Origin of the sequence: uncultured Arcobacter sp. (genome assembly GCF_937982575.1) — a bacterium.
In the GTDB taxonomy this organism is placed as follows: domain Bacteria; phylum Campylobacterota; class Campylobacteria; order Campylobacterales; family Arcobacteraceae; genus Arcobacter.
The window spans coordinates 57672-115342 of the sequence record NZ_CALJLR010000002.1; the positions used below are offsets into that span (position 1 = coordinate 57672).

50 protein-coding genes and 3 tRNA genes (2 of these 53 cut by a window edge) are annotated in these 57671 nt (G+C 29.5%); 11 read left to right on the forward strand and 42 right to left on the reverse strand.

Annotated features, from left to right (window positions below; translation table 11 throughout):
- From Q0617_RS00315 to Q0617_RS00410, 20 genes are all read right to left on the reverse strand, one after another.
- Positions 1–956: the 5' portion of an acyltransferase gene (locus tag Q0617_RS00315; RefSeq protein ID WP_298749271.1), read on the reverse strand. 130 nt of this gene lie to the left of the window's left edge; the window shows 956 of its 1086 coding nt (coding positions 1–956); the start codon lies at positions 954–956; its stop codon lies off the left edge, out of view.
- 6 nt (positions 957–962) lie between these two features.
- Positions 963–1730, reverse strand: coding sequence for a phytanoyl-CoA dioxygenase family protein (locus Q0617_RS00320; RefSeq protein WP_298749273.1), 768 nt, complete (start codon positions 1728–1730; stop codon positions 963–965).
- Positions 1731–1755: 25 nt separating this feature from the next.
- The gene (locus Q0617_RS00325) at positions 1756–2850 is read right to left on the reverse strand and encodes a histidinol-phosphate transaminase (protein ID WP_298749275.1); all 1095 of its coding nucleotides are present in this window, start codon (positions 2848–2850) and stop codon (positions 1756–1758) included.
- Complete coding sequence (locus tag Q0617_RS00330) at positions 2816–3682, reverse strand: SPASM domain-containing protein (RefSeq protein ID WP_298749278.1); 867 nt, start codon at positions 3680–3682, stop codon at positions 2816–2818. The genes Q0617_RS00325 and Q0617_RS00330 overlap by 35 nt, the downstream gene beginning before the upstream one ends.
- Entirely contained in the window at positions 3672–4673 is a 1002-nt protein-coding gene (locus tag Q0617_RS00335) for a methyltransferase domain-containing protein (protein ID WP_298749280.1), read from the reverse strand. The genes Q0617_RS00330 and Q0617_RS00335 overlap by 11 nt, the downstream gene beginning before the upstream one ends.
- Positions 4674–4715: 42 nt before the next feature.
- Positions 4716–5450, reverse strand: a complete 735-nt coding sequence (locus Q0617_RS00340; protein WP_298749282.1) for a glycosyltransferase family protein — start codon at positions 5448–5450, stop codon at positions 4716–4718.
- Positions 5450–6775 carry a glutamate-1-semialdehyde 2,1-aminomutase gene (locus tag Q0617_RS00345; protein ID WP_298749284.1) on the reverse strand — a complete coding sequence of 442 codons (1326 nt, stop codon included), beginning with the start codon at positions 6773–6775 and terminating at the stop codon, positions 5450–5452. Before Q0617_RS00345 ends, Q0617_RS00340 begins: the two co-directional genes overlap by 1 nt.
- Positions 6772–7338 carry an acyltransferase gene (locus tag Q0617_RS00350; protein WP_298749286.1) on the reverse strand — a complete coding sequence of 189 codons (567 nt, stop codon included), beginning with the start codon at positions 7336–7338 and terminating at the stop codon, positions 6772–6774. Before Q0617_RS00350 ends, Q0617_RS00345 begins: the two co-directional genes overlap by 4 nt.
- The gene (locus tag Q0617_RS00355) at positions 7338–8177 is read right to left on the reverse strand and encodes an N-acetylneuraminate synthase family protein (protein WP_298749288.1); all 840 of its coding nucleotides are present in this window, start codon (positions 8175–8177) and stop codon (positions 7338–7340) included. The genes Q0617_RS00350 and Q0617_RS00355 overlap by 1 nt, the downstream gene beginning before the upstream one ends.
- Entirely contained in the window at positions 8171–8941 is a 771-nt protein-coding gene (locus tag Q0617_RS00360) for an SDR family oxidoreductase (RefSeq protein ID WP_298749290.1), read from the reverse strand. Before Q0617_RS00360 ends, Q0617_RS00355 begins: the two co-directional genes overlap by 7 nt.
- Entirely contained in the window at positions 8938–9726 is a 789-nt protein-coding gene (locus tag Q0617_RS00365) for a DUF692 family multinuclear iron-containing protein (RefSeq protein WP_298749293.1), read from the reverse strand. The genes Q0617_RS00360 and Q0617_RS00365 overlap by 4 nt, the downstream gene beginning before the upstream one ends.
- Positions 9719–10846: a dTDP-4-amino-4,6-dideoxygalactose transaminase gene (gene rffA / locus Q0617_RS00370; protein WP_298749295.1), complete on the reverse strand. Its 1128-nt coding sequence runs from the start codon at positions 10844–10846 to the stop codon at positions 9719–9721. The genes Q0617_RS00365 and rffA overlap by 8 nt, the downstream gene beginning before the upstream one ends.
- Positions 10847–10947: 101 nt before the next feature.
- The gene (locus tag Q0617_RS00375) at positions 10948–12639 is read right to left on the reverse strand and encodes an ABC transporter ATP-binding protein (RefSeq protein WP_298749297.1); all 1692 of its coding nucleotides are present in this window, start codon (positions 12637–12639) and stop codon (positions 10948–10950) included.
- A gap of 63 nt (positions 12640–12702) precedes the next feature.
- Positions 12703–13950, reverse strand: coding sequence for a Vi polysaccharide biosynthesis UDP-N-acetylglucosamine C-6 dehydrogenase TviB (gene tviB, locus Q0617_RS00380; RefSeq protein WP_298749300.1), 1248 nt, complete (start codon positions 13948–13950; stop codon positions 12703–12705).
- Entirely contained in the window at positions 13943–15019 is a 1077-nt protein-coding gene (locus Q0617_RS00385) for an NAD-dependent epimerase (protein ID WP_298749302.1), read from the reverse strand. Before Q0617_RS00385 ends, tviB begins: the two co-directional genes overlap by 8 nt.
- A 10-nt stretch (positions 15020–15029) precedes the next feature.
- A complete protein-coding gene (locus Q0617_RS00390; RefSeq protein WP_298749303.1) occupies positions 15030–16229 on the reverse strand; it encodes a nucleotide sugar dehydrogenase in 1200 nt (399 codons plus the stop codon).
- Positions 16230–17261, reverse strand: a complete 1032-nt coding sequence (galE, locus tag Q0617_RS00395) for a UDP-glucose 4-epimerase GalE (protein ID WP_298749305.1) — start codon at positions 17259–17261, stop codon at positions 16230–16232.
- A gap of 123 nt (positions 17262–17384) precedes the next feature.
- Positions 17385–17460, reverse strand: a tRNA-Cys gene (locus Q0617_RS00400).
- A 46-nt stretch (positions 17461–17506) separates the two neighbouring features.
- A tRNA-Ser gene (locus Q0617_RS00405) sits at positions 17507–17595 on the reverse strand.
- Positions 17596–17611: 16 nt separating this feature from the next.
- Positions 17612–17698 (reverse strand) — tRNA-Leu (locus Q0617_RS00410).
- Positions 17699–17841: 143 nt separating this feature from the next.
- On the opposite strand from Q0617_RS00410, the gene ilvD reads away from it, so the two are divergent.
- The 4 genes from ilvD to Q0617_RS00430 all read left to right on the forward strand — a co-directional run bounded on the left by ilvD (position 17842) and on the right by Q0617_RS00430 (position 22987).
- Entirely contained in the window at positions 17842–19530 is a 1689-nt protein-coding gene (ilvD, locus tag Q0617_RS00415) for a dihydroxy-acid dehydratase (RefSeq protein ID WP_298749307.1), read from the forward strand.
- A gap of 112 nt (positions 19531–19642) precedes the next feature.
- Positions 19643–21085, forward strand: a complete 1443-nt coding sequence (locus Q0617_RS00420; RefSeq protein WP_298749312.1) for a Do family serine endopeptidase — start codon at positions 19643–19645, stop codon at positions 21083–21085.
- A gap of 10 nt (positions 21086–21095) precedes the next feature.
- The gene (locus Q0617_RS00425; protein WP_298749433.1) at positions 21096–21770 is read left to right on the forward strand and encodes a response regulator transcription factor; all 675 of its coding nucleotides are present in this window, start codon (positions 21096–21098) and stop codon (positions 21768–21770) included.
- Positions 21767–22987, forward strand: coding sequence for an ArsS family sensor histidine kinase (locus Q0617_RS00430; protein ID WP_298749314.1), 1221 nt, complete (start codon positions 21767–21769; stop codon positions 22985–22987). Before Q0617_RS00425 ends, Q0617_RS00430 begins: the two co-directional genes overlap by 4 nt.
- Before the next feature lie 6 nt (positions 22988–22993).
- Here Q0617_RS00430 and Q0617_RS00435 read toward each other — a convergent pair whose 3' ends face one another.
- Entirely contained in the window at positions 22994–24271 is a 1278-nt protein-coding gene (locus Q0617_RS00435; protein WP_298749316.1) for a peptidase U32 family protein, read from the reverse strand.
- A gap of 286 nt (positions 24272–24557) precedes the next feature.
- Between Q0617_RS00435 and Q0617_RS00440 the strand changes: the two genes are divergently transcribed.
- Positions 24558–26498 carry an ankyrin repeat domain-containing protein gene (locus Q0617_RS00440; protein WP_298749318.1) on the forward strand — a complete coding sequence of 647 codons (1941 nt, stop codon included), beginning with the start codon at positions 24558–24560 and terminating at the stop codon, positions 26496–26498.
- On the opposite strand, the gene Q0617_RS00445 is transcribed toward Q0617_RS00440, so the two are convergent.
- From Q0617_RS00445 to rpsL, 8 genes are all read right to left on the reverse strand, one after another.
- Positions 26491–28026, reverse strand: coding sequence for an AAA family ATPase (locus Q0617_RS00445; RefSeq protein WP_298749325.1), 1536 nt, complete (start codon positions 28024–28026; stop codon positions 26491–26493). The genes Q0617_RS00440 and Q0617_RS00445 overlap by 8 nt on opposite strands.
- A 5-nt stretch (positions 28027–28031) precedes the next feature.
- Complete coding sequence (locus Q0617_RS00450; protein WP_298749326.1) at positions 28032–28901, reverse strand: NAD(+)/NADH kinase; 870 nt, start codon at positions 28899–28901, stop codon at positions 28032–28034.
- A gap of 18 nt (positions 28902–28919) precedes the next feature.
- Positions 28920–30260 (reverse strand): HlyD family type I secretion periplasmic adaptor subunit, encoded by a 1341-nt coding sequence (locus tag Q0617_RS00455; RefSeq protein ID WP_298749327.1) that lies wholly within the window; start codon positions 30258–30260, stop codon positions 28920–28922.
- 11 nt (positions 30261–30271) lie between these two features.
- Positions 30272–32428 carry a type I secretion system permease/ATPase gene (locus Q0617_RS00460; protein WP_298749328.1) on the reverse strand — a complete coding sequence of 719 codons (2157 nt, stop codon included), beginning with the start codon at positions 32426–32428 and terminating at the stop codon, positions 30272–30274.
- Positions 32425–34506 (reverse strand): TolC family protein, encoded by a 2082-nt coding sequence (locus Q0617_RS00465; protein ID WP_298749329.1) that lies wholly within the window; start codon positions 34504–34506, stop codon positions 32425–32427. The genes Q0617_RS00460 and Q0617_RS00465 overlap by 4 nt, the downstream gene beginning before the upstream one ends.
- A 129-nt stretch (positions 34507–34635) precedes the next feature.
- Positions 34636–36744, reverse strand: coding sequence for an elongation factor G (gene fusA, locus Q0617_RS00470; protein WP_298749330.1), 2109 nt, complete (start codon positions 36742–36744; stop codon positions 34636–34638).
- 9 nt (positions 36745–36753) lie between these two features.
- Positions 36754–37221, reverse strand: a complete 468-nt coding sequence (gene rpsG / locus Q0617_RS00475) for a 30S ribosomal protein S7 (RefSeq protein WP_298749332.1) — start codon at positions 37219–37221, stop codon at positions 36754–36756.
- Positions 37222–37237: 16 nt separating this feature from the next.
- Positions 37238–37612 carry a 30S ribosomal protein S12 gene (rpsL, locus tag Q0617_RS00480; RefSeq protein WP_298749334.1) on the reverse strand — a complete coding sequence of 125 codons (375 nt, stop codon included), beginning with the start codon at positions 37610–37612 and terminating at the stop codon, positions 37238–37240.
- Between the two features lie 828 nt (positions 37613–38440).
- Here rpsL and Q0617_RS00485 point away from each other — a divergent pair.
- The gene (locus tag Q0617_RS00485) at positions 38441–39193 is read left to right on the forward strand and encodes an alpha/beta hydrolase (protein ID WP_298749337.1); all 753 of its coding nucleotides are present in this window, start codon (positions 38441–38443) and stop codon (positions 39191–39193) included.
- Positions 39194–39541: 348 nt separating this feature from the next.
- Here the strand turns inward: Q0617_RS00485 and Q0617_RS00490 are convergent, their stop codons facing one another.
- The 3 genes from Q0617_RS00490 to Q0617_RS00500 all read right to left on the reverse strand — a co-directional run bounded on the left by Q0617_RS00490 (position 39542) and on the right by Q0617_RS00500 (position 42226).
- Entirely contained in the window at positions 39542–40240 is a 699-nt protein-coding gene (locus Q0617_RS00490; RefSeq protein ID WP_298749339.1) for a hypothetical protein, read from the reverse strand.
- Positions 40241–40555: 315 nt separating this feature from the next.
- On the reverse strand, positions 40556–41221 hold the full coding sequence (locus Q0617_RS00495) for a methyltransferase domain-containing protein (RefSeq protein WP_298749341.1): 666 nt from the start codon (positions 41219–41221) through the stop codon (positions 40556–40558).
- Between the two features lie 57 nt (positions 41222–41278).
- Positions 41279–42226: a DUF234 domain-containing protein gene (locus Q0617_RS00500; protein ID WP_298749342.1), complete on the reverse strand. Its 948-nt coding sequence runs from the start codon at positions 42224–42226 to the stop codon at positions 41279–41281.
- Here Q0617_RS00500 and Q0617_RS00505 point away from each other — a divergent pair.
- The gene (locus tag Q0617_RS00505; protein ID WP_298749344.1) at positions 42216–43193 is read left to right on the forward strand and encodes an endonuclease; all 978 of its coding nucleotides are present in this window, start codon (positions 42216–42218) and stop codon (positions 43191–43193) included. The genes Q0617_RS00500 and Q0617_RS00505 overlap by 11 nt on opposite strands.
- Before the next feature lies 1 nt (position 43194).
- On the opposite strand, the gene Q0617_RS00510 is transcribed toward Q0617_RS00505, so the two are convergent.
- From Q0617_RS00510 to Q0617_RS00540, 7 genes are all read right to left on the reverse strand, one after another.
- Positions 43195–45069 carry a methyl-accepting chemotaxis protein gene (locus Q0617_RS00510; protein WP_298749346.1) on the reverse strand — a complete coding sequence of 625 codons (1875 nt, stop codon included), beginning with the start codon at positions 45067–45069 and terminating at the stop codon, positions 43195–43197.
- A 116-nt stretch (positions 45070–45185) separates the two neighbouring features.
- Positions 45186–45629: a cache domain-containing protein gene (locus Q0617_RS00515; protein ID WP_298749348.1), complete on the reverse strand. Its 444-nt coding sequence runs from the start codon at positions 45627–45629 to the stop codon at positions 45186–45188.
- A 180-nt stretch (positions 45630–45809) separates the two neighbouring features.
- Positions 45810–46262, reverse strand: coding sequence for a YaiI/YqxD family protein (locus Q0617_RS00520; protein WP_298749350.1), 453 nt, complete (start codon positions 46260–46262; stop codon positions 45810–45812).
- Positions 46262–46456, reverse strand: coding sequence for a YwbE family protein (locus Q0617_RS00525; protein ID WP_129101293.1), 195 nt, complete (start codon positions 46454–46456; stop codon positions 46262–46264). Before Q0617_RS00525 ends, Q0617_RS00520 begins: the two co-directional genes overlap by 1 nt.
- A gap of 11 nt (positions 46457–46467) precedes the next feature.
- Entirely contained in the window at positions 46468–47328 is an 861-nt protein-coding gene (locus Q0617_RS00530; RefSeq protein WP_298749360.1) for an FkbM family methyltransferase, read from the reverse strand.
- A gap of 257 nt (positions 47329–47585) precedes the next feature.
- Complete coding sequence (gene lipA / locus Q0617_RS00535; RefSeq protein ID WP_298749362.1) at positions 47586–48503, reverse strand: lipoyl synthase; 918 nt, start codon at positions 48501–48503, stop codon at positions 47586–47588.
- Positions 48487–49251, reverse strand: a complete 765-nt coding sequence (locus Q0617_RS00540) for a lipoate--protein ligase family protein (RefSeq protein ID WP_298749364.1) — start codon at positions 49249–49251, stop codon at positions 48487–48489. Before Q0617_RS00540 ends, lipA begins: the two co-directional genes overlap by 17 nt.
- A gap of 326 nt (positions 49252–49577) precedes the next feature.
- Here Q0617_RS00540 and aceE point away from each other — a divergent pair, with 326 nt between their 5' ends.
- The 4 genes from aceE to Q0617_RS00560 are packed head-to-tail and all read left to right on the forward strand — an operon-like array spanning position 49578 to position 56379.
- Positions 49578–52262 (forward strand): pyruvate dehydrogenase (acetyl-transferring), homodimeric type, encoded by a 2685-nt coding sequence (gene aceE / locus Q0617_RS00545; protein ID WP_298749366.1) that lies wholly within the window; start codon positions 49578–49580, stop codon positions 52260–52262.
- Between the two features lie 10 nt (positions 52263–52272).
- Complete coding sequence (aceF, locus tag Q0617_RS00550) at positions 52273–54015, forward strand: dihydrolipoyllysine-residue acetyltransferase (RefSeq protein ID WP_298749367.1); 1743 nt, start codon at positions 52273–52275, stop codon at positions 54013–54015.
- A gap of 9 nt (positions 54016–54024) precedes the next feature.
- A complete protein-coding gene (lpdA, locus tag Q0617_RS00555) occupies positions 54025–55791 on the forward strand; it encodes a dihydrolipoyl dehydrogenase (RefSeq protein WP_298749368.1) in 1767 nt (588 codons plus the stop codon).
- A 30-nt stretch (positions 55792–55821) separates the two neighbouring features.
- A complete protein-coding gene (locus Q0617_RS00560; RefSeq protein WP_298749369.1) occupies positions 55822–56379 on the forward strand; it encodes a hypothetical protein in 558 nt (185 codons plus the stop codon).
- On the opposite strand, the gene Q0617_RS00565 is transcribed toward Q0617_RS00560, so the two are convergent.
- The 3 genes from Q0617_RS00565 to Q0617_RS00575 all read right to left on the reverse strand — a co-directional run.
- Positions 56363–56869, reverse strand: a complete 507-nt coding sequence (locus tag Q0617_RS00565; protein ID WP_298749371.1) for a GDSL-type esterase/lipase family protein — start codon at positions 56867–56869, stop codon at positions 56363–56365. The genes Q0617_RS00560 and Q0617_RS00565 overlap by 17 nt on opposite strands.
- Before the next feature lie 131 nt (positions 56870–57000).
- Entirely contained in the window at positions 57001–57288 is a 288-nt protein-coding gene (locus Q0617_RS00570; protein WP_298749373.1) for a YciI family protein, read from the reverse strand.
- A gap of 56 nt (positions 57289–57344) precedes the next feature.
- A protein-coding gene (locus Q0617_RS00575) for a hypothetical protein (RefSeq protein ID WP_298749375.1) crosses the window boundary here: on the reverse strand, positions 57345–57671 show its 3' portion. It continues 66 nt past the right edge of the window; 327 of the gene's 393 nt are visible here — the last part of the coding sequence; the start codon falls outside the window, past its right edge — the gene reads right to left on this strand; its stop codon occupies positions 57345–57347.

A 57671-nucleotide genomic window follows, 5' to 3' on the forward strand; every position in this document is an offset into this window, starting at 1 on the left:
TGTATAAATGTACCATAACTATTTTCAGAAATATATTTTATCAAATAGTTACTAATCACAACTAAAATTGGATAATGCCACAAATATACACCATAAGAAATTTTTCCCAAAAACATTAATCCTTGCAAAAATTTATTTTCCATATTTTTTTTAAAATTAATTCTTTCTAAAAAGTATATTAAACACATAATAAAAAGAATAAGAATAATTCTTGCAGTAAAATCATTATTACTATTATAGAAAAAATAAAAAAATAAATTCGAAACAGTAAAAGTAATCAATAATACTAATAGTGGGTTTAATTTTTTATTATCTATTTTTTCCTTATTTAATAAGAAATAATTTATAGAAAATCCTGCTAAAAAACAATACATGTAATTTAAACCAGTAAAATGTAAACTTATAAAAAATAAAAAAATTAATAATCCATACTTAAACAATTTCATATTAGCAGAACTTTTTAAATTATTAAAAAATAAAAAAATAAAAGGTGCTAATAAGTAATATTGCATTTCATGTGATATTGACCATGTCACTAAATTAATATTTCTGCCAGTTATATTGTTAAAAAAGAAGAAGTCACCTATAATTTGTAGAAAAGAAGGATTTGATTGTTCAAAAAAAATAAGACAAATTATTAAATTAAAATATAGTAAAGGTGCGATTCTAAAAAACCTATTTTTATAAAATCTTAATAAATTTTCTTTATCAAATGTGTATTTCTCATTGAAAAATAATTTACCCATTAAGTAACCACTTAGTACAAAGAAAATTAAAACAAAATTAGCTCCACCCATAGGATAAATACTTAATAAGCTTTTACCTATAAGAGATGTGCTATTTTCTAATACTTTGTAAAAAGCATAATTTTCATAAGTTAGTGCATGCCCAAAAATAACACCTATAGAAGCTAATCCTCTTAATATAAGAAGATAATCAATATTTTTTGATTGCATACTTTATTATACTTCGAAATAATTTACTAAAATCAGACGCTCACCTTCATGTAAAGCTCCTCTTCTATGTAATCCTTTAGTATCAACAAGTATAACATCACCTTTTTTCCCTGTAAATATTTTTTCTTTAAAGCCAAATTTTGTTTTTAACCGTTCAACTTGATGAGGATGAAAACAATTTAGTGAACCATCTAAATCATGCTGCCAATATATATGTTCTTGAGGATATCTCCATGCTTCATCTTTATGACTACCCACTAAATAAATAAAGGGAGCATTTCTTTCATCTACATCGCTTAAATACAAGAATGCTTTAAACCTATGGATAATATCATCAAAATGCCAACTATCAGAACGTCCAAATGCACCAATTTTATTTGAATAATCTGCTATTCTAAACTCCGATTTAACATCTTTTGATACATAAGCTTTTGCTATATCATATATATCTTGATCATCAAAAAAGTCTTTTGCATACTTATTCTTTAAGTCAGCATTATCTAGTCTAAATTGTCCATCTAAAACACGAACAGCATCTTTCTCTACTTTTGAGAGTTGTTCCATACTTGGATACAAGTCATTAACAATATTATCAACTGTTTCAGTATCATAATAACTAGGAATAACCGCAATTCCATCTTTTAAAAGAGTTTCTAGTATATCTTTACTTTTAGTAAGGGAACTATCTAACTTATAAGCTTTTTTCTTATATATACTTTTTCTAACAAGTTCATATGTAATTGGCAAAGATTTAACAAATTTTTTTATTAACATACTTCTCTTTTCCTTCTATAATATATTAACTTCTAGTATAAATTATATGATTAAATTCCTTTAAAAATACTTGAACTAATTCCTTAGAACCCATAGTTACAGAAATATAATTTTCTACAGGAGTAGGCAAATAACCTCTTACCCATATATTTTTTTCTTTTAATTTATCAGTTACATAATTAGCCATTTCTTTTGATTTTAAATCAACTAAAATTGTATTCGACTTTTCTCCATGAGTTCTATATTCCAAATTTTCCAACTCATTTTTTAACCAATTTCTTGTCTCACTTACATCTTTTGCATAGTTTTTCATAATATCAATATTATCTATTGCCCATATTGCTATATCTATTGTAATACTATTTGTTTCGTGTGCAAATCTTTTTGTTGCTAAATATTTAATAAAATCTTTATTCGAAATTAAATATCCAAGTCTTATGGCTGGTAAACCCATACCTTTTGAAAATGTTCTTGCCACAACTAAGTTTTCATATTCAGTAATTAAGTTTATTGCAGTAGGTGATCCAAACATGTAGTATGCTTCATCTAAGAAAACAAGTACATCATGCTGCTTAGCTTTTTTAAATATTTTTGTCAAATCATCTAGGTTAAATATGTGTTCAATTGGCTCATGAGGATTAACAATAAAGATAATATCAACTGTATCATTTATACTTTCTAAGACTTCATTCAGATCAATTGTAAGTGTATCTCTCTTTGATTTTACTTCTATCATATTAGTTTCAAAAGCTTCTGAATATACATGATACATCCCATATGTAGGTGTCAAGCATACAATATTAGATCCTTTTTCACTACACATTTCAAATACAACTTTTAACCCACCATCTATTCCTGATGTCAACAAAAAGTTATCAGCACTTAAGTTGTGAAACTCTGCTAATTTTGCATATAACAAATCAACATCAGGATATCGATTCAAATTCTTAAAATTTAAATCTTCCTTTAATTTTTTTTCAAATTCTTTAGAATAAAAATCAATTCTAGTATTTCTGTGCATTTCTTGAGTACCTTTGGGTGGAACCAAAATTCTTACTCTGTCTATATATTTTGATTTATAATACTTATGATTCATAATACTTTTTCCAAATTTTAGCATACTGTTCACCATGTAAAGTACCATCAGCATCACATGTATTACAAGGTGGTAAATCTCTTTTACAATTAGATAAGTGTGTTCTATACTTTTTCAATATTTTTGAAGTCCATACTTCATAGACACTATTTAACATTAAGTTACCAGTTTTTATTCTTCTATTCCAGTCCTGAGTACACAAAAAAACGTCTCCATTCCAATCAACCATCATTGAATAGAAAGGATAGAAACATTGTTTATTATTATCTATTATTTGATTATTATTCAATACACCTGCACGGTTTGTCAACTTCACACCATAATTATCTTCTTTTGTATACCATCTATCTCTTAAAATATATTGAGAAGGAGAAATCCCTGCTTTAGAAAAAAGGTTATTAAATTCATCTATTTGATGTGCACCATCATACATACTTATTATTATTTTACTAACTCCAGAATTATATAGATCTTTTATAAACTTTTCATTTAAGGGGTCACCATTAGTGGTTATTTCAACATTAGAAATTTCAGAAAACACTTGACACATTTCAATTACATCTTTATTTAATAAAGGTTCACCATAACCTGCAATCATTATAGTACCTGTAAAACCTATTTCTTTAAGTTCTTTTGACATTTTTTTATACAAAACTGATGGCATTTTATGTTGTTGATTTGGAGCAATACTATCATCACTTTTGGGACAAAAAGTACAAACTCTATTACAAACATCTATTGGACTAATTTCAATCCAACTCGGTAATGGAATGCCACTACTATCAATTTTTATACTTTCACTTACAAGCTTTTCAACTCTATTAATACTATTTGCTAATGTTTCTTTATAATTCATTTTTACTCTTTCTTGCTACTACAATACAAAAACCAGTATTTTCTTTACATAATGGCAAAAATGTATCTTGATCTTGATAATAAAAATGTATTTCAAAGTTTTTAAGTTTTGAATTAATAGCATTTACAAATTCGTCTCTAGGCATTTCATTAATATGATAAGGATTTGTAATATATGGCTTATTGTCTTTATATCTTAACATAGGTGAAGATCCAACAAACACACCTCCATCTTTTAGCCAATACTCAACATTTTCTAAAAATCTTAAAAATACATCATTTGGAACATGTTCTAAAGTTTCAATAGAAACAATATTATCCAACGAAGAATTGTCAAATTCTAGATGATCAATATTAGCTTGTCTATATTCGATATTTTTTAAGTTATTATTATCATTAGCAAATGATATAGCATCTTCAGATAAATCAACACCTAAAACATTTTTAGAGTTTGTAGCTAAAATCTTACTTCCATAGCCAGAACCACATGCGCAGTCTAAACTTAAACCACCTTTTTTGATAAAATTTAATGCAAATTTATACCTTGCCAAATGTCTTTCTTTATTGTCATCATTATTATCTTCTTGCCCAGTCATATATAATCTTTCCGGTGAAAAATTATTTAATAATAAATGAATAGTAATATACCCTACTACTTGTCCTTTATCATTGATTGCAGGCAAAATATTAATTTCATTTTCTCTTAAAATTCTTAATGCTACAGATGCATTTTCGTTCAAATGTATACTTTTTGGTGCTAATGTGATAAAAGCTTCAATATCATGCACCGCATTTCCTGAAAAACTTTTTCTTACATCTCCATCTGTTAAAATTCCCAATAATTTATCATTATCATCAACTACAAACAAAGCACCTTCTACAAACATATTTAAAACTTTATCTTTTAATTCATGAATTAACTTCATAGACACTTTATTTTCTACATTTTTTTCCATTATTTCAGATACTAGTGGTATCCCATCTATCTTCATTTTATTCTCCAATATATTCAAATATGCCCAAAATAAAGCTTCTCAAGCCCATCCTTGACCAAAATAGTATTTTTTATTTTTTCTTATAATCTCTTGATTTTCGTTGATTATATCAACTATTTCATTAAGATGTCCAAAAGAATCTCTTCTTTTCAATTCATCAAGTACATAACTAACGACTTCAAAATCTTCTGCATAATCTACAGTAATCCTATATTTAGAGTAATCTTGATCACTTATTAGCTGACTAGTTTTATATCTAGCTGTTTGCCAAAATTGGAATGTTACATGTTCTCTAAATTGTGCATCTTTTTCTTCTTCCTTTGCCCTTTTCAGAGCTTTCATACTAAATACTTCAACATCCATACCATCCGGGAATGTACCGGTTTCAACTGGTACTGTGTTTGCACAATAATCAACTTTATCATTTAAAAATTTTTGAATGACAGCATCAATAATATCGGGATCAGATAGCGGACAATCTGCTGTCAATCTTACTACTGTATCTACATTATACTTTACTGCACACTCGTAATATCTACTTAAAACATCATCTTCACTTCCTCTAAAACAATCTATTCCAAAATCTTTACAAAAACTTTCAATTGAATCATCTTTATCTAAAGTGCTTGTTGCAACTACCAATTCATTTAGTAATTTAGATTTTTGAACTCTCTCAAGCTGATATGCCAAAAGTGGCTTCCCATTAACTTCTTTTAAAACTTTTCCAGGAAGTCTTGTACTACCCATCCTAGCTTGTATAATTGCCACAATCATTAGTTATACTTTCTAAATACTGGCTTTACGGGATTACCTACTAATAATTCTCTAACTTTATTGTTTTCTATAGCATATTGTAGTACTTTGAGTGTTTTATCAAAAGCTTCTAGTGTTTGGCTTATTTCACTCTCTTTGTGACTAAAAGAAGGTACAACTAATTGCATCATAACTCCATGTTTTATCATTTCTTGCAAAAATAATGTTCGAAGTAACATATCAAGATTCCCATCTTTATCTAAAAATACAAAATGAGGTCTACAATCAACTCCCTCTATCCTCATAAACTGTGCTATACCAAGAGTTGAAGCTAGCTTATTAAAACTATCTTTTATCTTTTTACCAGTAGCCCAAATATGTTTTGTGACTTCATAGTTATTATGATTTAAAAGTTCTATAGTTTTTTGTGCAGCTCTTAAATGATGTGTTTCCCCACCATATGTTGTTGAGAGTAAAAAAACTCTTTCTTTATCATGTTGTATTCCACCTAGCTCCATAAGTTCTTTTTTACCAACAACAGCTGAAACTGAAAAACCATTGGCCATTGATTTTCCAAAAGTCGACAAATGTGGAGTTACTCCATACAAATATTGTGCACCTTTTGGATGAAATCTAAATCCAGCAACTACTTCATCAAAAATAAGAATTATATTATTTGCTTCACATAAATCTTTTACAGATTGAAGATAGCCTTCATTAGGTTCTTCTGTTGCTGCAGGCTCCATAATAACACAGGCGATACCTTGTTGTTTATTTTCATCTATTATTATTTTTAAATCTTCTATATCATTATATTTGAAATTTTTAGTAAGTGATTTTGTTGATTCTGGTATACCTGAATCAACTACAGTATTACCCATAAACCAATCATGTACACTAAAAAAAGGTTGATCAACACATCTAAGAACAATATCTTTTCCAGTATATGCTCGTGCAAGTTTTACCGCTGCCGTAGTACCATCTGAACCATTTTTAGCAAACTTAACCATTTCAGCACTTGGAATTTGTTCAATCATAAGCTCTGCAACTTCTGCCTCTATAAATGATGGTTTAATAAAATTACAACCATTATCAAGTTCTTTTTTTATCACATCAAGTACTGGTTCATATGCATGACCCAGTAATACCGAGGTAAGTCCCATTCCCCAGTCAATAAATTCATTTCCATCTACATCCCAGATTCTTGCACCTTTCCCCTTAACAACAAAACCTGGACTAAGTTCTGGAAACTGGTCATCACCTTTTGTATAGGTATGTCCCCCTGCTGGAATAAGTGCATGGGCTTTTTTTCTCAACTCGTTTGATTTTGTAAAATTTGTAATCATTTCTTACTCTCACTTTTTAAATATTGTTTCTCAAGTTCTTGCAAGTCAGTTTTTCTATCTTTTAATCTTTTTGCAGGATTTCCGATATATATTCCCCAAGGTTCAGTTGATTTTAAAACTAAACTCATTGCACCTACAGAAGTTCCTTCTTCAAGAATTACTCCTGGCATAATTATTGATCCCGCTCCAACAATGGTATATTTTTTAAGAATCACTTCTTTTTTATATTCATTTTTGTACTCTTTAGGAACAGTTGAATTTGTCAAAGTTTTTCCACTATAATCATCAGACTGAGTAAAAACTTGAACGCCATAAGCTATAGTGGTAAAATCTTCAAAAACTATTCCTTTTTCACTACCAGCAACCAAACACATAGGTGTTATATGGACATTTCTTCCTATTCTTATTTTTCCAGAAATTATACAAAAGTCATCAATCCTTGAATTATCCCCTATTTCTATTTGATTGTGGTTATAAATACTAGCTTTATCACTTATTTTTACATTTTCACCTATATACTTAAAACCTAATTGTTTGAGTTGATCTTGTGTATAGTATGCCATTAACTTTTTCTTCTAAATTGTACTATCCCTGTTTCTGTTTCTCTTACACCAAATTCTTCATTACCGAATGTTTTTTCTATTCTTCTTGTCTCTTCTATAAGTTTTTTCATTTGATTTTCAGTAATTGAAACGGGTGCATCAATACACTCAAAACTTTCATCAATTTTATAATGCTTTTCAATAATTTGTGCACCAGCTGATACAGCACATAGTGATACAAAAATATCATTTGTATGGTCTGATTGTCCAACAATACAATCAAACTCTTTTTGCAATCTATAAATATTTGATAATTTTGCATCTTTTTCATCAGTGGGATATGATGATATACAATGTAGAATAGCTATATTTTTAGTTCCTTCACTTAATATATTGTAAGCTTCTTTAATCTCATCAAGATTTGACATACCAACAGATAAAATAACAGGTTTACCTGTTTTTGCAACATCTTTTAAAAGTTTATGATTTACTATATCAAATGATGCTATTTTATAAAGATCAGTCCCTATACTTTCCAGATATTCTACACTTTCTGTATCAAAAGGTGTAGAAAAGAAATCAACATTATATTGATTTGCATATTCTTTTAATTCTTTGAATGTCTCAAATGATAACTCTAAGTCTTTTAATATCTTAAATATCTCATCATTACCTTTTGGAGCTCTTTTTTCTGTTAAATATGTTTGAAACTTAACAGCATCAACACCAGCTCTAACTGCTGAATCTATTAATGCCTTAGCAACTTCAATACTACCTCTATGATTAATACCAATTTCCGCTATTACATAAGTCCTATTTTCTGTATTAAATCCATATTCTTTTAAATTTTTAATTACCATGCTGTTAAACCTCCATCTATTACTACATTTTGCCCTGTTGTATAACTTGCAGCATCACTTGCGAGATACAAAATTGCACCAATCATTTCTTCATCATTTGCCATTCGTTTCATTGGTGTTCTAAATGCATAATTTTCCCTAAAACCTTCACCTTGAGGGTTTTTTGGATTAAATATACCACCAGGGCTCACACAATTAACTCTAATATTTCTCTCTGCTAAATGTACCGCAAAATACTTAGTCATTTGAATCACACCTGCTTTTGTTGCACCGTAAACTTCAGAATTTTTTCTAGGTAAATCAGTATAGTTTCTAAAATCAGGACTGACCACACCAAAAATTGAACCAACATTAATAATTGAACCTTGCTTTGATTTATACTGGTCAAAAAGATTTACATATGTTTGAATTCCTAAAAATGTTCCTTTTAAATTAACATCCATTACCCAATCAAAACTCTCTTCAGGTCTTTCTTCAAAATTTTCAAATGTACTAACACCAGCATTATTAATCAAAATATCTATTCTTTCGTACTTTTTAATTATTGATTCATATAGCTTTTGAGTATCTTCTTTTTTTGTAATATCATTTATAAAATACTCTACATCATCAATTTTATTATTTTCCGTATTTGTATCTATACCAATTACTATAGATTCACTATTTTTAAATGCTTCACATATCTTATTACCAAGCTGTCCACATGCTCCAGTAACAATTACAACTTTATTATTTAGATTAAACATTTTTTCTATATAACTCATATCATTTCCTTAAATTTATTTATTGATTTGATTAAGTTTTCAATATCTCGATAATACTCAACTGTTAAATATTGAATATGTGGATATTCCTTAATTAAATTTTTCACTTCATTTAATTTAAACTCATCAGGATAATTGTGTGCATCATATGCAAGATTAGAAATACTATCTATATCAGGAGAACAAATATGTAATTGTACTACTCTATCAAGAGGTAACCCACTCTTATAGTCTTCAAAACTAATCCTTTTATTATGGGCTGTTACTTGTGCATGAGCAATATCAAATAAAAAATATATATTATTTTTATTGACAACTTCACTAATAAAGTTTTCATCGGTAATGTATTTATAGGCTTCTGTAGGATAATAATTATTATTTTCTACTGCAATTTTAATTTCATCACCAAATATATCCTTAATTTTTTTGAAATTATCTTTTGCATTATTAAGCATTTCCTCTTTACTATAAGAATATCCACCTAATTCAAACATGCCACTTTTGATTTTTGTATATTCTAATTTAGGTTGAGTACAACTAGTTGCCATATGAAATGTAATAAGCTTCAAATCTTTTTTTTGACTTTTTATATCTTCTAAGTATTTAAAATCTTCTTCTTTTAAAATATGTATCGGTTCCAATTCACAGTGAAATAATTCTTGATTAGAACTAATATTATCAAATGTTCTATCTCTACATTCTAGACAATCAGATATTTCTATAATTTTTTGTACATATAGGACATCATTAAATAAATGAGAAATAGGTGTAGCAATTTTAAGCATTAAAAAAAGCCTTTATATGATTACATATATATTTTATATCTTCAATTGATAATTCATAATATATGGGTAATCTTAACAATCTTTCACTCTCAGAAGTTGTAAATTTATCTTCACCTCTAAATTCAAAATACTTTGCACACTTTTGTGATTGATGTAAGGGAATATAATGAAAGACTGACTGTATCTCAAGTGAGGACAAATGATATATTAAATCTTGTCTTTGACGGTCATCTTTGAGCTTAATATAAAACATATGTGCATTATGTTTTATATCTTTTAATAAAGTAGCTAACTCAAGTTTATGAATATCTTTTAAATTTTTATAGTATTCATTCCATAATTTCAATCTATGACTATTAACTTCTTCAGCTTTTTCTAATTGGGCATATAAATAAGCGGCATTTAATTCACTTGGTAAATAGCTACTTCCAATATCTACCCATCTATATTTATCAATTACTCCTCTTAAAAACTGGCTTCTATTGGTTCCTTTTTCTCTAATAATTTCTGCCCGTTGAATATATTTTTCATCATTTAAAAGAAGTAACCCACCTTCTCCAGAAGTATAATTTTTTGTTTCATGAAAACTATATGCTCCTAAATGTCCAATTGTTCCTAGTGCTTTCCCTTTATATGTAGCCATCATACCTTGTGCTGCATCTTCTACTACAAACAAGTTATATTTTTTTGCTATAGCCATTATAGTATCCATTTCACAAGCAACCCCTGCATAATGAACAGGAACAATCACTTTTGTTTTTTCCGTAATTGCTAGTTCAATTTTAGTTTCGTCTATATTCATTGTATCTGGTCGAATATCTACAAAAACAATTTTTGCACCTCTCAAAACAAATGCATTTGCTGTTGATACAAATGTATAACTAGGCATAATTACTTCGTCACCATTTTTTATATCAAGAAGAATAGCAGCCATTTCTAATGCATGTGTACAAGATGTTGTTAATAACACCTTCTTTACCATAGCATTTTCTTCAAACCATTGATTACATTTTTTTGTAAAAGAACCATCACCAGATAACTTTTTATTAATTATTAATTCTCTTAAATATTTTTCTTCCGTACCTACAACTAAAGGTATATTAAAAGGTATTTTTTTCATTATCAAACTCCATGTAAATATTTACTAACAACAACCATATTAAAAAGACATATGTCAAAAAACTTTTTATATCACCTGGAAAAAATACTTTAGGTACAATTTTATTCATATATGATTTGTCCATTTTTTAATTTATAAATGTAATCACATTTTTCAACTGTACTTAGCCTGTGTGCAATTATAATTAATGTTTTACCTCTACTTATATCATAAATTTCATCCATAATTTCAGCTTCAGTTTCATTATCAAGTGCAGAAGTAGCCTCATCAAGTACTAATATTTCAGGATCAGTGTATAATGCCCTTGCCATTGCAATTCTTTGCTTTTGTCCACCACTTAACATGATACCCCCTTCACCAACAATTGTATTTAAACCATCTTTATTTGATAAAAATTCATATATTTTAGCTTGTTTTAGACATCTAATTATTTTATTTTCATCATATTTATTTCCAAAAACTACATTTTGTGATACAGTACCATCAAATAAATAAACAGTCTGAGGAATATAACCAATTTTTGTTCTCCAATCTCTAATATTAGTGTCAGATAGTTCCACTCCATCTATAACTATTTTTCCAGCAATAGGTTTATATAGTCCTATTATTATATCAACTAAAGTACTTTTCCCTCCACCACTTTCACCAACAAAAGCAATTTTAGAATTTTTTTCAATTTTCAAGTTAAGATTATAGAGTATGGGCTTATTTTTTTCATACTCAAAATTAATATTTATTATATTAATCTCTTTATTGAATGATACATTATCTTTACCCAATATTTCATTATCATACATAAGATCATTATGTATAATTTCAAGTGATTTATAAGAAAATAAAATATTATTATAACTACTAATAATTCTATTAACCGAAGGCATAAGCCTATATAAAGCTAATATAAACATCGATAAAATACCAATAAGTTCAGATATATTTGATTGATAAATCCAAATCATATAAAGTACAAGAAGTATTATAAGTCCAAAAGCAATTGCTTCCAATAAAAATTTAGGTACTTGAATTAATGTTTGTGCTATAATATTTGTTTTGGCAAAGCTGTGACTTGAATGTGAAAATTCGTTTAAAACTAATTTATCATTAGTTTGTAACTTTATTAATTTAAAATTCCCAAAACTTTTATTAATAACCTCATAAAAATTTTGTAGTATTTCTGATCTATTGATACCATGTTTTTTTATTCTATTAGAAATTGTTTTTAATACTAAAAAACCATTAATAAATAAAAATAAAGTCAATACTAAGGTAACCTGATAATTTACATATAACATCATTATATAAATAAAAAGAATTATAAATAATTCACTAATTAAAAGAAGTAATGCCGATAATAAAGAGGACAAATTCGTTGCTTCAGATACTATTGATTTAGTCAAATTTGAAGAGTTTTTTTTGACAAAATCTTTATATGCCATTCCCATATAGTTTTCAAAAAGTCTATAAACAATGAGATGAAATCTTCCTTGGGAAAATTTTGCCATAAGATAAGTATAATAGATGTTTAAACCACTTCTTAAAATATAAAATAAGAATAGAAATATTCCAAAAATAAGAATAAAATCAACATCACTTTTAAAATCTAAAAGACTATAGAATTTTGATAAATATTCATTAGTATGAATATAATTAAAATCAATTGCAATAGATAGGAATGGCATAATTGCAGATATACCAACTACCTCAATTAATGAAACAAAAATAGAAAATACTATTAGCACTATAAAAAACTTTTTATCTCGCCTTGTTAAAATATAATTTAATTTTTTAATCAATTACTATTTTCTCCTGTTAATTCATTTTTTATTACTTAAAATATTTCATATTATAAATATTATTTATAACCTGCCATCAGTATCATTTAAAATAGACTTAATATCAAATACAACATTATCATTTGTTTTTAGTTTGAACTCTTTAAACTCCTTATGAGCAACAGCTAAAACTACAGCTTTATATTCATCTATTTTTATTTCTTTTTGTAGTTCTATGTTATACTCATGTTTTACATCAGTGATATTAGCCCATGGATCATAAACATCTATATTACATCCAAATTCTCTAAGTTCTTCTATCACATCTATTACTCTACTATTTCTTATATCAGGACAATTCTCTTTAAATGTAATTCCTAACACTAATACTTTTGAACCCTCTATTTTATGACCTTTTTTTATCATAAGTTTAATTACCTGGTTAGCAACATAAATACCCATATTATCATTTAATCTTCTACCTGCCAAAATAATCTCTGGATTATAGCCTACTTGTTGAGCCTTATGGGTTAAATAATATGGATCAACTCCAATACAATGCCCTCCTACAAGCCCTGGTCTAAATGGCAAAAAGTTCCATTTTGTTCCTGCTGCTTCTAACACTGCAGTTGTATCTATATTTAATTTATTAAATATAATTGCTAATTCATTTACAAATGCTATATTAATATCTCTTTGGGAATTTTCTATGACTTTTGCAGCTTCTGCTACTTTAATAGTAGGAGCTAGATGGGTTCCTGCAGTGATAATACTTGAATACAGCTCATTTACTTTTTTCCCAATTTCTGGTGTACTTCCAGATGTTACTTTTAGTATCTTCGTAACAGTGTGTTCTTTATCTCCTGGATTGATTCGCTCAGGGGAGTAACCACAAAAGAAATCTTTATTGAAGACTAATCCTGAGAATTTTTCAAGAACTGGAACACAGTCTTCTTCTGTAGCTCCAGGATAAACTGTAGATTCATATATTACTATGTCATTTTTTTTGAGTATATTTCCAATAGTTTCACTAGCTTTAATAAGTGGTGTTAAATCTGGTCTTTTATTTTTATCAATTGGAGTAGGAACTGTTACAATGTAAATGTTGCAATCTTTAATATCTTCAACGTTTAAAGTAAATTCCATTTTATTATTCAGTGCTTCTTTTACTTGCTCTTCAGTTAACTCTAATGTTCTGTCATAACCATTTCGTAACTCGTCAATTCTCCATGATGAAATATCAAATCCAACTACTTTATATTTTTCAGAAAAGGCATGAGCTAAAGGTAGGCCTACATATCCAAGACCTATTACACATATTTTATCAGTCATTGTTTTGCTCCACATTAAAAAAATCTAAATACCAATCTATAAAGTTGTTAATTCCTTCTTGTATTGGTGTTTCAGGTTTATAATTTAAATCTTCAACTAAATCACGTACGTCTGCATAAGTTGAAGGTACATCTCCTGGTTGGATGGGTAACATATTTTTTTCTATTTTTTTGCCTAGTTTGTTTTCTATAGCTTCAATAAAATCCATAAGTTTTACAGGATTATTATTTCCTATATTATAAATTTTGTATGGTGCAGATGAAGTTGAAGGTTCTTTTTTATCCCAGCTTTTATTTGCTTTAGCAGGATTATCAATAACTCTTATCACTCCTTCTACAATATCATCCACATATGTAAAATCTCTTAACATATCTCCATTATTAAAAACATCAATCGGATTACCTTCAAGTGCAGCTTTTGTAAAAAGAAAAAGTGCCATATCGGGTCTTCCCCATGGTCCATAAACTGTGAAAAACCTAAGTCCTGTAGTTGAGATATCAAAAAGATGTGAGTAGGTATGAGCCATAAGTTCATTACTTTTTTTACTTGCAGCATATAATGAAATAGGATGATCAACATTATGATTTGTAGAAAATGGTAACTCTTCGTTTAATCCATAAACAGATGAGCTTGAAGCATAAGATAAATTTTTAACTCCATGATGTCTACAAGCTTCTAAAATATTCATAAATCCTATAATATTTGAATCCACATAAGCATCAGGATTTGTAAGAGAATATCTAACTCCAGCTTGAGCTGCTAGATTACAAACTGCATTGAACTTTTCTTGCTCAAAAAGCTGTATCATTGCTTCTTTATCTTCAAGATTTAATTTTATAAATTTGTAATTAGGATTATTCTTTGATGTAATAAGTTTCCCATATGGAATTTCTTTACCATCTTCAAGACAATCAATTATCCCTGTTCTTTGTAGTCTCCCATATTTTACATTTTGGTCATAGTAATCATTTATATTATCTAATCCTACTACCTCATCACCTCGTTCTAACAGTTTTATTGCTAAATGACTACCAATGAAACCTGCTGTTCCTGTTACTAATATTTTCAATTTATTCCTCTTAACTATCACTATTAAATATATCTCTTGTATAGATTTTATCTTTTACATCAAGTAAATTTTCACTTAATCTATTTACTACTATTACATCAGAAATATTTTTAAACTCTTCTAAATCTTTAATTACTCTTGAATTGAAAAATTCATCTTCAGTTATTACTGGCTCATAAACAACTACTTCGATTCCTTTTGCTTTTATTCTTTTCATAATTCCTTGAATTGCTGAACTTCTAAAATTATCACTACCTGATTTCATAACAAGTCTGTAAATACCTATAGTAGTTGTTAGGGCTTTATGGTTAGGGGTTAGAACTTGAGCTTTCTTTATAATACTATCTGCTATAAAATCTTTTCTTGTAGAGTTTGATTCTACTATGGCATTGATTAGATTTGATGGAACATCTGCATAGTTAGCTCTTAATTGCTTAGTATCTTTTGGTAAACAGTATCCACCATAACCAAAGCTTGGGTTATTGTAATGTGTTCCAATTCTAGGATCCAATCCAACACCTTCTATTATTTGTCTAGTGTCTAAATCGTGAGATTGAGCATAAGAATCTAACTCATTAAAATATGCAACTCTCATGGCTAAAAATGTGTTTGCAAAAAGTTTTATTGCTTCTGCTTCTGTTGAGTCTGTAAAAAGAATATCAATATTCTCTTTTTTTGCACCTTGTACTAGTAAATTTGCAAATAGAGTTGCTCTTTCAGACTTCTCCCCAACTACAATTCTAGATGGATATAAGTTATCATATAAAGCATGTCCCTCTCTCAAAAACTCTGGAGAGAATATAATATTATTTGTATTAAATCTTTCTCTCAATATTTTTGTATAACCTACTGGAATAGTTGATTTTATTACCATAGTCGTATTTGGATTTATACTTAAAACATCAGAGATAACATATTCTATTGATTTTGTATTAAAATAATTAGTTTCTGGATCATAATCTGTTGGCGTTGCAATGATTACATAATCAGCATCTTTATAAGTTATTCCTTTATCTAAAGTTGCAGTGAAGTTTAAATTATCTTTTTTTAAATACTCTTCAATCTCTTTATCTTCTATTGGAGATATTTTTTTATTTAACATCTCAATTTTTTCAGGAATAATATCAAGGGCAACTACTTCATTGTGTTGTGATAATAAAACACCATTTGATAAGCCAACATACCCTGCCCCTGCTATTGCTATCTTCATTTAATTTATATCTCCCAGTTTCTTCTCCCACTCATAAGCGCTTTTACATATCAATTCCAAATCTTCATATTTAGGAACCCAAGACATTTTTGATTTTATTTTTCTGTTATCTGAAACTAACATAGCTGAGTCACCATCTCTTCTTGATGTAATATCTACTTTAAAATTAGTATCTGTAGCCTTTTTTGCTACATCGATTACTTCTTTTACAGAATGACCTTTCCCATATCCAGCATTGAAAATCTCGCTTGCATTATTATCAAGATATTTTATCGCTTTTATGTGAGCATCAGCTAAATCATCCACATGAATATAATCTCGAACTCCAGTGCCATCATTTGTATCAAAATCATCACCATATATAGACATTTTTTCTCTTTTTCCCATAGCACATTCACTAGCTATTTTTATAAGGTGCGTTGCATTTGGAAAAGATTGACCTATTCTTGGAGTTAATTTATTATCTTCATAATTTATATCAGCTCCTGCTACATTAAAATATCTAAATATCATGTATTTAAAATTATCATTTAAACTTGCAGTATCTTGTAAAACTTTTTCACTCATGAGCTTACTCATACCGTATGGGTTTATTGGACTTGTGGGGTATTTTTCATCTATTCCATTTTGTGGAATATTTGTAGGCTCACCATAAACAGCAGCTGTACTTGAAAATATAAATTTTTTTACACTGTTTTCAACTGCACATTTGATTAGGTTTGTAGTATTTACTGTATTATTTATATAGTATTTTAAAGGGTTTTCAACTGATTCAGGTACAACAATACTTGCTGCAAAATGCATGATTGTATTTATATTATTTTCTTTTAATACATTATTTACTTTATCAAACTCTTTTAAGTCTAACTCTATAAATTTAAAATCTCTTATTGTTTTTAGTGTATCAAGTGTTTTTATACTACCTGTTGAAAGGTTGTCTAATATGACTATATTATAAGTTGTAGTTTCTAATAATTGTTTAGCAACATGACTACCAATATATCCTGCGCCACCTGTTATTAATATATTCAAGTATTATCCGTTATTCTTTAATTTAATAGAGTGATTATATCGAATCAAGTCTTTAAATTGTATTTACATTACAAGTGAAATTATAAATTTTGTTTGATTTTAAACTAATAGGTTACATGAAAGTGGAGGAGGTAGCCGGACTCGAACCGACGCATGGTGGATTTGCAATCCACGGCATTACCAACTTTGCTATACCTCCAGTGGAAAATCATTTTATACATAAGAAGAAAATGATTAAAGGTAAGTGGCAGAGAGCAAGGGATTCGAACCCTCGGAGGCGTGAACCTCGCCGGTTTTCAAAACCGGTCCATTCGACCAACTCTGGCAACTCTCTAACATTTATATAATAGTGGTGCGAATGGTCGGAATCGAACCGACACTCCGAAACCGGAATGGGATTTTAAGTCCCACGCGTCTACCTATTCCGCCACACTCGCACTATTTGGTAGATTCAAAGAAGTGTTATTTCTTAAAATGGAGTGGAATTATATTAAAAAAAATATTCTTTGTCAATAGTTTTTAATTTTATTTTCCAAATTTTTTGATATAATCTTTTCATATACAAATATTAAGGATTTATATGAGAAGTGATGAAGTAAAAAAAGGTTATGACAGAGCACCTCATCGATCATTATTTAGAGCTACGGGACTAAAGGATGATGATTTTGGTAAGCCATTTATTGGAGTTGCAAACTCTTTCATTGAAATTATCCCAGGACATTTTTTTCTAAACAAAGTTGCAGAAATAATAAAAGAAGAGATAAGAGCAAACGGTTGTGTTCCTTTTGAGTTTAACACTATTGGTGTAGATGATGGTATTGCTATGGGACATGATGGTATGTTATTTTCACTACCATCAAGAGAATTAATTGCAAACTCTATTGAAACAGTTATGAATGCACATAAACTAGATGCAATGATAGCTATTCCAAACTGTGATAAAATCGTACCAGGTATGATTATGGGTGCAATTAGAGTAAATGTTCCAACAGTATTTGTTTCAGGTGGTCCTATGGCTAAAGGTCACACAAAAGATGGTGTACCTATTGACTTAGCAACTGCATTTGAAGCTGTTGGAAAGTTTGAAAAAGGTGATATGACAGAAGAAGAACTTACAGATATTGAGTGTAATGCCTGTCCAAGTGGAGGTTCATGTTCTGGTATGTTTACAGCTAACTCAATGAACACACTTATGGAAGCAATGGGGATTGCACTACCAGGAAATGGAACAATTCTAGCACTAACTCCTGAAAGAGAAGAGTTATATAGAAAAGCGGCGAGAAGAGTATGTGAGATTGCAAAAGATAATGAATCAAGAGAAAAATTCAAATTATCAAATATATTAAATGAAAATGCAGTTAGAAATGCTTTTGCAGTTGATATGGCAATGGGTGGAAGTTCAAATACTGTTTTACATATGCTAGCTATTGCAAAAGAGGCTGGTGTTAATTTTGAATTAAGTGATATCAATGCTATCTCTAAAAAAGTTTCTCATATTGCTAAAATCTCTCCATCTTTATCTACTGTTCATATGGAAGATATAAACAAAGCTGGTGGTGTAAATGCTGTTATGAAAGAGATGACAAAAAGAGGTGATGATATATTAATTGATAACCTTACAGTCTCTGGAGAATCTTTATATGAAAAGATAGCAGATGCTTATATTAAAGATACAAATATTATTCACACTATTGATAATCCATACTCAAATGTTGGTGGATTAGCAATACTTTATGGTAATTTAGCAGAACAAGGTGCTGTAATTAAAACTGCTGGTATTACAGGTGCACGAGCACTTACTGGTAAAGCTGTATGTTTTGATGGACAACCAGAAGCAATAGCTGGGATATTAGGTGGAAAAGTAAAGGCTGGTGATGTTGTAGTTATTAGATATGAAGGTCCAAAAGGAGGACCTGGTATGCAAGAGATGCTAGCACCTACTTCACTTATCATGGGAATGGGTCTTGGAGATAAAGTTGCACTAATTACTGATGGAAGATTTTCAGGAGCTACTAGAGGTGCAAGTATTGGGCATGTAAGTCCTGAAGCTGCCGAAGGTGGAATGATAGGATTACTTAAAGATGGAGATGAGATTCATATTGATGTTGACCAATATATTTTAGAAGTACATTTATCTGATGAAGAGATTGCTAAACGAAAAGCAGAATTTGTTCCATTGAAAAAATCTTTAACATCAAAGTGGTTAGGACAATACAGAGCCCTTGTAACAAATGCAAGTAGCGGTGCAGTTTTAAAAACTGACCTTTAATAAATCTTGGGGGAAACCCATGATTTATTAACAAATATTAACAAAACTATTAACCTTTCATTTACATAAAAAAATTAGAATTTCATTATAAACTATTATAAAAAGGATTCACATGAAAATAAAAAATGTTCTCATGTTTAATAACAAACTACTAATTATTTCTTCACTTCTTGCAGTAAATCTATTTGCAAAAAGCATTGATTTTAATATGGCACAAGAAAATCCACAAAGAGTCTCTCCAAGTAATGCAAATGAAATTTTGTCATTTAATAATTCAATTAAAGACTCAATGCTATCAGTTGTAAATATATCTACAAAAAAACATATGACAAACCAAGTTGGAAATCTACCAATGGAAATGTTCAATGATCCTTTATTTAGAAGATTTTTTGGTGATCAATTTGGGAATCAATTTAAACAAAATAAAATCCAAAGAGCCTTAGGTTCTGGAGTTATTGTTTCAAAAGATGGATATATTATTACAAATAATCATGTAATTGAAAATGCAGATGAAATCACAGTAACACTTTCAGGTGAAACAACTGAATATACAGCAAAACTAGTTGGAAGAGATGCTGATTCTGATTTAGCAGTTATAAAAATTGAAGCTAAAAATTTAGTTCCAATAAAAATTTCACACTCAACAGACTTAAAAATAGGTGATCTTATTTTTGCTATTGGTAATCCTTTTGGTATAGGAGAAACTGTAACACAAGGAATTATCTCAGCACTAAATAAAAACCAAGTTGGAATCAATAGATATGAAAACTTTATTCAAACAGATGCCTCTATAAACCCAGGGAACTCAGGTGGGGCTTTAGTTGATAGTAGAGGTGCACTTATTGGAATAAATAGTGCTATCATATCTAGAAGTGGTGGAAACAACGGAATTGGTTTTGCAATTCCTATTGATATGGTAATTGAAGTAGCTACAAAACTTGTAGAAGAAGGAAAAGTTACAAGGGGTTATTTAGGTGTAGTTATTAATAACTTAACAAAAGAGTCTGCAAAGGTTTATAATCATAAAAGTGGTGCACTTATTATGGAAGTAGGACGTGATACACCTGCTGCTAGATTTAAACTTCAAAGGGGTGATTTAATTTTTGCTATTAATAACAAGGCTATTAAAGATAGAGCTGCTTTACAAAATACAATCGCAGGTTTTAAACCAAATGAAAAAATTGTTATCAAACTAGAAAGAGATAAAAAAGACATTACTATAAACGCAGTACTTGGTAATAGAGATGGACTAATTATAAGTGAATCAGTAAATGGAACTATCTTAGGTGGACTACAATTAAGTGATTTAGATAACAATATTATAGATAGATTTAGATTGCCTAGAAATATTGTTGGAGTTTTAGTTACAGATGTTAAACCTAAATCAGATGCAGAAAAAGTAGGTTTTCAAGCTGGTGATGTTATTATTCAAATAGAAGATATCAATATTACTAGATTCCCTGATGTACAAGAGGCAATAAGAAAGTATAATAATAAATACAAAAGAGTTTATGTGAGTAGACAAGGACAAACTATTTTATTAGTTATTAAATAAAGGATTTCCCATAATTAAAGTATTAATGATTGAAGATGATTTAGAACTAGCTGAAATCATCACAAACTATTTAAAATCTTTCGATATAGAAGTTGTAAATACAGATAGCCCATACACTGGGTTATCTATGATTAAAACTGATTCAAACTATAAGCTTTTGATTCTTGATTTGACTCTTCCTGAAATAGATGGATTAGAGCTTATTCCCAAAATAAGAGCCTCATCAGATATTCCTATTATAATCTCAAGTGCTAGGGATGATATATTGGATAAGGTTATGGGATTAGAACGTGGAGCAGATGATTATCTTCCAAAACCATATAATCCAAGAGAACTTCAAGCTAGAATAAAAGCTATTTTAAAAAGACTAAATGTTGAACCGGCTAAAAAAAGTGAAAATTCTATTTTTGAATTAAAAAGTGAAGATATGAAAATATATTTTCAAGATGCACTGTTAGATTTAACTATGGCAGAATTTGATATATTAAAACTTCTTATACAAAGAAAAGGTGGAGTTGTAGCAAGAGAAGACTTCATATATGATAGTTTACACATAGAAGATGATAGTAGTTTAAAAAATATTGATGTTATGATTTCAAGAATTAGAAATAAGATTGCCCGTGTGGATAATACAAAAACTTACATTAAAGCAGTAAGAGGTATAGGATACCAACTATCTATATGAAAAATGTCTCTATTACAGCCTTTATAAATATTATATTTGTATTAGCACTTGCTGCAATTACAACCACATTTTTATTTTTTGTGAAATTAGATAAAGAGAAATCTACCCAAGAGAGAACACAAAGATATAGTATTATTGCAAATAGTGTTTTAAATAACTTTAATTTACTACCTACTAATGACCAATTAAAAAATATATATTCACAATTTCAAGTAACTTCAGTAGAAGATAGATTAAAAAAACTAGATGTAATCAATAATGCAAAAGAGCTTATGTATCAAGAGACATCTCTTGGAAGAGTAAGAATTTACGAGATGTACAATAAGTACTATATTTATGTTCAAAAAATGAGTTATAACATTCTGCTTGAAGATTTAAAGCCACAACCATACAACAGAAGTATAGCCCTAATAGTATATTTATTTGCCATTACGATATTTTTAGCACTCTACTTTGCCATAAGAAAAAAATTTACACCACTTAGAACTTTAGATAAACAAATCCAAAAATTCTCTAATGGTGACAAAAATATAAAACTTGATTTTACAAATAACGACGAAATAGGAAAAATTGCAAAAAGCTTCAATAATGCAATCACTCATATCAATAACTTAACTGATTCAAAAAATCTTTTTATGAGAAATATGATGCATGAGCTTAAAACTCCAATAACAAAGGCTATGTTTATTGTTGAATCTTTAGATGATGATAAAAATAAAGAGATTTTAGTACGTGCATTTGAGAGAATGAATAGTATTATTAAAGAGTTAGCAACAGTTGAAAAACTCTCTTCAAATATGTCTGTTATCTATAAAGAAAATACTACATTTTTTAAAATATACAAAAATGCAATAAATATCATGATGATAGATGCAAATTCAATTAGCAGCAAGATAAGTGATTTTAATCTCAAAGTAGATATTTCACTATTTTCAATTACAATAAAAAACTTAATAGATAATGCAATTAAATTTTCACCAAATAGTCATGCTACGTTAATAGCCACAAAAAGAAAAATAGAAGTTATATCAAAAGGTGAAAAACTAAAACATGATTTAAATTACTACACAGAACCTTTTTCACAAGAAGAGAAAAGAAAAGATGGCTTTGGTTTGGGTTTATATATTGTCAAAACAAGCGTTGAACTTCATGGGTTTAAATTTCTTTATGAATATAAAGAGGGAAAAAACTATTTTATAATTGATATGAGTAAATAAACCTATTTACTCAACTATCTCTTCATTTTCCACTCTAAACATCGTCAAATATGGTAACCGTCCTGGTAACTTTATTTTATTGATATTACCACTATGAACTGAATCTAATTCTTTATCAGTCTCAGTTAAAATCTTTTTAAAGCTTATATAATAAATCCCACCTTTTAAATATATTCTTCCTATATCATTATCTACTTCTTCAATTTTAGTGTTTAAAGGAGCAAAAATCTCTATCTCTTCATTTGGGTATGTTTTATATTTACATAAAAAATGCTCTTCATCTTCACATACAAGACCACTTACTTCAAAAGTTCCTTTACTTAAGGCATAATCATGGTTTTGAGAATCTGCTCTCTCAAAAGGCCGGTGAATCAAATATGCATCAGTAAAACCTCTATTTTTTGTAGTTGCTAATTCTCTTTGGTATTTATCTGCTTCAAAACTGTTTGAGTAAAAATCATCAATAGCCATTCTATATGTATTTGCTGTAACTGCAGCATAATAAGGTGATTTTGTTCTTCCTTCTATCTTTATAGAATCAACCGCTCCACTTTTTAATATTTCATCAACATGACTAGCTAAGTTCATATCTTTTGCATTAAAGATATATGTTCCAACACCTGGTTCTTCTTCAAGTCTAAACATTGTCCCATGGTCTTCATTGGCAGCATATAGTGTATACTCAAATCTACAATCATTTGCACAGCTTCCTCTATTTGGAACTCTTCCCATTTGTACAGCACTAACTAAACATCTTCCACTATATGCAAAGCACATAGAGCCATGAACAAAAATCTCTATTTCCATCTCAGGAAGATGTTTTTTTATCTCTGTTACATCTTTTAGACTAATTTCACGTGCAGCAATTATTCTTCTTACACCCATATCATAATAAACTTGTGCATCTAAATAGTTCATAACATTTGCTTGGGTTGATAGATGAATAGGTATATGAGGAGCTAACTCTCTACAAAGTCTTACAACACCTGGAGCTGCTACAATTAGTGCATCTGGTTCCAAAGCTGCCATATCTACAATATGTTTTTTAAGTAGCTCAATTTGTGAGTTAAAAGGGAAACCATTTATTGTAGCGTAGACTTTCTTACCCATAGAATGAGCATAATCAATTCCCTCTTTAAAACTTTCAAAAGTAAACTCTTTTCCACTTCTTATTCTTAAAGAAAAATGACTAACCCCACCATATACTGCATCTGCTCCATATGCAAATGCAATTTTCAATTTTTCTAAATTTCCAGCTGGGCTTAATAATTCTACTTTATTCATCTCTTGTCCTTATGACTTACACTTTATTTTTTCGAATTATATCAAAAAAAAATATATAAAAAGATTGAAAAAATTCTTATTTTAAAACGAAAGTTTTACTTAAGAAAAATATGTTACATTGTCACAAAAAAACATAATAAATCAAATTATTATTTTATTTTAATTTTTAGAAGAACTAGCCTATTTTTAAAAAGACCTTTTAATTTAAGAAAATTATTTATATAAATAAAAGATTTATTTTTAAATAGATACAATACGGATTAAAGAGAGATAGTTGAGGATAATGATGTTAGGTAAATTTTTAAAGAAAACAACTCCAAGTGATGTATTAGAAGAGCTCAAAAGCAAAACATTTAGGGAGTCAAAAGTAAATGATTTATTAAAAGATGTGGATATAAATCAAAAATTTACAGATGGAGAAAACTTTCTTCATAAAGTAATTCCTTTAAATAACATTGAGTCTGTTAAAGCACTAATCTCACATAACATTGATTTAAATACTCAGACTCCTTCTGGAGATACAGCTTTGCACATTGCTTCAAGATATGCATTTACAGATATTGTTAAAGCAATTTTAAATGCAAAAGGTGACCATAAGATTTTAAATGAACAAGGAAGATTAGCTATCCAAGAAGCAATTTTTAATGGAAGAGTTGAAAACTATGCAGTTTTATCACAAAAACAAACTGACTTTAATCATAAAGACTTAAATGGAAACAATTTTTTAAAAGATGCAGTAGAGTCTAAAAATGTAACTATTATAATGGATTTATTAAAAAATAAAAAAATAACACCTGACCCTTCAGTTGTCTTTTCACAAAATTTATTTAGTGATAATAATGTCTTCTCTACAGTGATTGAATATATTGATGACTTAAATGAAAAAGATGAAGAAGGGAGAAATGCTCTTTTTTATTTAGTAAAAAATGGAATAAGCTCAATTGATATGTTCGAGTCATTGATTGAAAAAGGTGTTGATATAAACTGTATAGATAAAAATGGTGATAACATCCTACTATACCTAATAAAATATATTATAAGCTCATCACAAAGAAATGAAGAAAATGGTGATAATAAAGATGCTAACAAAAAATTAACTCCAGAAGAGCTTAAAAATATCATAGATATAATTCCCGTAATCATAGAGAATGATATTATAAAAAACACTTGTAATAAAGATGGAGATAATATTCTTTCATTATGTGTTAGATCTTTAAATAAAGACTTATTAGCCCTATTACTTGATTATAACATTGATCCAAATATAGAAACATCGTCAAAAGAGACTGCTTTAACAATAGCAGCTATTATGGGTTCAGAGGCAAAAGAACTACTCTATTTACTTCTTGATTATGGAGCAAATCCAAATATAAAAGATGAAAACAATCAAACAATTATAGAAAAACTAATAAACATAGAACTTTTCAAAAAAAATGGGAAAAAATTAGTAAGTAGTCAAAGACGACAAATAGATGAAAATAGTGATTATCTTCTTATTTTAGACGCCATATTAACCAACGCTGAAGTACATTTAACAGAATATAACTCCAATGAAGAGCCATATATATTTGAACTTATTACTTATGGAAATATCCACTTAATAAAGCTTTTCCTAAAGAACGGTGCAGATATAAATCAAAGAGATGCAAATGGACTAAATATTATCTATAAATATTTAGCAGAAAATACTAGCTTTAGAAGAGAAGTTGAACAAAAAAACTTTTATTCAAACCTAAAAACTATAATAAGTTTTGGAGCTAATGTAAATGCAAAAGATACTTTTGGAGGAATAACTCTACATAAAGCAATTCTTGAAAATGATATTCAAACAGTAAAAATAATACTTCATAGTGGTGCTGATATCAATGCAATTGATAATAGAGGTCGAAATATGATTCACAACTGTATGTGGAAAAATAAAATAAAAACTTTTAGATTAATTTATACTTTCAATAAAAAACTTATAAACCAACCTGATAAATTTGGGGTATTACCTATTAATTATGCAGCATTTTTAGGGTATAAAGATTTGGTTTTAGAGTTGATTAGAACAGGCTCACACATAAATAATCCAGAGAAAAAAACACCTTATATTCTAAACTTCTTAAAAAGGTTTCATCCTAGTATTGCAACACTAAAAGATAGTGCAGTAACAAATGCAGAAAAAAATACTATCCAAGTACTTTTAGACAATATGAAAAAAGAATTTCAAATAGATACTATTTAGAATCTATTAAATTCTTTGCAAAAAGATATGCCTCTTTTGTAATATTTTCGCCACTAATCATTCTTGAGATTTCTTCAATTTTGCCTTTATCATCAAGTAATTTTACACTTGAAACCCCATTTTGTTTATCTACAAAAAAGTGTTGTTTAGCAGCTGCTGTTAATTGTGGCTGGTGAGATATTGCAAATATTTGATATGAGTTAGACAGTTCACTCAAAACTGTAGCAATTGCATCACTCTCTTTTCCACTTAAGTTTGCATCAATCTCATCTAAAAATAAAATACCATTATTCAAAATCTCAAACTTACTCATTGATGTAAGAAGAGCAAGTCTTAGTCTGTTGAACTCTCCTGAACTTATAGTATCAAGATTTACACCATTAAGTTCTAAGATGACTTCATCTTTACCTAAATTGTCAATTTGTTTATCTTTTAAATAAATTTTTGCATTTGAAAGATATAGGTATTTTAAATAGTGATTAACTCTCTCTTCTAAAATCTTTGCACTAGCTGTTCTATATGTTGTTAAACTTGAGGCTAACTCTTCTACTTTTTGCGTCAATTGTTTTACTTTTTTTTCTAAAATAGTTTTTTCAAAAGAGATATTATCATAAGAATCAAGCTCTTTTTGTTTTTGTTCTTTATACTCTAGTGCCCCAGCAATTGTCCCAAATCTTTTTTGAAGTGAAGCTAGTTTTTCAATTCTATCTAAAACTGCTTCTATATCTAACTCTTCCAATTCATACAAAGAGTCATTGAAGTTTTCAAAGATATTTTCTAACTCATTAATAGTTTCATCAAAAAATGCACTATCCTTATCCATAATATCCAAAGCCTTAGATACACTTGTTCTAAAATCAAAAATACCTTTAGATAGCTCTATTGCCTCTTCTATTTTATCTTTTTTTGCAAGTCTTTTTTTTACTTCATTTAGCTCTTCATACTCATCTATTTTTGGATTTATAGATTCTATTTTTTCTATTTCATACTTAGCAAACTCTTTTAACTCTTCTAGCTTAGACTCATCTTCATTTATCTTTTTTAGTTGATTAGATATTTCCAAAAGTGCATGAAAGTTCTCTTCATACTCTTTTTTTAAACTTGTAAACTCTTCATCACTTGAAGCAGTTAATCTATCTAAAAAACCTACCAATCGTGAACTATCAAAGTCACTATTATCTTTTAAATGTAAATGTTTAACTAGATTACTTGAAAATGCAGTTAGCACTTTTTTTGAGATGGTTTGAGAGTTCAAAAAATATCTTACTTTATCTTTTTTTATCTCTTTAATTATAATATCATCACCAGCTTCAATTGCAAAACCTTCATCACTTATAGAAGAGTTTTCAACAGTGGTCTCACTTAAATTTGCCTTTGCCTCTTTTATTCCAAACAGAGCTAAAAAAGCATCCATCAAAATTGATTTTCCAGCACCAGAAGGTCCTGTAAAAACTACTAAACCTTTTTCAAACTCTAAATCTACTTTTTCAAATGATAGATAATCTTCTAAATAAAATCTACTAATCATATCTATTAATTTCCCCATCTTAATTTTTCATTTAACACTTCAAAATAGTTTCTTTGACATCTATGAATTAATTTTGCTTTATTATCTGATATCTCTATTTTAATACTTTCATTCTCATTTATTTCATAAGTATCTTGTCCATCAATTATTACTAAGGCACCTTGATTATCAGTAATAGTAAACTCTATTTTAAAATCTGCTGGCAATACTAATGGTCTTTGAGTTAGACTGTGTGGGGCTATTGGTGTTACAATAAATGCTTCTGTTAAAGGGAAAACGACAGGTCCTCCTACAGATAGATTGTATGCAGTTGAACCAGTTGGAGTAGAGATAATCACCCCATCTCCATAATAAGAGTTAAAGTGTTTACCATCAATCTTTGCATCTAAACTTATCATTGAAGACATAGATTTTCTTGAAATTACAATATCATTAAAAGCCACAAAGTTTTGCTCTTTTGCACAACCTTTTATCATCATTCTATGGTCAATTCTATATTTATGTTCAAACATAAGTGCTAAAAAATTCTCAACTTCACTAAGTCTAATATCTGTTAAAAATCCTAAAGTTCCTTGATGAATTCCAAGTACAGGAATATGATGTTTAAAACTTCTTCTAACTACAGAAATAAGTGTCCCATCTCCACCAATTGAGACTAAAAAATCACTATTTTCTGATAATTCATCAAGTTCAACTCCACCCTTTTCACCAATCATGTTTGCACTATTTTTTTCTAATGCAACTTCAATATTAGCCCTTAAAAAATGATTTTTTATAATATTATATTCATCTTTTATTTCAGGAGAGTCAGGCTTTAAAATAAAGCCTGCTTTTTTGATTTGTTTTAGTTTTTCATTACTTGTGGTTAATTTCATGCTTGGATTATATCAAAATTATCTTTCATGTAGGGCATCTTGTTTTGTTTTTAGAATTGGTTTTAATATAAAATCTAAAATTGTTTTTTGCCCTGTTATAATGTCAACATTGGCAATCATTCCCGGAATAATTGGCAATTTTTTACCATCTTTTTCCAAATAGTTTTTATCTGTTTTAACAACAACTTTATAATATGATTTTGGTGTTTTACTCTCTTTATCAACAATACTATCTGCTGAAATCTCTACTATTTTACCATCCAATCCACCGTATATTGCAAAGTCATATGCAGTAACTTTTACTATTGCTTTTTGGCTAGGATTTATAAAGGCTATATCTCTTGGATCAATTTTTGCTTCTACTAGAAGAATATCACTTTGAGGAACAATCTCTATTAAATCAAATCCACTTTTTATAACACCACCTACTGTATTCATATTTATAACTTTTACTATACCATCAACTGGTGATTTTACTACAGTTTTATCTAGTTTATCTTGTTCTGAAACAATTTTTGACTCATAAACTTTTAATTCGTTATTAACTCTTTCTAGCTCTTGCAAAGCTTCACTTTTGAAGTTTTTTAGCTTTTCTAGTATTCTATTTTCTGCTTCATTAATTGCATATTTTGCTTTTGGGATTTGAATTTTTGTACTTTCAAATTCACTTCTTACTGTATTTAACTCTTTTTTTATTGTGATTAAATCTATAGTTGATTTTGAACCAGATTTTACAAACTTTTGCACAGTTTTATATTGTTCATCAAGTAAGTTCAGACTCTTTTTTAAATTATCTCTTTTTGATTCTAACTCTATCATCTCTTGAACTTTTTGTCCTAATTGAGTCTCCAAGATATTTAATGCACTTTTAAACTCATCAACTCTTGTATAAAAAAGTATTCTTTGGTGATTTACATATTTAGGAGCTACTACTTCTAACTCGGGAGGAAATACCAACTCTTTTGTCTCTTCTTTTACTTTTAAATTATATTCCGCTTCTAGTCTAACCTTTGTTGCTTGTAAGCTATACAACGATTGCTCATTTTCATCTAAAGATGCCTGAAATCTTGTAGTGTCAATTTTCATTAAAGGTTGACCCTTTACTACATAAGAACCCTCTTTTACTAAAAGCTCTGAAAGAATACCACCATCCAAACTTTGGATTGTTTGTATTTTTTCAGAAGGTATTACTTTACCCTCACCCCTTGCTAATTCATCAATCTCAGATAATGATGCCCACAATAAAAATATAACCATAAATAAAATTATTAATCCAAATAGGTAGTCAATCTTTTTATTTGCTTTTAAATTAGCTTGCGCATGTAGTGAATAAACAAAATCTATATCTTCTTTTGCCATAACAAACCTTTTTATTTAGCTTTATTTGATAATTCTTTTAGAACCTCTTCTTTAGGTCCATCAGCAATTATTTTTCCATCGTCCATAACGATTAATCTATCAACTAAAGATAAAACAGATGGTCTATGTGTAACTAAAATCAATGTTTTATCCCTAACTATATCTTTAATTCTTCTTTTAAATACCTCTTCAGTTTGACCATCCATAGAGTTTGTAGGCTCATCTAAAATCATAATATTTGGATTTGTTAAAATGGCTCGAGCTAAAGTTACACTTTGTCTTTCTCCTCCACTTAATCCTTCTCCTCGCTCACCTACAATCAAGTCATAACCACTTTCATGTTTACCTAAGAAATCATGAACACCTGCAATTTTTGAAGCTTTTAAAACATCATCATCACTTGCATTTAACTCACCAATGGTTATGTTATCTTTTATACTTCCCATAAACAAAAATGGCTCTTGGGGAACACAGCCAATTGCTCGTCTTAAATCCACAGGGTCTATTTGTCTGATATCTGATTTATCTATAGAAATTGAACCCTTTGTTGGTTCATATAGATTCATAATAAGTTTCCATAAGGTTGATTTTCCAGAACCTATTTTTCCTATTATTCCAACTTTTTCGCCCTTTTTAATAGTCAAATTAATATTTTTAAGTACATCAAACTGCTGACCTTTGTATGAGAAGATAACCTCTTTAAATACAATATCTCCATCAAGATTTTTTCTACTTAAATAGCTTCTATTGTCATCTCTTTCAACTGGCATTTTCATAATTTCATCAATATTTTCTAATGAAAGCATTGTTCTATCAAGTCTTATAATCATCCCTACAAATTGAGAAACAGGAGCAATTACTCTTCCGTTTAACATCATAGTTGCAATTATTGCTCCCATTGTCATCTCACCTATACTAGCTTGATATACACCCACTACTACTATAGCGATATTTGATAATTGTGCAATAAAGGCAGTAAAGAAAGTCACTATCTGAGATAAGAAATGTGACTTTTTACTGTGATGAGAAGTCTTTTCTACAGAGTTTGCCCAATAGGTTTTCATTCTATTTTGTGCACGAACTGATTTTATTATTTCTAGCCCAGATACTGCTTCAGTGAGAGCTGTTTGTTTTATCTGCTCTTCTTTTGCACTTTCTTGAACGCTCTTTTTTATAGGTTTTTGCATATAGTAAGAAAAACCAAAGGCAATTATAACTGTTGCAATTGATATATATCCAACAGGGCCACCTATATAAAATATAATAATTATAAATAAAATAACAAAAGGAAGGTCAACAATACTAGCAACCGTGGCACTTGCAAAAAACTCCCTAACACTTTCAAAAGATTGTAATCTATTTACAAACTGCCCAGTAGAAGCGGGCTTTGAGTCAAGTCTTATATTTAACAGCTGGTCAAATATATTTGTAGACATAATTACATCTGATTTTTTACTAGCAACTTCTAAAAAGTGTGATCTCATAAGTTTTAATACAAAATCAAAAATCATCACAACTAAAATACCAATAGCCATAACCCACAGTGTTGCCATGGCATTATTAGGTAAAACCCTATCATAAACATTCATTGTAAAAAGTGGCGTTGCCATAATAAACATATTTATCAAAAGTGCTGCTACTATTACTCTTTTATAAATATGTTTATTTAATCTCATTACACCCCAAAACCACTCTTTTGGTTTATCTATTGCAATATCTTTTTTTATTCTCGTATTAAAATTATATTCTGGTTTTACTAGCATCATAAAGCCAGAATATAACTCATCAAGCTTTTTAATACTTATTGTTGTAACCCCATCACTAATACCTGGCATATGTACTTTTACACTATGTTTATGAAAATCTATATCCAATAAAACACAAGCAGTATTATCTTTTAAAATCATAACAGAAGGTAGTGCCTCTTCTGAAATATCTTTTATCTCTCTTTTCAAAGTTTTTATTTTTAAGCCAATTCTTTTTGCAGCTTCTTCAAACATCTTAGGGGACATAAAAGAGTCATATATGGCTAAACCAGAGATTAAAGACTCTTTTGTAGCTTGCCTCTCATGGTATTTTGCTAAAAACAGTAAAGACTCTAAAAATGTATCAACATTTTTATTGCTTACCATATCTTCTAATTCACTCATTAATTCATTGTTATTCAATTTTTTTCTCCCCATGAAGATTTATACTTATTATATAAAAACTGGTGTCTTTCTATGTTGTCTACGTATGGATCTGTAACTTGTATTTTATCACCCAAATTACCCAATGCTTCTTCTGCTTCTCTTACACTTTTATAAAAACCATACAACACTCTTATATAATCATTTCCACCCGTTTTAAACTTATAAATAAAAGTATTATCTTTTAAATTGTATTTATCTATAAAATAATTCACATCAACTTTCCCATTTATTCCTGTAAGTGCTACTATTGAATAGGCTCGTTCATGCTCTTTAAAAAACTCTTCATTTATGTCCAATTGTTTATTATTCAATTTTTTATCCAAATTCAATTCGATACTACTCTCTTCTTGTAATATTTCAGGTTCTGCATTTATTTTAGTATCTTCTTTTGGCGTTTCAGACTTTTGTTCTTCAATAATATTTTGTTGTAATGATTTATTTTCTTCTTCAAAAAGTAAATCTTCTATCTCTTTATCAATTTTATCATGTATTCTTTTTATTCTCTCTTCATCTTTATTAACTCTATTTTCATAATTTCTATTTTTTATTGTTTCTAAATCAATTTTTTCTATTTTATCCGTACTATAAATATCCTCTAAAAGTGAATTAAAAATTCTATTTACTTTCTCTTTTTTACTAATCTCAGGGTCAATTTCATTATCACTTAATTGTAAGTTATCATCTCCTGATAATAAATCTTCTAACTCATTTGAAACAGTTTGTTTTATAACCTTTTTGATTCTAATATCAACCTCTATATCTCCACATACATTGTTATCAAGAGTATAAATAGTATCACTTAATTTAGACAAATTAAATAGTAGATTGTAATAACTGCTAAAGTTTTTAAACTCTTCTGTAATCAATTCGATTTTTTTTCTGTATAGTTCTTCTTCTTGGTTTAATACATCAATAAAACTTCGTGTACCTCCATCAAACTGTTCTTCAAATAAATTTAATATCTCTTTTAACTTGTCAACATGGTCTTTCATTATGTCAACTCTTCTTTTTGTAGCTTGATAAGTTGTATATTCTGACTCTACTTTTTGTTTTGAATCTTTTGATACATCATCTAAGTTTCTTTGAGACTCTTCTAAAAAAAGTCTCTCCCTTAAATATACTGATCTATCTTTCATCCCATTAAACAAGTTATAACTTAAAGTTACTCTTGCACTATCATGGCTTTGTTTTGTATTTTCAATATCAACACCATCATCAATCTCTTTTAATAAATAGAACTTTAATGTTGGTAAAAATCTCGATCCCTCTTGTTCTAGAACTGCTTTTTGTGCTTTTATATTTTCTATTTCTTCAAGTACTTTATAATTGTTTTTTACACCAACTTCAAGAATTTTACTTAATTTTTTAGGAATAACAGCTCGACTGATATTTGGTCTACAAGCATTAGTTGAAATCTCTTTTGGATAATATCTTTGTAGAAGAGTTTTTGTATTATCAACTTCATTTTGAAGCTCTACTAATTTTTCTTTTGCTGTTAGAATTTTATTTTCTACTAACATTCTATCAACAACATCCCCACTAACAGCTTCAGTTTGTGCTGCTATTTCAAAATATTTATCATGTATTTCAATATTATTTTTTGTAAGTGTAATCAATTCTAAATTTTTAACATACTCAAGATAAGCTAATGTTGTCTCTAATACGACATTTTCTGTTTCTGATATATTTGATATTAGTTTTGCTTGATAGTTATGCTTAGCTTCATCTACTTGGGCACCTCTTAATCCCCCATTGTAAATTATCTGTTCTAGTTTTAATTGTTGATTTGAACCATTTACAGTCTTTTGTCTTGAAGGACCATTTAAGGGAGTTGTTATAGTCTTTTTATCTTCAATATAGGCTTCATAGCTTAAAGTTGGCATATAATCGCCATATGCCTCATCAACATAAAGTTTATTTGCTTTTGAATTACTTTCAATAGATTTGATTTTAGGATTGTTCTGTAGAGTTTCGACTACAATCCCTTTTAAGGTTTCAGAGTATGAGTATACACAAAAAAACAGTAAAAAAAGAATTATTTTAATTATTTTCATTGACACTCTAAAGGCTTGATTTATCCTTTATTTTATCCAAATTCTTATGAATTTATAAATAACAATCTAAAAAAAAACCCTAGCTTTAGTAAGCTAGGGTTTTTTTAAGATAAGGCTAAGAAATGTATATTAACCGTTTCTCTTTTTGATAATTTCATCAGAAACATTTTTAGGAACTTCTTGATATGCATCAAAAAGCATAGAGTATGTTGCTCTACCTTGAGACATAGATCTTAAGTCTGTAGAGTATCCAAACATTTCAGATAATGGAATCATTGCAACAACAAGTTTTACACCAGCTCTATCATCCATAGATTGAACTTGTCCTCTTCTTTTGTTACAATCCCCAATAACATCTCCCATATAATCTTCAGGAGTTTCAATTTCAACTTTCATGATTGGCTCTAAGATAATAGCTTGTGCAGCTGCAGTTCTACAACCTTGTTTGAATCCCATAGAAGCAGCAAGTTTAAATGCCATCTCAGATGAATCCACATCATGGAAAGAACCATCATAAAGTGTTACTTGAATATCAACCATTGGGTAACCAGCTAGGATACCACCTTGCATAGTTTCAACACAACCTTTTTCAACAGCTGGAATATATTCTTTAGGAACAGCTCCACCTTTAATTTCATTTTTGAATACGAAATTTTCTTCTCCACCAGCTGGAAGAGGAGTAATAGTTAAATAAACATGACCATACTGACCTTTACCACCAGATTGTTTAGCATATTTATATTCTGATTGAACTTCGTTTTTAATAGTTTCTCTATAAGCAACTTGAGGAGCACCAACTTCAGCTTCAACTTTAAATTCTCTTTTCATTCTATCTACAAGAATTTCAAGGTGTAATTCACCCATTCCTGAAATAATAGTTTGTCCAGATTCTTCATCAGTATTTACTCTAAATGATGGATCTTCTTCAGCAAGTTTACCTAATGCAATACCCATTTTTTCTTGGTCAGCTTTAGTTTTTGGCTCAACTGCAACAGAAATAACTGGCTCTGGGAATTCCATTCTCTCTAAGATAACTGGATCTTTTTCAGAAGCTAATGTATCACCTGTAATTGTTGATTTAAGACCAACAACAGCACCGATTTCACCTGCATATAACTCAGAACACTCTTCTCTGTTATTTGCATGCATTTTAAGTAATCTTCCGATTCTCTCTTTTTTCATTTTTGTTGAGTTCATTACATATGTTCCAGATTCTAAAACACCTCTATAAACTCTTGCAAATGTTAACTGTCCAACAAATGGGTCAGTCATAATTTTAAATGCTAATGCTGCAACTTCACCTTCATCAGTAGAAGGAACGATAACAGCATCACCATCTTGAGTCTCACCTCTAATGTCAGCAACTTCTGTTGGTGCTGGTAAATACATAGCAACAGCATCAAGTAAAGTTTGAACACCTTTGTTTTTAAATGCAGTACCACAAGTCATAGGAGTAATAGTCATATTTAAACAACCAGCTTTAATACCTCTTGTGATCTCTTCTTCAGTTAACTCTTCACCTTCAAGGTATTTTTCCATTAACTCTTCAATTTGTTCAGCAGCAGCTTCAACCATAGCTTCTCTATATTGTTCAGCTTGGTCTAATAATTCAGCAGGAATCTCTTCTATGTGGTAATTAGAACCCATAGCAGCATCTTCATCCCAAACGATAGCTTTCATTTGTACTAAATCAATAATACCTTTGAAATCTTCTTCTGCACCTATTGGTAATTGAATAGGAATTGCATTTGATTTTAATCTTTCATTAACTTGTTTTTCAACCATAAAGAAATCAGCACCAGTTCTATCCATTTTATTAACGAATATCATTCTTGGTACTTTATATTTGTTTGCTTGTCTCCAAACAGTTTCAGATTGTGGTTGAACCCCACCAACTGAACAGAAAACTGCTACAGCACCATCAAGAACTCTCATAGATCTCTCAACTTCAATAGTAAAGTCAACGTGACCTGGAGTGTCAATAATGTTTATTTGTAAGTCGTCATTTGTTTTTGGGTGTTTCCAGTGACAAGTTGTAGCAGCAGAAGTAATTGTAATACCTCTTTCTTGCTCTTGTTCCATCCAGTCCATTGTAGCAGCACCTTCATGTACTTCTCCAATTTTGTGTGATACACCTGTATAGAATAAAATTCTTTCAGTAGTTGTAGTTTTTCCTGCATCAATATGAGCAGCAATACCAATATTTCTAACTCTGTTAAGTGGTGTTTTTCTAGCCATTTGTAATTCCTACCATCTATAATGTGCAAATGCTTTATTAGCTTCTGCCATTCTATGCATGTCTTCTTTTTTCTTGAAAGCAGACCCTCTGTCGTTAGCAGCTTCGAATAATTCGTTAGCTAATCTTTCAACCATTGTTCTTTCATTTCTTTTTCTAGCAGCATCAACAAGCCATCTTAATGCTAAAGTTTGTCTTCTTACAGCTCTAACTTCAACAGGAACTTGATATGTAGCTCCACCAACTCTTCTAGATTTTACTTCTAAAAGTGGTTTAACATTTTCAATTGCTTTTTCAAATAATTCGATACCAGCTTCTTCACCTCTACCGTCTAAGTTTGCAATTGCACCATACATAATTTTTTCAGCAGCAGATTTTTTACCATCTAACATTACTGTGTTAACAAATTTTGTGATCACTTTACTATTGTAGATAGGATCTGCTAATATTTCTCTAACTGGAGCTTTTCTTCTTCTCATTTTATTATCCTTCTACTTATTTCTTAGGCTTTTTAGTACCGTATTTAGATCTTGCAACAGTTCTGTTTGCAACACCAGCAGTATCTAAAGCACCTCTAACGATGTGGTATTTAACCCCAGGTAAATCCTTAACTCTTCCCCCTCTAACTAAAACGATAGAGTGTTCTTGTAGGTTGTGACCTTCCCCACCAATATATGAAATAACTTCAAATCCTGTAGTTAATCTAACTTTTGCAACTTTTCTTAAAGCCGAGTTAGGTTTCTTTGGAGTTGTTGTATATACTCTAGTACATACACCTCTTCTTTGTGGACACTTAGCAAGTGCTGGAGATTTAGATTTTTCAACCTGTTTCTTTCGCTCTTTTCTAATCAATTGATTAATAGTAGGCATTTTTTCCCTTTAGTTTTATTATAGAGACTCTAATATTTACGTGTTGAATCATGTAGATTCTCTATTTTCTTGGTTTGAGCCTTTAAGCATGCTCATGCTTCTCGTTACATCCTCAAGATGCCATGACATATGAAAAGTTTCATAATCAAAACGATACTACCATTCTAGAGAAACGTTAGTTGTTTTCTAAAAAAGTTAGGGATTATACTTAAGTATAACTTAGGAGTTGCTTATTTCTCTATATTTCTCTTGAAAAGCAAAGCTTTCCGCTTTCTCACTTTTTAGTTGTAAAAAGTAAGACAAAAAGCAACCAGACGAGTTGATGAAGGCGAAGCTCCCCTCCAGTTTTAAAATAAGTTTTCTGCCTTGCGGAACTCCTCGAAAAAGTGCATTTAGCACTTTTGTCTCCTCAAACAATCCTCAGGCTTTTCCGAAAATTATTTCAAAACTTCCGGCTTCATCAAAGTCTGGGAAAAAAGAAAGTTCAAACTATCACTTATAAATTTACTAACTAGAAGTTAGGAATCTAAACAAATCAAAAATGCAAATGTCCTTATCCCACCTTTTATTCCCAACATTTGCAAAAGCCGAGCGTTTATTTTTCTCTTTTCTAAACAAGATTGGCAACTGTTTAAGTGTTTAAAAGTTCCTAAATGGAAGTTTTAATAAACGAGTTTTGCCAAGCAGAAAAGATAAAAATAATAAGTGAGGGAACCCAAAGGGCTTTGAAACTCTGTTGGTGGTTTTCTTGTTTCTTCTTTGCCATCAAAGAAGAAAAGAGCGAAGACCGTCAGGTATTCAAGAGAATATTTTAGATAAAATCTTCCCATGACTTTACTTAACTACAAAAAAATAGGAACAGGCAATAAAACAATTATTGTACTACATGAACTTATGGGTGACCATAGAAATTATGACCCTATATTGCCATACATAGATACTACAAACTTCACATATATATTTGTAGACCATAGAGGATATGGATTATCAAAAGATATACAAGGGGAATATACTTGTGAAGAAGCAGCAACTGATGTAAAAAACCTCATCACTAAACTAAATCTAACAGAAGTGAATCTTTTAGCTCACTCAATGTCCACAATGATAGCTCAAAAAGTAGCATTAATAGATGATAGAATCAAACAACTTATTCTAATAACTCCAATCACAGCAGCTGGTATAAAAATGAAACCTCAAGCTCAAGATAAACTAATAGATAGTATGAAAAAAAATGAAAACCTTATTGAATATGTAGTTGAAAGTGCAAGTAATAGATACAATCAGCCATGGAAAGATTACAGAATCAAGATAGCATATGAAGCTTCAACCTTGGAAGCGAGAACTGGATATATGACTATGTATCTTACAACTGATTTTATAGATGAAGTAAAAAATATAAATATACCTATAAAAATAATGGTGGGTCATCATGATTTACCTGCTTTTCATAAAAACAATATTAAAAAACAATTTGAAGCTAATTATAATGATTTTGAGATAATAGAGTGCATGGAAGCAGGACATTATCCGATGATAGAGTGTCCTGTTTATTTTGTTAGTAAAGTTGAATCCTTCTGCTAACAAGTTCTTTCTTCATAACTATACGTTGAAGAGAAAAATATTCTATGAAAACGTACACTGGTATAAATAAAAACCAATAACCAAACAAGAATTATCAAATAAACAAAAAGCCCTAGAGTTCTTCCAGGATTAAATATTATCAAATTATATATAAAAGATATAGTTGAAATAAAAAGGTATAACATTCCACCATAATTAACTTCACATAATTATTTTTATTAGACTCCAAGATGCAATAACTATTTCTTTCATTGGCAATTTATTTTGTGTATTCATAATCGTTCATTTTTGACTATTTGTTACATAACAGAATTGACAATTATCACATTAAATACATATTTCAACCGTTTACTTTTCATTTAAATAGCCTATTGTTATAAACTCCTTCAATAAACTATCTTTTAACAGATTTTTAACTATTGGTTCTATTATTTTACTACTTTCTTTTGATAAAGGTTTAGTAGTATTCATCCATAGACTGTTATCAATTTCTTTAAATGTTTTTATATCATTAAAATGTAATTCTTCAATTTTACCTTCTACGATTTCATATGAAAGCAAATCCATATTAAGTTTTATATGTGTTGCTTCCATTCCTAATGCTTTTGCTTTAATAAGTCCAATTCCACTGTGAGTATCATAATGTTCTCTGACAATCATTCCTTTTTCAAAAAGAATTAATGTGTCTAGTCTATTTCTAAGTAAAATATCTTTTAAGACCTGCAACCTCTTTTCATATTCTCCATTAATTTCTTTAATTTGAGAAGAAGATAATTTTATATTTTTCACTTTGTATTTTGTTGAAAGCATATTCAACATCACTTTTTGAATATACTCATCTATATTCCAAGCACTTATATCTGTTATATTATCCTCATTCCCAAAAATTGTTAGTCCTCGTTCTAAAGATATCATTTCATTACCATGTAAAGATATGACTCCAATACTATCTATGCTTTTTAATTTTGCAACTGGAATATTTTGTGGTGCGCACGCATTAAAAAATAACATTGCAAATAAACTTAAAAGTACCAATTTGAATTTCATTTGTTTCCCTTATTATTAAAATATCAGAAAATTATATATAATTTTCGTCACAGTTTACGTCACTATTTTATCAATTTAGAATTTTATCAAGAAAGTATATAAGAAGAAAACAAAGAACAAACCTAAACTATACAAAAAGTTTTTAAATTATGATCAATAACACACTGCATTACGTATAAAATTTTACTTACTTTGTTCAAAAGCAAAGCCTAAAAATTCATATTTTAGGAAAGGTCAAGGCGAAGATTGAAATTTATGATTGAACATAGTAAACTATGTGATTAAATAAATTTTAATATTCAACGCAGAGATTTGCTAAAAGATGGATTTTTTACTATATTTTATTATTTGTCCATTAAAAGGTTCATCTAGATAATCCTCTGTATTCAATGGCTCACTTTGACTATGCACATATCCTAAAGCAACCATCATCTTAGAAAATTTTGCATGATTTCCTCTACCTGGGTCTACTATAATTATCTCACAAGACTCATTTGTATGTTCATTTAAAAACCTACTTAAATCCTCTAAGTGAAACTTTTCATATAAAACATCACTTGCTATGATTAAATCAAACTTTCCTAAAGTATCATTATTATTTGCCCAGTTGGCACACTCGAAGGGGATTTTTTCTCCATTATTTATTCTTGTGTTTTCTGTTAAGAAAACTTCTACTTCTGGATTAAAATCTGTTGTGGTTATATTTGCATTTCTATGATTTAAAACTAGGCTTGATAGGGCAATTCCACACCCTACTTCTAAGATACGTTTATCTTTTATATTATAGTCATCCATAAGATTTGCTAGAATTATTGCAGAGGGCCAAATAACACCAAAGAGTGACCAGTTTGCAGAAGATATTCCAAAAGTAGGATTTAAATCACACTTTTTATCATATTGTTGTTTGTCTTTGAGTGTTTTAACGTGTATATCCATAGTATCAAACTCTATTGTTTGATATGTATATCGTATTTTGGGCATAAGAACCTTTCTAGTTTCAGTATACTCTTATTTAGAGTATACAAACTTAATAGGGTTTTATGCTTCTAGAAGTGCCTTTAAACTTTTTACAGTAAATAGTCTTAGTCCATCTCCTTTTAGTGCTTTTACCTCATTTGTAAAGCCACTTTTTGAAAATAGTAAAACATGGTCAGGTACAATTTCAAGTTTTTCACAAAGCTCTTTTAATCTTGTAACTTCTGTTTTTTTCATCTTACTATTTGCATATCTTGATGTTCCAACTATTATTTTTCCAGATTCAGTTTCAGCCACAAGATTTATCTCATCTTTTTCATCCCAAAATCTTCCAATCTCTTCAATTGCATCATCTTTAAAAAGCTCTTTAGTATATTCATGACTTAGTTGTTCAAATATTAGTTGCATAAACTCTGCATTGTAGTTATTGAACCTTTCAAAGAACTCTTTGTATTCTGCTCTTGCAATTCCTCTATAAAGTGGTGAAATAAAAGCAAACCAAAATCTTAAAAAAGGAGCATTAAATAGTAGTTTATCAGCTACTTCATTTTCTTCAAACTTATTTGTAATGTGGTCAATAGAAGTTTCAGTATATATTACCTCTAGCTCTTCAAGATCATGTAAAGCTTTAATACCCTCATCATACTCTACATCTGCTCTTTTAAATGCACTATTAACTCTTCTATCACCTAAAGCAATACCAGTTAGAACTTTGTAGTATGGTAAAGAGTTTTTTGTTAGTTTTGATATATACTCTTGTAAATCATAATATTCATCTAAAATATGTCGCTCTATTAGTTTACCAAGTGGTTTTGTAGTGTCAATCTTGATATCCAATCCACCAAAAATGGCAAAATAATTTAGTGCAGTTTCCATATCTTTTGGGTTGTTTTGTTTACAAAAATATTGAAATTGTTCTAATATTGTTTTAGTATTTAGTATTATAGGAAAGCCTTTTTTTGTTTTTGGGATTATAACATAAATCGGATATAATACCTTTATGAATATCAAATTTGCTACTTTTAATCTATTTCAATTTGCAGCTCCTCCTTTTTCTTGGTATTTCAAAAAAGACAGATTTACAAAAGAACAATGGGAAGAGAAGCTATCTTGGATAAAAAATCAAATCAAAATTATGGATGCTGATATAATAGGCTTTCAAGAAGTGTTTTCCATAGATGAGTTAAAAGAACTCTGCAAAGAGTTAGGTTATGGACACTTTTTAAATGTTGATACTCCAAAAACTAATACAAAAAATCCAACAATTTATAAAACTACTGTTTTAGCCCTAGCTTCAAGGTTTCCAATTATTTCAAATAAAAATGTTCGGTATGATGTACCTAGCATAAAAAAACATAACTTTAAAGAAAAATTTGCTTTTTCAAGGGTTCCAATAAAAGCTATTATTGAACTACCCAATAAAAGAAAAATTGCAGTTTATGTAAATCACTTCAAATCAAATAGATTAAATGAATTTGAGTATATATTTAATAAAGAGACTACCTTAAAAGAGAAATTAGAAAAAACAAAAGTAGCACTTGAAAATGATTTTTCCAGTGTATTAAAACAAAGATTATGTGAAGCATCTTCTCTTTTTATGGATATAAAAGAGTCTAAAATCCCTACAATCTTTTTATGTGATTTAAATGATAAAGAATTCTCTATGACAATTGATGCTTTGACAAATAAGGCTTATCATGAAGATTTAAGTAGTGATGAATATGTACTTTTTGACGCATATTATCATCATGAGCAAGAGGTTTATAACCCTCATCCAGAACAAAAAAGCATAGAAAGAACTCCTACAAGTTATCACTTCTCAAATGGGAATATTATTGATTATATTTTTATATCAGAGGATTTAAAAGAGAAAATAGTTTCATATGAAGTATTTGATGAGCATCTAAAAAGAAACCAAGACGGGTCACTATTGGAAAGTGACCATGCCCAAGTTGTTTGTGAGTTAAGTATAGATTAAACTATTTACCATCAAACTCTTTGTCTTCTGTATTATGTACAACTTTATCAGCAATAACTTTTACTTCTCTTGCAACACCATTAGCTTCTTCAGCTGATGATGCATTTTGTTGTGTAACATAATCTAAAGAGATTACAGCATCATTGATTTGTTCAATTGCACCTGTTTGTTCAGATGAAGCAGTTGAAATATCACTAATTAAAGATAATGTATTATGAATATTTGTATTTAGTTTTTCATAACCTTCAATCATCTCACTTGAAATACTTTTACCTTCATTTGCTTTTGCTGTTGCATTTTCAACAAGAGTTTTAATCTCTTTAGCAGCCTCAGCAGATCTTGAAGCAAGATTTCGTACTTCTTGAGCAACCACTGCAAAACCTTTTCCAGCTTCTCCTGCTGTTGCAGCTTCAACAGCAGCATTTAGAGAAAGAATATTTGTTTGGAATGCTATTTGGTCAATTACCCCAATTGAATCTGCAATTGCATTTGTTTGCTCATTTATCTCATCCATTGATGTGGCAGTTCGAGAAGCTAGTTCTCTACCATTTGTAACAGAGCTTGAAACTTCATTTGCATATGTGTTCATTTGCATAATATTAGTAGAACTATTTTTAATATTTGCAGTTATCTCTTCTACAGCAGCTGCAGTCTCTTCTAGTGATGCAGCTTGTTTATTTGCAGCAACTGATAGCCCTGAAATAGTACTAGATAATTTTTCAGAATTATGTGAAAGTGTAGTTCCTGTATTTCTATTTTCTATTAACATAGCAGTGATAGCTCCACCTAAACTATTTACATCATTACATAAAGCTTTTAATTCCCCGTCCATATTTGAAATATCTATTTTTGATCTATAGTCATAACTTGTATATAAAGATAGAACTGACATTGCACTCTTTACATTTAGTTCTATAGCAACTAGCATTTCATTAATAACACTTTTTAACTCATTTAATGAAGGGTTAGATGTCTCACCTTGGATTCTCTTACCTAAGAAACCTTTTTTAGCCTCATTTGCACACTCAATAGCACTATCAACTATTTCTCTGTCATTTTCAACATTTGCTTTTGTTTTTAAAATATTTTCATTTACTATTTTTGCCATTTGACCTAATTCATCACTAGAATCAATATCTATCTCATTGGCTTCTTTTGTTTCAAGATTTAAATATCTAAAGAACTCTAATAGTCCTGTTTGAAACTCTACTAAAGGATCTTTTATAGCTTTTGTTATTGTAGATATAACAAATACTGCAATAACAAGTGCAATAACTATCAATACATATAAAATATTAAGAGTTTTATCAATCTGCTTTAAATCATGCTCATATGATTCTTTATTTGCTTTATCTGCTTGGGCACTTATTTTACTTAGATTTTTATTTAGCTTTACATAAAGCTCATCTGTTACTGATAACATTGGATTTGCCATTCCAATATCAATACTCAACATTTCTATAGCATCTTTTACGGCTTGGTTATAAGCTGCTATATCTTTTTGAACTTGTATAAATGTAGCTTTCTCTTTTTTAGTTAAAAATGGTTCTTTAACTATTTTTGCAGCTGTAGATACATATCTTTTTTGTACTTCATCTAAAATTGCTAACTGTTTATCAATTTCTGTTTGGGCATAACCATCAGATGTATAACTAAAGACCTTATATAAAATTGAATTAAACTGATTTATATCAGATAAAATTGAACTACTTGATTTATAAAGTTCAAATTTAACTTCAACAATGTTATTTAAAGTCTCTTTTTCAGTTTTTAATGCATTTGTAGAAAAGATACCAAGTATTATTAAAAATATTACTAGTATTGCAGGTGCAACAAGTACTTTTGTTCCAATTTTTAAATTTTTTATTCCAAACATTCCTCATCCTATAAGTTCTAGATTACCCACTTAAATACACAAAAGTGTACTTAAATAGAAAATAAAACCCCTGAAATAAATTTCAGAGGTTTAAAAAATCATATTAAAAATATTGATTATTTATATGCACCAGCACCAATTAATTGGTTATCTCCAATACCTATAACGTATGAAGTTTTTGGTGTTTGTTTTCCTGTTGCTGGATGTGCCCAAACATAATCAACCCAACCAGAACCATCTGCTTTTACTTTTTTAATAAACTCGTTAAATAACTCTGTCCCTTGTTTATCTTTATAATGTAAAAGATTTTTACCTTTTAAAGGTTTTTTAGGATGAGCAGTAATTACTCCGTCAAAATCATTAGCCCAAATATATAAGTCATTTCTTACAAACTTACTCTCTTTTTTATTAAATTCTTCAACACATTTTGCAACGCCAACCTCTTTACAAAAAGCTACCCCTTCTTCAACTAAAGCTTTTGCTTGGTCTGGTGTACTATCTGCAAATGAGAAAGTAGCACTCAATAATAACGATGCCCCTAATGTAACTAATTTATTCATGTATTCTCCTTGTTGTTTTATAAATATTTACATATATATTATTAAAAATAACTTAATTTTGACAATTTAAAATAATCTAATTTTACAGCTAAGTTGCCCATATTGTAGGCCCTGCATACTTTTAACTCATATTTAAATAATTTTATATTTTATATTATTCTAAAAAATTATACATTTTTGTTAAAAGTTTTTACATTTTTGCAAAAACATATTCAATGAACTTGCAAATTTTTGCACATCTTTTTTATTAAAAGGTGGTGGACCTTTTGTCATTTCTCCTGCATCTCTTATACTTTGCATCAGATTTCTTATGGCTAAATATTGTTTAATATTATCATCTGTATAAGTCTCGCCTCTATGATCAATTGCATGAGCTTGTTTTTCTATGACTCTTGACGCCAATGGTATATCAGCGGTAACCACTAAGTCACCTTTTTGAACCTCATCTACTATCTTATTATCAGCTTCATCTGCACCCAAATCCACAATAATATATTTCACATGATTTGATTTACCAATATCTATTTTTTTATTTGCAAAAACTAAAGTCTCTAAGGCATTTTTTTCAATAGCTCGTAAGACTATTGGTTTTAGCATATTAGGAAAAGCATCACCATCTATAAAAAGCTTCATTATAAAATCTCTTGCACTCTTCCAACTTGCCCATCTTGCAGTCTAACTTTTATACCATGAGGATGAGTAGGAGAATTTGTTAAGATATTTTTCACTATCCCTTGAGTTAGATTACCACTTCTTTGGTCTTGTTTTAAAACTATATTTACCTTTGCTCCAATTTTTACATCAAAACGCTTTTTTCCATCTGCCATTATTATCCTTTTTATTTTTGAGTATATCTATTTTTTGGTATAAAATACATAACCGTCTCATATATTCCTTCCATATAGTGTCTTAGATAAACATCATAATCTTTTTCAATACTTAAGACTAATTGCGGAACTTTATACCAATCTTCTGCTTTATGGTAAATACAAATTGCAAGTATTGGTTTATATTTTTTTATTGTTTCTTTTGCACCCTCAATTGCATCTTGTTCTGCACCTTCTATATCAAGTTTTATATAATCAACTTTTCCATTTATAAGATTATCTATACTATTTATATTTGTCGCTTGATAATCATGGGCACAATTATTTTGTTTCTCTTCTTTTATCTCACTTACTATTTTTCCACTTCCTAAACCACAATTTATAAACTCAATATTATCAATATCACCAAAATCTCTTTTTGCAATATTTATATGTAAAGTGTTTGGTTCTACACAGTATATCTTTTCAAAGTCTGGATAGTTTTTAATAATCTCTTTTAAAGTATCTCCCACATATCCACCGCCATCTACAAATCTTATATTTTCTATTTGTGGAATTATCTCTTTATCAAAATATTGACTTTCGTGGTCATTTGTAAAACCTTGCATAAACTCTAAGTCATAAGATATTTTAAAATTAATAACTTTCTCAAATATCTTTTTTGATTTATCATCTGCTAAAAGATTGTAAGTCTTTTCATACTCGTTTCTTTTTTTTATAAAGTTATCTTGAAAATCTTCTATAAAATCAGGACTAGCTAATTGTAAATCACTATATTTACAAAGAGATAGATAATTTATATTTCTAAATCCCATTTTATCAAGGCTATTTTTTACTTCAAGGGGACTTCCGCTTGATGTTGATAATATCAAAGCCTCTTTTGGAACATCTTCTATTTTTAGGACTGTTTTTTTTCGAGAACTTTGAACTCTTGTAAAATCATCAATTATTCCATCTATTTCAATATGTTTTAATACTGATTTTGTAAGTTTGTTTATACCAAGAATATACTTTTTAGCAGTAGAAGAGATAAAGAGTTCAACTAACTCTTTATCTTTTTGATTTATGTAATCAAGCTCTATTAGATTGATGATTTGTCCTTTTTTATTTGAAGGATTATATCATCATATTATTTTAGTAAATCTTTGTTGGCACTTTCATGACCTAAATATTCATGAGCTAAATATGAACTTCTAGCATATGGAGTTGAGTGTACAAATTCAAAACCTAAATCCATCGCAAGTTCTTTATATCTTGCAAATTGTTCTGGTTTTACATACTCGATAACTTTTGCAAAATCTCCACTTGGTGCTAAATATTGCCCAATACTTAAAAATTTACACCCAACAGCAACAAGGTCTTTAAATACTTGTACCATCTCTTCTTCAGTCTCTCCAAGTCCTACCATAAGAGCTGATTTAGTTTTAATCTTATCGCCACCTAACTCTTTTAATCTTTTTAATACCTCAATTGACCTCTCATAAGAAGCATTTTTTCTGATTTTATAAAATCGAGGAACCGTCTCAATATTATGTCCAATAATAACAGCACCAGAATCAATAACAGTTTGAAGTGACTCTTCACGTGCTTTGAAATCAGGGATTAAAATCTCCACTTGTGTGTCAGGACATTTTTCTAAAATATCTTTTGTTACTCTATAAAATTGTTGTGCTCCACCATCAGGTAAATCATCTCTAGCAGGACTTGTGATAACTACAAATTTAAGTCCAAGATGTTTTACAGAAGTCGTGACTTTTTGTATTTCAGACAAATCAACCTCAGTTGGAAGTCCTGTTTTTACATTACAGTATGAACATCTTCTTGTACATATATCACCAAGAATTAAAAATGTTGCATTTTTCTTTGCAAAACATTCACTTATGTTTGGACATTTTGCTTCTTGGCATATTGTATGTAATCCACCTACATCTTTTAAAAGACCTTCCATCTCTATTTGAGCACTAGGTGTTAATTTTTTTCTTAACCACTCTGGTTTTTTATAATTTACTTTTTTCTCTTTAAATTCTATATTATTTGGCATAGTCATATTTATCCTTTAATAACTCTTCTTTTTTATCTTTTTCTTTTTGTGTTAACTGTGAAGGTATTAGCTCCACATTAAAACTTTTTTCAAAAGAGTCAATTAATAACTCTTTTGCTTTTTCATATGTTAAATCTATATCTAAATCTTCTAGGCTTATTCCATATCTATTATCAATGCTGTTACTATTTTCACTATTTGTGTTACTTTTTTTCACAGAGCAAATTGGAATTGATCCGTGTTGAAATATCACTTTTTTTGTTCTTCTTTGTGCATTTCCACCAATTTTTTGTCCATTTACCAAAATATCATAGGCTTCAAAACCCACTTGACAAAACTCATTTTTTGATAACATTACACTCTCATCATCTTTGGCATAATTGGTCTTTAAACCCAGTTTTTTATAAAAATCTATCAAAAAATAACAAATTTTTTCATATGATTGTTTAATATTGTAACTTTTTAGTAAAGCTGTTGGTATTACCAATGAATATGATAAATCATGTCCATGAAATAACACTCCACCACCTGTTACTCTTTTGGCATAATCACCTTCATACTCATTTGCAAATGAATATGAAGAAAAGTCTTGTGATACACCTATTGTAAATGAATTAGTCCAATGATATACTCTTAATATTGGTATATCATTATTCTCAAATGATGATATCAATGCATCGTCTGTTGCCATGTTAATTTTAGCACTGTTTTTAGCATCTTTTATCACTCTAAAAGAGCTTTTTTCTTCAATCATAAAAACCTTTTTAACAATAAAAATAATTATTTTTATCTTAAACTTAAATTTTAATTAAAATTTTACATATTTTTAACATATTTTTATGTTAAAATTGATTAAAATTTGCACTTTTTTCATTATAATTGATAATATTTCTAATTTAACTTAAAAATATAAATTAATTTAATTTATAAATTTAATTTAAGTAAAAATACGTATCATATGCTCACAATTCGATAAACACGATACTGAGCCTACATTATTTTTACATAATGTGCATATGCTCGTTTGTAATAGTGGGAAAAATCGCAATTTATAATTAAAAATCTAACAAGGATTACTAAATGTCAGTTGAAAACTTAAACGATGTCATAAAAGATCTTGATCCACAAGAAACACAAGAATGGGTTGAAGCTTTAGATGCAGTATTAGAAACAGAAGGACCTAAAAGAGCACACTTTCTTTTAGAGAAACTAATTGATAAGGCTAGAAGAAAAGGTACATACTTGCCTTTTAAAGCTACAACAGCATATTTAAACAGTATTGATGTAAATGATGAACCTAAAATGCCAGGTGATAGAGATATTGAGAAAAAAATCAGATCTGCTATTAGATGGAATGCAGCAATGATGGTACAAAGAGCATCTAAAAAGAATTTAGAGCTTGGAGGACATATTGCGTCATTTCAATCATCTGCAACACTATATGATGTAGGATTTAATCACTTCTTTAGAGCACCAAATGAAAAAGATGGTGGAGATTTAGTTTTTTATCAAGGACATATTGCTCCTGGAATTTATGCTAGAAGTTTTGTAGAGGGTAGAATTTCTGAAGCTCAAATGGATAACTTCAGACAAGAAGCACTAGGTGATGGATTATCTTCTTATCCACATCCAAAACTTATGCCTAACTATTGGCAGTTTCCAACAGTATCAATGGGACTTGGACCTATCCAAGCTATTTATCAAGCAAGATTCTTAAAATACTTAACCCATAGAGGTATCAAAGATTGTAGTGAACAAAAAGTTTATTGTTATATGGGTGATGGTGAGTGTGATGAACCAGAATCATTAGGTGCAATTGGACTGGCAGGACGTGAAGAACTAGACAACTTAGTATTTGTTATCAACTGTAACTTACAAAGACTAGATGGTCCAGTAAGAGGAAATGGTAAGATTATTCAAGAACTTGAAGGTAACTTTAGAGGAAATGGATGGAGAGTACTAAAAGTAATCTGGGGAAGACATTGGGATGAATTATTAAGAAAAGATACTTCAGGAAAACTTCTTCAACTTATGGAAGAGACTGTTGATGGTGAGTACCAAAACTTTAAACAAAAAGGTGGAGCTTACACAAGAGAAAACTTCTTTAACAAATATCCAGAAACTGCAAAACTTGTAGAAAATATGAGTGATGCTGAAATTTTTGCATTAAACAGAGGTGGACATGATCCATTAAAAGTTTATGCAGCATATAAAGCAGCAAATGCAACTAAAGATAGACCAACTGTAATTTTAGCAAAAACTGTAAAAGGTTATGGAATGGGTGAATCTGCAGAAGGTAAGAATATCGCGCATGGTGTTAAAAAAGTTGATACTGATTCATTAAAACAATTTAGAGATAGATTTAGAATTCCAGTTTCAGATGAAGATTTAGAATCATACCCATATTATACATTTGCAGAAGATTCTCCTGAGATGAAATATATGAAAGAAAGAAGAACAGAGTTATATGGACATCTTCCTCAAAGAAGAGCAAAATTCACTGAAAAACTTGAACTTCCTGCTTTAGATAAATTTGAATCAGTTTTAGGTGGAAGTGGTGATAGAGAAATCTCTACAACTATGGCATTTGTAAGAATTTTAAATGTTTTAGTTAAAGATAAAAAAATTGGAAAAAGAATTGTTCCAATCGTTCCAGATGAAGCTAGAACTTTTGGTATGGAAGGTATGTTTAGACAATTAGGTATTTACTCTTCTGAAGGGCAAAAATATATTCCTCAAGATAGAGATCAAGTTGCATATTATAAAGAAGATAAAAAAGGTCAAGTACTTCAAGAAGGTATTAATGAGCTTGGTGCTATGGGTTCTTGGGTTGCAGCTGCAACTTCATACTCTGTAAATGATTGTCCTATGATTCCATTTTATATCTTCTATTCAATGTTTGGATTCCAAAGAACAGGTGATATTACTTGGGCAGCTGGAGATCAAATGGCAAGAGGTTTCTTAGTTGGAGGAACTTCAGGTAGAACTACACTAAATGGTGAAGGTTTACAACACGAAGATGGTCACTCACACGTTATTGCTAATACAGTACCTAACTGTGTCTCTTATGACCCAACATTTGGATATGAAGTTGCTGTTGTAGTTCAAAAAGGTATAGAAAGAATGTATGGTGAAAACCAAGAAGATGTATTCTATTATATTACAACATTAAATGAAAACTACAAACAACCTGCAATGCCAGAAGGTGTTGAAGAAGGTATTTTAAAAGGTATCTATAAATTTAAAACTGTAGAAGCTAAAAAGAATTTCAAAGTTAAATTATTAGGTTCTGGTTCTATTTTCCAACAAGTATTAGCTGCGGCTGATATTTTAGCAAATGAATATGGAATCGCTTCTGAACTTTACTCTGCTACTTCATACAATGAATTAACAAGAGAAGCACAAGAAGTTGAAAGAAGAAACTTATTAAATATTGATTCAGAAGATGAGATTGCATATGTTGATCAAGCACTAGGAAGTGATGATGAAAATATTATTATTTCAGCAACTGATTATATAAAATCTTATTCTGAGCAAATTGCTCCATTTGTAAAAGGAAGCTTCAAAGCTCTTGGTACAGATGGATTTGGTAGATCAGATTCAAGAGCTAATTTAAGAACGTTCTTTGAAGTTGATACTAACTTTATTGTATTTACAACATTAGCTCAATTAGCTAAACTAGGTAAGATTGAAAAATCTGTTGTTGCAGAAGCTATGAAAAAATACAATATAGACCCAACTAAACCAAACCCACTAAAAGCCTAAGGAGTATAAGATGAGTACTTTAGTAGATATTTTTATTCCTGATTTAGGAGCGGACAAAGACGTTGATTTAATTGATGTTATGGTTAGTATTGGTGATACAGTTGAAGTTGAAGATGGTTTAATTACTTTAGAAACAGAAAAAGCTTCAATGGATGTTCCAACAACTCATGCAGGAGTTATTAAAGAGATTCTTGTAAAAGTTGGAGATAAAGTAAACTCTGGTGATTTAATTGCTAGAGTTGAAGTTGAAGATGAAGCAAGTAGTGAAGATACTACTTCTGAAAAAACTTCTACTGCTACTTCTGAAGAAAAAGAAGAAGCTCCAAAAGAAGAAACTCAAAAGAAAGAATCATCTAAGGATTCTAGTAAAATGGATTTAAAATCAGCAGAAGCTGAACTACAAGAAATTTCAGCTTCAGGTGCAGAAATTTCTTGTCAATTTGTAAATGAGCAAACTATATGTTCAGTAATTGAAGAAGTTCATGTTCCTGATTTAGGTGCAGATAAAGATGTTGATCTTATAGATGTAATGGTTAATGTTGGTGATACAGTTGAGTTTGAAGATGGTTTAATCACACTTGAAACTGAAAAAGCATCAATGGATGTACCAGCACCATTTGCAGGAGAAATTTTACAACTATTTGTTGAAGCTGGAGCTAAAGTAAATTCTGGCGATTTAATTGCAAAAATGGTTAAAACAGTAGTTATGGAATCAAAAGTTCCTACTTCAGTTAAAAAAGAAGAACCAGTTAAAAAAGAAGAGCCAAAACAAGTTACAACAGTACAAGAAGTAGCAGCAACTTCTGCTTCTGAAGCAACTGCTGTATTAACACAAAAAGCTAAAAAAGTTTATGCTTCTCCATCAGTTAGAAAAGTTGCACGTGAATTTGGTGTTGACTTAGGTTTTGTAAAAGGAACTGGTAGAAAAAATAGAATTCTAAAAGAAGATATAAAAGCTTATGTAAAAGAGCAGTTATCTAAACCAGCAGTAGCAGCTGCAGGAACTGGAACTGGTCTTGGATTTAACTTCCCAGAGCTTAAAGAGATTGATTTCTCTCAATTTGGTGAAATAGAGACTGTTGAATTAACAAGAATTCAAAAAATTTCTGGACCATCATTACATAGAAACTGGGTTTCAATGCCTCACGTTACACAATTTGATGAAGCAGATATTACTGAAATGGAAGATTTTAGAAAAGCTCAAAATGCAATTGCAGATGGATTTAAACTTTCTCCACTTGTGTTTGTAGTAAAAGCCGTAGCAAAAGCACTTGAGATTCACCCAAAGTTTAACGCATCGTTAAGTCCTGATGGTCAAAGTTTGATTATGAAAAAATATTTCCATATAGCAATTGCTGTTGATACTCCAAATGGACTTGTAGTACCTGTAATTAGAGATGTTAATAAAAAAGGTTTCAAAGAGATTGCTCTTGAAATGGCTGATATATCTTCTAGAGCTAGAGATGGTAAACTTAAATCACAAGATATGCAAGGTGCATCATTTACTATTTCTTCTTTAGGTGGAATTGGTGGTACTAAATTTACTCCAATTATCAATGCCCCTGAAGTTGCTATTTTAGGATTATCAAAATCTGAAATGAAACCAGTATGGGATGGTGAAAACTTTGTACCAAGATTGACTTTACCACTATCTCTATCTTATGACCACAAAGTGATTGATGGTGCAGATGGTGCAAGATTTACAACTACATTATCACAACTGTTAAGTGATATTAGACTATTAAGTCTGTAAGGAAGAAAAATGAGTAAAGTTATAGATATTTTAATTCCTGATTTAGGTGCAGACAAAGATGTTGACTTAATTGATGTTATGGTTAACATTGGGGATGAAGTTGAAGAAGAAGATGGACTTATTACCCTAGAGACTGAAAAAGCCTCTATGGATGTTCCTACAACTCACAGTGGTACTATAAAAGAGATACTTGTGAAAGTTGGAGATAAAGTAAATTCTGGTGATTTAATCGCTAGAATTGAAGTAAAAGAAGAAGCTTCTGCAACACCTGCTGTTGAAGAAAAAGTACAAGAAGCTCCAAAAACTAAGGCTGAACCAGTAAAAAGTTCTGTAAATACTGATGGTGCAAATAAAGTAAAAGGTCAAGTTCTTGTAATAGGAGCCGGACCTGGCGGTTATTCTGCTGCTTTTAGATGTGCAGACTTAGGACTAGATACTGTTTTAGTTGAGAGACATGATACTTTAGGTGGTGTTTGTTTAAATGTTGGATGTATTCCATCAAAAGCTCTTCTTCATGTAGCAAAAGTTATGGAAGAAGCAGAACACATTGAACATGCAGGTATCAAATTTACAAAACCTGAAGTTGATTTAAAAGGTGTAGCTAACTATAAAGCTGGCGTAGTAAAAAAACTAACAGATGGTTTAAGTGCTATGGCTAAAATGAGAAAAGTAACTGTAATTCAAGGTACTGCAGAATTTCTTGATGACCATTCAGTTATTGTAAATCATACAAAAGATGATGGACAAACTGTTGTTACTTTTGATAACTGTATTATTGCAGCTGGTTCACAAAGTTCTAAAATGTCGTTTATTCCACATGAAGATCCACGAATCTGGGATTCTACAAATGCTTTAGAAGTAAAAGAAGTACCTAAAAGAATGTTAGTTATGGGTGGTGGTATTATTGGACTAGAAATGGGAACAGTATACCAAAAACTTGGGAGTAAAGTAGACGTAGTAGTTCGTGGTCCACAAGTAATGACAGGAACAGATAAAGATATTGTTAAAATCTATACAAAATCAAATGAAAATAGATTTAACTTTATGTTTAAAACACAAACACAAGCTATCATCCCTAAAGAAGAAGGTATCTATGTTGAATTCAAAGGTGATAATGCACCTGCAGAACCTCAAGTTTATGATGCTGTTCTAGTAGCTATGGGAAGAACTCCAAATGGATTAAAACTTGGACTAGATAAAGCTGGTGTAAATGTAAATGATAAGGGTATGATTGCAACTGATAATCAACTAAGAACAAATGTTCCTCATATCTTTGCTATTGGTGATATTATTGCAGGACCAATGCTTGCTCATAAAGCAGTACATGAAGGGCATGTTGCAGCTGAAGTTATTGCAGGTCATAAAGTATTTTTTGAACCAAAACAAATTCCAGGAATTGCATATACATTCCCAGAAATTGCAACTGCTGGTCTTAGTGAACTAGAAGCTAAAGAGGCAGGTATTAACTATGAAGTTGCCACTTTCCCTTGGTCTGCATCAGGAAGAGCACTTGCAGCTGATGTTTCTAAAGATGGTATGACTAAATTAATCTTTAATAAAGATACTCACCAACTAATAGGTGGAGCACTTGTGGGAGATAATGCAGGTGAATTACTAGGTGAAATTTCACTAGCACTAGAAATGGATTGTGATGCAGAAGATATCGCTCTAACTATTCATGCTCACCCTACTTTACATGAGTCAGTTGGTATGGCTGCAGAAATCTTTGATGGAACTATCACAGACTTACCAAATGCAAAAGCTAAAAAGAGATAAAAACTCTTTTTAGTTACGCTATAATGTCAAATGACATTTTATAATATACTAGACTTTATACTTATAGTTACTATCTCTTTTTTGATATATCACAGTTATATTCAAAAAAGTTATCTAAAGATATTTGACTACTTCAAAATCTTTTTTATACTTACTGTTTCTGCAAAACTTGCTGGCTTTACAGGCACACTTTTACAAAAATTTTATATAACAAAAGCAGATACTTATACTACTTTGATACTAATTGCATTTGTGATAAACATTTTAATACTTTATTTTGGATGGAATATTTTATTGAAAATTTTTGCAAGTTTAGTAAATAGTGAAAAGATTAAATCTTTTTTTGCAAAGATTTTTACAATACTAGAAGTGACTATTTTGACAACTTTTCTACTATATATAACTATGCAATTTTATCCAGCTAAAAAATACATCTATCCCACAATAAAAAAGTCTTATACCTATCCAAAAATAGAGCACTTCTATTCTCATTTTTTAAATGCTGATTTTATGATAATGATTTTAAATCAAGATACTTCAACAAATCATAAAGAACTACTATTTAAAAGTTTTAAAAATAGTTTCTAAGCTCTCTAGCCCATGCTATATAAGCTTTTGTATTAAGATGTAAGCCATCAGTAGTAAAACTACTTAAAAGGGCTTCATCTTGAGATAATGCCTTATTTAAATCTATATATGTCAAATCATTATTAGTACAATATTCTTGAAGTTTTATATTTAACTCTTTTACTTTTTTGTTAAAAGAGTTCATTTGGGTATAAAGTATAGATTGCACAATTACTTTTGAAGATGATTTTTCTAACTCTTTTAGTATTTCAACATAGTTTTCAAAGATTTTGTCTAAACTTTTATAAGAGTTCATGTCATTAATACCAATCATCAGATAAATACACTGAGCATGCACTTCAGTAGCCAAATCCAATCTTGATAAAACATCCTTAGTAGTATCCCCATCATGACCAAGGTTTATAACTTTTTTAGGATAAAGTAAAGTATCCCATTCTCCCCTAGCAATTAAGGAGTCTCCTAACATAATGATGTCGATGTTATTTTTCATAATTACTCACTTTAATATATAGTATATTATACAAATAAAGTATTAAAAATAGTGAGTGAAGAAGTTATTAGTAGAATATTTTAAACATAAGTAGTTTTATATTCCAAAACTACTTATGTAATTGTATATAATTAAGCTTTAGGCATCACTTTTATAGCCACGATTTGAATCTCTTCCATATCCCAAACTCCACCTTTAACATAAGGTTCATTTTCTAACCACTCGTTAAAAGCATCTTCACTCTCAAAGTTTGTTACTACTGATGACCCAACCATAACATCATCTTCAATTAGTGCACAAGCACTTACTATTTTACCTTCTGCCATTAGCTTTTGTGTAGCTTCTACGTGAGCTGGTCTTGAAGCCATTCTTTTGTCAAGTGCGTTTTCATTATCATAAGCTATTACTAAATATTGCATACTATTCCTTTAATTTTTTGCTAATTATAGCTAGAATAGATGATAAAAATATAAAATTAGTTGAAAATCATGCCATTTGCTATGGCAAAAGAGGCTGGGTAAAGTAGTACGTTAAAGTATCTAAAAAAGAGTGTGATTTTAATGTTTATTGGCATTACTTCATGTATTTCTAAGCCAGAGCTTAGTTTTTGCATCATATTTATTTTAAATGCCATATCTAAAAACTTAATAACAATAATTGAACTCATCCAAAAATTAAAATTATTGAGATAAACAGCTACGGCAATAGCATAAAAAAAACTTGCATGTAAGATAAAATATAAAAAAATATTTTTAATATAAATTTGATAGTTGTTATAAATCAATCCATAAAGATTGTCGTG

Excerpts from the sequence above, each read along its gene's own strand:
- Q0617_RS00320 (WP_298749273.1), bottom strand. The coding sequence starts at position 1,730 with ATGTTAATAAAAAAATTTGTTAAATCTTTGCCAATTACATATGAACTT.
- Q0617_RS00325 (WP_298749275.1), bottom strand. The coding sequence starts at position 2,850 with ATGCTAAAATTTGGAAAAAGTATTATGAATCATAAGTATTATAAATCA.
- Q0617_RS00330 (WP_298749278.1), bottom strand. The coding sequence starts at position 3,682 with ATGAATTATAAAGAAACATTAGCAAATAGTATTAATAGAGTTGAAAAG.
- Q0617_RS00335 (WP_298749280.1), bottom strand. The coding sequence starts at position 4,673 with ATGAAGATAGATGGGATACCACTAGTATCTGAAATAATGGAAAAAAAT.
- Q0617_RS00340 (WP_298749282.1), bottom strand. The coding sequence starts at position 5,450 with ATGATTGTGGCAATTATACAAGCTAGGATGGGTAGTACAAGACTTCCT.
- Q0617_RS00345 (WP_298749284.1), bottom strand. The coding sequence starts at position 6,775 with ATGATTACAAATTTTACAAAATCAAACGAGTTGAGAAAAAAAGCCCAT.
- Q0617_RS00350 (WP_298749286.1), bottom strand. The coding sequence starts at position 7,338 with ATGGCATACTATACACAAGATCAACTCAAACAATTAGGTTTTAAGTAT.
- Q0617_RS00355 (WP_298749288.1), bottom strand. The coding sequence starts at position 8,177 with ATGGTAATTAAAAATTTAAAAGAATATGGATTTAATACAGAAAATAGG.
- Q0617_RS00360 (WP_298749290.1), bottom strand. The coding sequence starts at position 8,941 with ATGAGTTATATAGAAAAAATGTTTAATCTAAATAATAAAGTTGTAATT.
- Q0617_RS00365 (WP_298749293.1), bottom strand. The coding sequence starts at position 9,726 with ATGCTTAAAATTGCTACACCTATTTCTCATTTATTTAATGATGTCCTA.
- rffA (WP_298749295.1), bottom strand. The coding sequence starts at position 10,846 with ATGAAAAAAATACCTTTTAATATACCTTTAGTTGTAGGTACGGAAGAA.
- tviB (WP_298749300.1), bottom strand. The coding sequence starts at position 13,950 with ATGACTGATAAAATATGTGTAATAGGTCTTGGATATGTAGGCCTACCT.
- Q0617_RS00390 (WP_298749303.1), bottom strand. The coding sequence starts at position 16,229 with ATGAAGATAGCAATAGCAGGGGCAGGGTATGTTGGCTTATCAAATGGT.
- ilvD (WP_298749307.1), top strand. The coding sequence starts at position 17,842 with ATGAGAAGTGATGAAGTAAAAAAAGGTTATGACAGAGCACCTCATCGA.
- Q0617_RS00420 (WP_298749312.1), top strand. The coding sequence starts at position 19,643 with ATGAAAATAAAAAATGTTCTCATGTTTAATAACAAACTACTAATTATT.
- Q0617_RS00430 (WP_298749314.1), top strand. The coding sequence starts at position 21,767 with ATGAAAAATGTCTCTATTACAGCCTTTATAAATATTATATTTGTATTA.
- Q0617_RS00435 (WP_298749316.1), bottom strand. The coding sequence starts at position 24,271 with ATGAATAAAGTAGAATTATTAAGCCCAGCTGGAAATTTAGAAAAATTG.
- Q0617_RS00440 (WP_298749318.1), top strand. The coding sequence starts at position 24,558 with ATGTTAGGTAAATTTTTAAAGAAAACAACTCCAAGTGATGTATTAGAA.
- Q0617_RS00445 (WP_298749325.1), bottom strand. The coding sequence starts at position 28,026 with ATGATTAGTAGATTTTATTTAGAAGATTATCTATCATTTGAAAAAGTA.
- Q0617_RS00450 (WP_298749326.1), bottom strand. The coding sequence starts at position 28,901 with ATGAAATTAACCACAAGTAATGAAAAACTAAAACAAATCAAAAAAGCA.
- Q0617_RS00455 (WP_298749327.1), bottom strand. The coding sequence starts at position 30,260 with ATGGCAAAAGAAGATATAGATTTTGTTTATTCACTACATGCGCAAGCT.
- Q0617_RS00465 (WP_298749329.1), bottom strand. The coding sequence starts at position 34,506 with ATGAAAATAATTAAAATAATTCTTTTTTTACTGTTTTTTTGTGTATAC.
- fusA (WP_298749330.1), bottom strand. The coding sequence starts at position 36,744 with ATGGCTAGAAAAACACCACTTAACAGAGTTAGAAATATTGGTATTGCT.
- rpsG (WP_298749332.1), bottom strand. The coding sequence starts at position 37,221 with ATGAGAAGAAGAAAAGCTCCAGTTAGAGAAATATTAGCAGATCCTATC.
- rpsL (WP_298749334.1), bottom strand. The coding sequence starts at position 37,612 with ATGCCTACTATTAATCAATTGATTAGAAAAGAGCGAAAGAAACAGGTT.
- Q0617_RS00485 (WP_298749337.1), top strand. The coding sequence starts at position 38,441 with ATGACTTTACTTAACTACAAAAAAATAGGAACAGGCAATAAAACAATT.
- Q0617_RS00490 (WP_298749339.1), bottom strand. The coding sequence starts at position 40,240 with ATGAAATTCAAATTGGTACTTTTAAGTTTATTTGCAATGTTATTTTTT.
- Q0617_RS00495 (WP_298749341.1), bottom strand. The coding sequence starts at position 41,221 with ATGCCCAAAATACGATATACATATCAAACAATAGAGTTTGATACTATG.
- Q0617_RS00505 (WP_298749344.1), top strand. The coding sequence starts at position 42,216 with ATGAATATCAAATTTGCTACTTTTAATCTATTTCAATTTGCAGCTCCT.
- Q0617_RS00510 (WP_298749346.1), bottom strand. The coding sequence starts at position 45,069 with ATGTTTGGAATAAAAAATTTAAAAATTGGAACAAAAGTACTTGTTGCA.
- Q0617_RS00515 (WP_298749348.1), bottom strand. The coding sequence starts at position 45,629 with ATGAATAAATTAGTTACATTAGGGGCATCGTTATTATTGAGTGCTACT.
- Q0617_RS00520 (WP_298749350.1), bottom strand. The coding sequence starts at position 46,262 with ATGAAGCTTTTTATAGATGGTGATGCTTTTCCTAATATGCTAAAACCA.
- Q0617_RS00525 (WP_129101293.1), bottom strand. The coding sequence starts at position 46,456 with ATGGCAGATGGAAAAAAGCGTTTTGATGTAAAAATTGGAGCAAAGGTA.
- lipA (WP_298749362.1), bottom strand. The coding sequence starts at position 48,503 with ATGACTATGCCAAATAATATAGAATTTAAAGAGAAAAAAGTAAATTAT.
- Q0617_RS00540 (WP_298749364.1), bottom strand. The coding sequence starts at position 49,251 with ATGATTGAAGAAAAAAGCTCTTTTAGAGTGATAAAAGATGCTAAAAAC.
- aceE (WP_298749366.1), top strand. The coding sequence starts at position 49,578 with ATGTCAGTTGAAAACTTAAACGATGTCATAAAAGATCTTGATCCACAA.
- aceF (WP_298749367.1), top strand. The coding sequence starts at position 52,273 with ATGAGTACTTTAGTAGATATTTTTATTCCTGATTTAGGAGCGGACAAA.
- lpdA (WP_298749368.1), top strand. The coding sequence starts at position 54,025 with ATGAGTAAAGTTATAGATATTTTAATTCCTGATTTAGGTGCAGACAAA.
- Q0617_RS00560 (WP_298749369.1), top strand. The coding sequence starts at position 55,822 with ATGACATTTTATAATATACTAGACTTTATACTTATAGTTACTATCTCT.
- Q0617_RS00565 (WP_298749371.1), bottom strand. The coding sequence starts at position 56,869 with ATGAAAAATAACATCGACATCATTATGTTAGGAGACTCCTTAATTGCT.
- Q0617_RS00570 (WP_298749373.1), bottom strand. The coding sequence starts at position 57,288 with ATGCAATATTTAGTAATAGCTTATGATAATGAAAACGCACTTGACAAA.